Raw genomic sequence first — 57,671 nt, 5'->3', positions numbered from 1 at the left:
GTGGCGCAGGAGCACCTCGGCGCGCTCGCGGAGCGTTTCCCACTGGCGGGCGAACCTGCCAAAGCTGCGGTGGAGCGCGCCGGGCCTCGCGGCGTGGAAACCCTCCGCTGGGTGCCGGAAGTACTGGCCGCCCGGCCTGGCGGCCCCGTCGATCAGCACGACGTCCAGCCCGGCCAGGGCGGCGGTGAGCGCGCCCGCGACCCCCGCGGGGCCCGCGCCGACCACGGCGAGGTCGTGGATCCGCGTCATCGGCCGCTCACCCCTCCCCCTCGTCGCCGGAAGTGTCGCCGGTGGTCACCAGGTCTCCCGGGAGGGCCTCGGTCAGGCAGGCGCGCAGGGACGGGACCCCGTTCACCGTGACCAGGCAGTCGAAGCAGACCCCGATGCCGCAGAACAGCCCGCGCGGGCGCCCGCCGAACCTGGTGGTGCGCCAGGAGCGGATGCCCGCGCCGTGCATGGCGGCGCCGACGGTCTGGCCGGGGACCACCGGGACGGGAGCACCGTCCACACTGATCTCGAACCCCGGCTCGGGCCGCGCCCCCACCAGGCGGTACGGATCCCTCATCGGACACCTCCCCCGGAAAGAAAGCGGCCCCGGCTTGGATCCCCCAGGACATCTCCGCCGGAAGGAAACCGGTCCCGGCACGGATCCCCCAGGACACCTCCACCGGAGGAAACCCGATCCCAGCACGGATTCTTCAGGACGCCTCCACCGGAGGGAAACCGGTCCCGGCGCGGATCCCTCAGGGCACCTTCGCCGGGGGAAAACCCGTCCAGGCACGGGTTTTGGGAGCAGGTCACGGTGCCTCCCGGGGGAAGCGGTCCGGGCGGAAAGGGGTGAGGTCCAGTTCGGGGCGGAGACCGGCCAGGAGCTGGGCGATCAAATGACCGGTGGCCGGGGCCAGGCCGACGCCCGCCCCCTCGTGGCCGCAGGCGTGGTAGAGCCCGGGAGCCCGGGGGTCCTCCCCGATCACCGGGAGATGGTCGGGACAGTAGGGGCGGAAGCCGCAGTAGGCGCGGATCACCCGGTACGCCGCCAGGGCGGGGAACAGCTCCACGGCCTGGCGGGCGAGGCGTTCGAGCACCGGGACGGAGACCGTACGGTCGAAACCGACCCGCTCGCGGCTGGCGCCGATGAGCACCGGCCCCGACGGGGTGCTCTCCACGACGGCGGACGTCTCCAGCCCCTCCGAGTCGCTGGCCACCGCGGTGACGTAGGCGGCGGTGTAGACCTTGTGCCTGACCAGCGGCCCGGCGAGGGGCTCGGTGACCAGGACGAAGCCGCGCCTGGGCAGGATCGGGACGTACGCTCCGGCCAGGGCGGCGATCTCGCCGCCCCAGGTGCCCGCGGCGTTGACGACGGCTCCGGCGAGGATGTCGCCGTGGTCGGTGGTGACACCGGCGACCCGGCCGCCATCGCGGACGAAGCCGGTCACCGTGACGCCCGTACGCAGCATCAGGGCGCCGTGGCCGAACCGCTCGGCACCCCTCCGGATGAGCCTGGCCGCCGCCAGCATGGGCTGTACCTGGGCGTCCTGCGAGTAGAACACGCCTCCGGCGAGCCCTTTCGCCAGGTGGGGCTCGTAGTCGCCGAGCTCTCCCGGGGCGACGGCGACGTGCTCGACGCCCTGCTTTCCGGCCAGGTCGGTGAGCGCCTCCAGGGCCTCGTCCGTCTCGGCGACCACCAGGCCGCCCTTGGCCTCGAACTCGAACCCCCCGCCCGGCTCGAACCCTCCGGCCCCCGCCCCGGCATCGGACCCGTCAGCGCCGCTCGCCTCGGACCCGCCCTCCGGCCCCGTTCCGGCCAGGTCCCGCCAGAGCCGGTTGGAGAGCAGCGCCAGGTCGAGTTCGGGGCCCGGTTCCTTGTCGGAGACCAGGATGTTGCCCTCGCCCGCGCCCGTCGTGCCGCCCGCCACCGCCCCCCGGTCGACGACCACCACGTCCAGCCCCGCGCGGGCGGCGTAATAGGCGCAGGCGGCACCGACGACCCCGGCGCCGATGACCACGACGTCCGGCATGTCCCACCTCGCTCCCGCACCTCGGGCTCGTCAGTACTATGTCACATACCTTTTAACGGATCAATGCACCAAAACGGACATCGCAGGCGTGTCCACGCCCACCCCTACCCCCGGGCCCGCACGGCACGCCGTCGCACGGCGGAAGTCCCGCACCTGCGGCCGTACCGGGGTCCGCGGCGGGACCGCGCACCCCGCCGCCTAGCATGTGAGCCGTGAACCACCTCCTTGACCAGGCCCGCCGACTCGCCGTGAGATCGGCGCGGATCGTGGGGCCGCCGACCTCCCTCACCCTGCGCCGCTGGGCGCTGGCGGCGGTCGTCGTCAACGTCGGGATCACGGTCACCGGCGCCGCGGTACGGGTCAGCGGGTCCGGCCTGGGCTGCCCCACCTGGCCCCGGTGCACGCCGGAGAGCTTCGTCCCGGTGGCCCACCCCGAGATCTCACCGCTGAACATGGCGATCGAGTTCGGCAACCGGATGCTGACCTTCCTGGTGCTGGCCGTCGGCGTGGCCTGCCTGGTCGCCGCCCTGCGGATACCGGCCCGCCGCCCCGACCTGGTCAGGCTGGCCTGGCTGCAGCCGGTCGGCGTGGCCTTCCAGGGCCTCTGGGGCGGCCTGGTCGTGCGCAGCGCGCTCAACCCGGTCACCGTGAGCGTGCACTTCCTGGTGTCCATCGGCATGATCGCCGCGGCGTACGCGATGTACGCCCGCGCCAGGCAAGGCGAGAACAGGGGCGAGAGCGGGCAACCGGTCCATCGCCACGTCCGCACGCTCGCCCTCGCGCTCGTCGCCGCCGTGTTCGTCCTGCTCGTCGTGGGCGTGGTGGTGACCGGGACCGGGCCGCACTCCGGGGACGAGATGGCCTCCCGGTTCGGCTTCGACATCGAGACCGTGGCGAGGATCCACGCCGACGTCGCCTACGTGGTGGTCGGCCTCACCTTCGCGCTGGCGTTCGCGCTGTACGTCACCGACGCGCCCGGGTACGCCCGGCGGGCGGCGTGGACGCTGCTGTGCGTGGAGGCGGCGCAGGGGGTCGTCGGATACGTCCAGTACTTCCTGGGCGTGCCCGCGGCCCTGGTCAACCTGCACGTGCTCGGCGCGACCCTGGTCTGGGTCTGCGCGCTGCGGGTGGTCTTCGCGACCGGCCCGCGCGAACCGGGGGAGACCCCGAAGGCGGTCACCGGCGACCTCGACACCGTCCGCGTCTGAGCCGCCCTCACCCCGTCCACACCGTCCGCGCTCGACACGGCCCCGGTACGGCCGGACAATGCTCGGATGTCGTTGTCACGCACGATCATGCGACGTTGCTACCTGGGCGTCGTGCTGCTGAGCGTCCTGGCCATCGCCCCGATCACCTGGGCCTGGCTGACCAGCTCCGGGCACCGGGCGGTCGCCGACTCCTCCCCCGGCTGGGTGGCCGGGGTTCCCGGGGCTCCGGTGGCGCTGGTGCTGGGGGCGGGTGTCGTCGGAGGCATCCCCACTCCCATGCTGGCCAGGCGGCTTGACATCTCCGCGCAGCTCTACCGGGCGGGCAAGGTCAAGGCGATCCTGCTCTCCGGAGACAACAGCCGCAAGGATTACGACGAGCCGACCGTGATGCGCGACTACCTGCTGGCGAGCGGCATACCGGCCGGGACTCTGGTCCTGGACTACGCGGGCTTCGACACCTGGGACTCGTGCGTGCGGGCCCGCACCGTGTTCGGCGCCACCAAGGTCACCGTGGTCACCCAGGTGTTCCATCTGCCCAGGGCGGTCACCCTGTGCCGTACGGCGGGCATCGACACCTTCGGCGTGGGCGACGACTCGTCCAAGCGGTGGGTGTCCACCTACGGCCTCGCCGCCCGCGAGTTCCTCGCCTCGGCGAAAGGGCTCGTCGACTCCGTGCTCCTCGACTCCTCGCCCGTCTTCCCCGGTCCGCGCGAGATCACCCTGGAGACCGCGCTCCGGCGGGGGTGAGTCCCGGGCAGGCCGCCCTACAGGCGGAACGACCCGTCCGGCGGCGGATGACCGGCGGGACCGCCCTGCGGATAGGGGGAGCCGCCGGAGGCGTGGCTCGCGGGAGCGTTCCCGGCGGGGAACTGGGCGCGGGCGCCGGCCATGCACTCCAGCAGCGCCCGCTGCTCCTCGTTGAACGTGCGCTCGTCGATCACGTGGCCCCTGGCCCGCTCGTGGAGCAGGCCGAGCTCGGTGGCCGCGAGCTGGTAGTCGCTCATCGCCCGCAGGGCCTTCCTGCCGCCGTGCTTCATCGCCCACTGCCGGGCCTGGCGGCGGCTGGGCAGGGACGAGAGCATCGCGACGTCGCCAGAGGACACCAGCCCCGTCGCCCAGTAGGCGGGCAGGTAGGTCTGGATGAGCGCGATGATGCGCTTGCGGTCGCGGAAGATGATCCAGATCAGCACGAACAGCACGGCCATCAGCAGCAGGTAGGCGACGGCCAGCCCGCCGATGCCGACGTAGGTGGCGAAGCCGTTCCAGATGCCGTGCAGCAGCATCGCGCCGATCCATCCGGCGGCGATGACGAAGATCCGCCCCGGTCCCCGGCGCTGCGCCGCGTAGGCCACCGCGACACCGATCATGGAGGTGAACAGCGGGTGCGCGAACGGCGAGAGGATCCCCCGCAGCACCACGGTCACCGCCAGGCCCTGCGCGCCCAGCTCGTCGAGCGCGGCCACGTAGTAGCTGACGTTCTCGCTCATGGCGAAGCCGAGGCCGACCATGCTGGCGTAGATGATGCCGTCGGTGGGCCCGTCCAGCTCGGCGCGCTTGAACCTGAGCAGGCCCAGCAGGACCAGCCCCTTCATCGTCTCCTCGACCACCGGGGCGCCGAACGTGGCGGTGACGTTACGCGCGTAGTCGTAGCCCAGCTGGGCGGCGTTCTCGATGTAGAGCAGGTTGAAGGAGTTGATGACCCCGGCGACCAGGACCGCCACGCCCGCGCCCCAGGCGAACGCGAAGAGCAGGTTGCCGCGCGGCTCGGGCTCGATGCGGTCGAGCGCCAGCACCGCGGCCAGCAGCACCGGGACGGGGGCCAGCGCGAGGCCCAGGGCGATGAAGAAGTAGACCGGGTCGCCGTTCAGCACGTCGAAGGAGAACGACACCAGGGCGCACAGTCCCGCCAGGACGAGCCCGGCGATCAGCGTGACCGACGGGCGGTCCCTGAGCACCCAGCGGGGGTCACGGCCGGCCATGTGGCCACCGTAACCGCTGGTGCCCACCCCACGGTTCGAACCGGGAGATTACCGCCCGGGGGTTGACGTACCAGACCTCACCGGAGAACCCCGGAAGCCCCGGAACCCGCCCGGACGCCGCGGATTCCGAAAACATACCGAGTGATGGGCCGCACACGCGGCCGGAACCGGAATCCGGCTCCCAGGGTCTCCCGAAGACCACGAACCACCCTCCCCACGGCCAGGCCCACCCCGGGCCGGTCAAGAAAACACGTTCCCCGGAGACGTCTCCCCCGGGGCCGGGGCGCGGAAACGGGCGCACCGCGGGAGACCGTACGCACGAAAGGGCTCAGACGAACATCAGATAAGCATCAGACGAACATCGAGTCGATGGCGACGGCCAGGAAGAGCAGCGCCAGGTAGGCGTTGGACCAGTGGAAGAAGCGCATCGGGCGCAGGTCGACACCGGTCTTGCCCGCGTTGACCCGGCCGAGGAGGCGGTGGACCTCCCACAGGCAGGCGGCGCCGAGGACGGCGGCCACGGCGGGGTAGAGCAGGGTGGTCCCGGCGATCGGCCACAGCAGCAACGAGCAGAGCACGGTGGCCCAGGTGTAGACGATGCTCTCCAGCACCACGCGGCGCTCGGTGGCGACCACCGGGAGCATGGGGACCTTCGCCGCCGCGTAGTCCTCCTTGTAGCGCATGGCGAGGGTCCAGGTGTGCGGCGGCGTCCAGAAGAACACCACGCCGAAGAGCACCACGGGGGCCCAGTCGAGGCCGCCGGTGACGCCCGCCCAGCCGATCAGCACCGGCATGCAGCCGGCGATGCCGCCCCACACCACGTTCTGCGAGGTCCGCCGCTTGAGGATCATCGAGTAGACGAGCACGTAGAACAGGTTCGCGGCCAGCGACAGGCCCGCGGCGAGCCAGTTCACCGTCAGGCCGAGCCCGAGGGTGGACAGCACGCCGAGGATGATCCCGAAGATCAGCGCGTTCGTCGGCGGCACCAGGTCGCGGGCGAGCGGGCGGCGGCGGGTGCGGCGCATGGCCGCGTCGATGTCGCGGTCGATGTAGCAGTTCAGCGCGTTCGCGCTGCCGGCCGACAGGGTGCCGAACACCAGGGTGTTGACGGCGATCCACAGCGGCGGCAGGCCCTTGGCCGCCAGGAACATCACCGGTAGCGTCGTGATCAGCAGCAGCTCGATGATCCGCGGCTTCGTGAGGGCGACGTAGGCCTTCACGACGTCGCCGAAGGAGCGCGGCGCGGCCTCAAGGGCCTCGCCCGCCTCGGGCGGGGCCGTCGATTGCTTGTCGGTGAGCACCATCTAAGGCGCTTCCAGCACGTGCGGGGTCAACGCGTAACCTCTGATTAGAGCGGATCCGTGATTGCGGGCACCAGCCAGCCTTGAGGACTCACTGTAGTTGCAGGGGGGGCCGGTCCCGGCACGGGGTGCGGAAGCGGCGCGAGGGGGCTCCCCCGGGGAGGGACGCGACGCCTGCGGATCCCGCGGACCCGCCCCGGGCCGACCTACGCCACGGTAGCCAGGTCGAAACCGTTAGGGTCCGGTGTGGGCGGGAAATACCAGACCGGCGCCACCATCACACGATTAGATCCGGAGATCGAGCACTTGAGCAGTGAACTCGTGCCAGCCCTCGAATGGAGCGACCTGGACCGCCGCGCGGTCGACGTCGTACGGGCCCTGGCCATGGACGCGGTAGAGAAGGCGGGATCGGGTCACCCCGGCACCGCGATGAGCCTGGCGCCGGCCGCGTACCTGCTGTTCCAGCAGGTGATGCGCCACGACCCGTCAGACCCCTCGTGGGTGGGCCGTGACCGGTTCGTCCTTTCGGCGGGTCACAGCAGCCTGACCCTCTACATCCAGCTCTTCCTGTCGGGCTACGGCCTGAGCCTGGACGACCTCAAGGGGTTGCGCCAGTGGGAGAGCCTGACCCCGGCCCACCCCGAGCACGGGCACACCGTCGGCGTCGAGACCACCACGGGCCCGCTCGGCCAGGGGATCGGCAACGCGGTCGGCATGGCGATGGCCGCCCGCCGCGAGCGCGGCCTGTTCGACCCGGACGCCGCTCCGGGCGCGAGCCCGTTCGACCACAACATCTGGTGCATCGCCTCCGAGGGTGACATCGAGGAGGGCATCAGCCACGAGGTGAGCGCCCTCGCGGCCCACCAGAGGCTGGGCAACCTGACCGTCCTCTTCGACAGCAACCACATCTCGATCGAGGACGACACCCAGATCGCGCTGAGCGAGGACGTCGTCGCGCGCTACGCGGCGTACGGCTGGCACACCCAGACCGTCGACTGGACGAAGACGGGCGACTACGTCGAGGACGTCGAGGCGCTGTACCAGGCCCTGGAGGCCGCCCGCGCCGAGACCGGCAGGCCGTCGTTCATCCGGCTGCGCACGATCATCGGCTGGCCCGCCCCCAACAAGCAGAACACCGGCAAGATCCACGGTTCGGCGCTGGGCGCCGACGAGGTCGCCGCGACCAAGAAGGTCCTGGGCTTCGACGTCGAGAAGAGCTTCGACGTCCCCGCCGAGGTCCTGGAGCACGCCCGCGAGGTCGTCGGGCGCGGCCGGGCCGTGCGCGGCGAGTGGGACGAGCTCTACCGGAGCTGGCGCGAGGCCAACCCCGAGCGCGCCGCCGAGTTCGACCGCATCTCCGTGCGCAGGCTCCCCGCGGGCTGGACCGAGGCGCTGCCGTCCTTCGAGGTCGGCTCCTCCGTCGCCACCCGCAAGGCCTCAGGCGAGGTGCTCAGCGCGCTCGCGCCGGTGCTGCCCGAGCTGTGGGGCGGCTCGGCCGACCTGGCCGAGTCCAACAACACCACGATGAAGGGCGAGCCGTCCTTCATCCCCGAGGAGTTCCAGACCAAGGAGTTCCCCGGCGGCCCCTACGGCCGCACGCTGCACTTCGGCATCCGCGAGCACGGCATGGGGGCGATCCTCAACGGCATCGCGCTGCACAACGGCACCCGCCCGTACGGCGGCACGTTCCTGGTGTTCAGCGACTACATGCGCCCGGCCGTGCGGCTGGCGGCGCTGATGAAACTGCCGGTCACCTACGTGTGGACGCACGACTCCATCGGCCTGGGCGAGGACGGCCCGACGCACCAGCCCGTCGAGCACCTGTGGTCGCTGCGCGCCATCCCCGGTCTCGACGTGGTCCGCCCGGCCGACGCCAACGAGACGGCCGCCGCCTGGCAGGTCGTGCTGGAGCACAACGACCGCCCGGCCGCGCTGGCGCTGACCCGCCAGAACCTGCCGGTCTTCGAGGGCACCGGCGACGCGGAGAAGGTCGCCCGGGGCGGTTACGTCCTGCGGGAGGCCTCCGGCGGGCAGCCGTCGGTGGTCCTGATCGGTACCGGCTCCGAGGTCGAGATCGCCGTCGGGGCCCGCGACATCCTGGAGGCGGAGGGCATCGCCACCCGGGTCGTGTCGATGCCGTGCGTGGAGTGGTTCCAGGCCCAGGACGCGGCCTACCGGCAGACGGTGCTGCCCTCCTCGGTGCGCGCTCGCGTCGCGGTGGAGGCGGGAATCGCGCTGGGCTGGCGGGAGTTCGTGGGAGACGAGGGTGTGGTGGTCAGCCTGGAGCACTTCGGTGCCTCGGCCCCCTACAAGACCCTCTACGAGCAGTTCGGCTTCACCGCCGAGCGCGTGGCCGCCGCCGCCAAGGCGAGCCTCGCGAAGACCGGAGCCGACAAGGGCGAGACGACGGGAAACTGATCATGAGTGAGATCCTGAAGAAGCTCTCCGAGCAGGGTGTCTCCATCTGGCTGGACGACATCAGCCGCGAGCGCCTGCGTACGGGCAACCTGCAGTCCCTGATCCGCGACAAGCACGTGGCCGGTGTCACCTCCAACCCGACGATCTTCGCGTCGGCGCTGAGCAAGGGCGACGCCTACGCCGGCCAGCTGCACGACCTGCAGATCCGCGGCGTCGACGTCGAGGAGGCCGTGCGGGCCATCACCACGTACGACATCCGCTGGGCCGCCGACGTGCTGCGGCCGGTCTACGACGCCACCGGCCAGGTGGACGGCCGGGTGTCGATCGAGGTCGACCCCCGCCTGTCCAGGGAGACCGACAAGACCGTCGCCGAGGCGCGCGCGCTGTGGTGGCTGGTCGACCGGCCCAACCTGTTCATCAAGATCCCCGCGACCGTCGAGGGCCTGCCCGCGATCGCGCAGGCGATCTCCGAGGGCATCAGCGTCAACGTCACGCTGATCTTCTCCCTTGAGCGCTACCGCGCCGTGATGGACGCCTGGCTGACCGGCCTGGAGAAGGCCAAGGCCAACGGCCTGGACCTGTCGGCCATCGAGTCGGTCGCCTCGTTCTTCGTCAGCCGCGTGGACGGCGAGATCGACAAGCGCCTGGACAAGATCGGCACTCCCGAGGCCCTCGCGCTGAGGGGCAAGGCCGCGGTCGCGAACGCCCGCCTGGCCTTCGCCGCCTTCGAGGAGGTCGTCGCGTCCCCGCGCTGGCAGGCGCTGGCCGAGGCCGGTGCCCGGCCGCAGCGCCCGCTGTGGGCCTCCACCGGGACCAAGAACCCCGACTACCCCGACACCCTCTACGTCGACGAGCTGGTCACCTCCGGCACGGTCAACACGATGCCGGAGAAGACCCTCGACGCGACGGCCGACCACGGCAGGATCACCGGCGACACGGTCCGCTCCTCCTACGAGGAGGCCTGGAACACCATGGCCGCGCTCAAGGAGGCCGGAATCGACTACGACGACGTCGTGCGGTTCCTCGAGGAGGACGGCCTGAGCAAGTTCGAGACCTCCTGGACCGAGCTGCTGGAGACCGTCGCCGCCGAGCTGAAGAAGGCGTGAGGACCACATGTCAGTGTCCGTAACGTTCGGCGAGGACGACCTCACCGAGCAGGCCGCGGAGACGGCCGGGCAGCTCGCCTCCGAGGGGGTCCCCCAGGCCCTGGCCTCCGGTGACTCCACCCTGTGGGGCCCGGAGGCGCAGGCCGAGGCGGCGATCCGCCTGGGCTGGCTCACCCTGCCCCTGACGAGCAGGCAGCTGCTCCCCGAGATCGGCGCGCTGGTGGAGCGGGCCCGTGCCGAGGGCCTGGACCACGTGGTCCTGGCGGGCATGGGCGGCTCCTCCCTCGCCCCCGAGGTCATCACCGCCTCCGCCGACGTGCCCCTGACCGTGCTCGACACCACCGACCCCGGCCAGGTGCGCCGGGCGCTGGAGGACCGGCTGGAGAGCACGATCCTGGTCGTCGCCAGCAAGAGCGGCGGCACGGTCGAGACCGACAGCCACCGGCGGATCTACGAGAAGGCCTTCCGCGACGCCGGGATCGACCCGGTCACCCGGATCGTCGTCGTCACCGACCCCGGTTCGCCCCTGGAGCTGAGCGCCCGCGAGGCGGGATACCAGGTGATCCTGGCCGACCCGAACGTGGGTGGCCGCTACAGCGCCCTGACGGCGTTCGGCCTGGTGCCCAGCGCGCTGGCGGGCGCCGACGTCGAGCGGCTGCTCGACGACGCGGCCGAGGTGCTGCCGCTGCTGTCGGCGGCCGAGGGCAACCCCGGCCTCGACCTCGGCGCCGCCCTGGGCGCCGCCGCGGCGGCCGGGCGCGACAAGCTCGTGATCGAGGACAGCCTGTCGGAGATCAACGGCCTGCCCGACTGGATCGAGCAGCTGGTCGCCGAGTCCACCGGCAAGTCCGGCAGGGGCGTCCTGCCCGTCGTGGGCGCCGACCCGGGTGACGCCGACGACGAGCTGCTCGCCGGGATCGACACCGACGGCGCCGTGACCGTCGTCGGCCCGCTGGGCGCGCAGTTCCTCGTCTGGGAGTACGCCACGGCCGTCGCGGGCCGCGTGCTGGGCATCGACCCGTTCAACCAGCCGAACGTGTCGGAGTCCAAGGAGAACACCGCCAAGCTGCTCGACCGGGCGGAGCTGCCGGTCGGCACGCCGATCCTGGTCGACGGCCCGGTGGAGGTGTACGGCGAGTTCCCCGGCTCCGAGGACGTCAAGGACCTGTCGGACGTGCTCACCCGGCTGCTGGAGGCGATCCCCGACCGCGGTTACCTCGCGGTGATGGCCTACCTCGACCGCGAGGCGGCCTTCGACGCCCCGTACGCCGAGGGTGCCTCGTTCGAGGAGATGACGGACGTGTGGAGCGGGGCCGACCCGGCCACGCTGCGCGGGATGCTCGCGATCCGCACCGAGCGCCCGGTCACCTTCGGCTGGGGCCCCCGCTTCCTGCACTCCACCGGCCAGTACCACAAGGGCGGCCCGCAGAACGGGGTGTTCCTGCAGATCACCGGCGCCGTCGGGGACGACATCGAGGTCCCCGGCAAGCCCTACACCCTGGGCCGCCTCCAGCTCGCCCAGGCGCTGGGCGACCTGGGCGCGCTGGCCAGCCGCGGGCGTCCGGCCGTGCGGCTGCACCTGACCGACCGCGCCGCCGGGGTCGCGCGTCTGCTCGCCGCCGCACGGGAGGTCTGATGGGCCGCTGGAGGTTCGCATGAGCAAGGAGAGCTCCAAGGTGTCCGCCGGGGAGGGTGTCCCGGCGGACGCCGCCGCGGGGGCGTCCGCCACCGCGACGGCGGGCACGGGGGGAAAGGTGACCCCCACGGTCACCACCGCCACCGCCGCCGCGACCGCCGGCATCACCGAGGCCCTGATCGACGCCAACCCGCTGCGCGACCCGCGCGACAAGCGCCTGCCGCGCGTGGCGGGTCCTTGCGTGCTGGTGCTGTTCGGCGTGACCGGCGACCTGGCCCGCAAGAAGCTGCTGCCGGCGATCTACGACCTGGCCAACCGGGGGCTGCTGCCCCCGGGCTTCTCGCTGGTCGGTTTCGCCCGCCGCGACTGGAAGGACCAGGACTTCGCGCAGCTGACCCACGACGCCGTCAAGGAGCACGCGCGAACGCCGTTCCGTGAGGAGGTCTGGAAGCAGCTGTCGGAGGGCATCTTCTTCTGCCGGGGCGAGTTCACCGACGACGGCGCGTTCGACGCGCTGGCGATGATGCTCAAGGAGATCGACCAGACCCGGGGCACCGGCGGCAACTACGGCTTCTACCTGTCGGTGCCGCCGAAGTTCTTCCCGGTCGTGGTCCAGCAGCTGAAGCGGACCGGCCTGGCCGACGGTCCCGCCGGGTCCTGGCGCCGGGTGGTGATCGAGAAGCCCTTCGGGCACGACCTGCGGAGCGCCCAGGAGCTCAACGCGATCACCAGCGCGGTCTTCCCGGAGAGCTCGGTGTTCCGCATCGACCACTACCTGGGCAAGGAGACCGTCCAGAACATCCTGGCGCTGCGGTTCGCCAACAACCTGTTCGAGCCGATCTGGAACCGCGGTTACGTCGACCACGTGCAGATCACGATGGCCGAGGACATCGGCATCGGCGGCCGGGCGGGTTACTACGACGGCATCGGCGCGGCCCGCGACGTGATCCAGAACCACCTGCTGCAGCTGCTGGCCCTGGTCGGCATGGAGGACCCGACGTCGTTCGGGGCCGACTCGCTGCGCAGGGAGAAGGAGAAGGTCCTCAAGGCGGTACGGCTGCCCTCGGACCTGTCGCAGGCCACCGCGCGCGGCCGCTACGGGCCCGGCTGGCAGGGTGGCGAGCCGGTGATCGGCTACACCCAGGAGGAGGGCATCCCGCCCGACTCGATCACCGAGACCTACGCGGCGATCAAGCTGGAGATCGCCAACCGGCGCTGGGCCGGGGTGCCGTTCTACCTGCGTACCGGCAAGCGGCTCGGCCGCCGGGTCACCGAGGTCGCCGTGGTGTTCCAGCGGGCGCCGCACCTGCCGTTCAGCAAGGACGACACCGAGATCCTGGGGCAGAACGCCCTGGTCATCCGGGTTCAGCCGGACGAGGGCATCACGGTGCGGTTCGGCTCCAAGGTGCCCGGCACCGCGATGGAGGTGAGGGACGTCTCGATGGACTTCGCCTACGGCGAGTCGTTCATGGAGTCCTCTCCCGAGGCCTACGAGCGGCTGCTGCTGGACGTGCTGATCGGCGACCCGCCGCTCTTCCCGCACCAGCGCGAGGTCGAGCTGTCATGGAAGATCCTCGACCCGATCGAGGATTTCTGGAGCTCCCAGGGTCCGCCGGAGGAGTATCCGGCGGGCACGTGGGGGCCGGCCTCGGCCGACGAGATGATGGCCCGCGACGGGCGCGTCTGGAGGCGGCTGTAGATGACCAGCTTCATGCTCAGCGGCACGACCGCCTCGAAGATCTCCTCGCAGCTCACCCATCTGCGCCACCAGATGGGCACCCCGGCGGTCGGCATGGTGCTGACCCTCGTGGTGGTCTGCGGCGAGAGCGACCAGTACGACGCGGTTCGGGCCGCGACCGAGGCGGCCAGGGAGCACCCCTCCCGGATCCTGGTCGTCATCCCCCGCGACTCGGAGGAGCCGAACCGGCTCGACGCCGAGATCCGGTTCGGTGAGTCGACCCCGGGCGAGGTGATCCTGCTCCGCCTGTACGGGGAGCTGACCAGGCACGCCGACTCGGTGGTGAGCCCGCTGCTGCTCACCGACACCCCGGTGGTGGCCTGGTGGCCCACTGACGGCCCCGAGGTCCCGTCCAAGGACCCGATCGGCATGCTGGCCCAGCGCCGCATCGTCGACGCGCGGTCGGCGGCCGACTCGGTCAAGGCGATCACCGGCCGGGCCCGCGGTTACGTGCCCGGTGACACCGACCTGGCCTGGACCCGGCTGACGACGTGGCGGAGCCTGCTGGCCGCCGCGTTCGACCAGCCGGTGGGCAAGGTCAAGCGGGGCAGTGTGGAGGCGGTGCCCGGCCATGCCAGCGCCCTGCTGCTGGCGGCCTGGCTCGGCGAGCGCCTCGGCACGTCCGTGAAGGTCTCCGACTCCCCCGGCCCCGGCCTGACCGCGGTCAAGCTGGCCTCGGCCGAGGGGGACATCACCATCACCCGGGGCGACGGCCGCATGGCCATGCTGTCGCGTCCCGGCCAGCCGGACCGCAGGGTCGCCCTGACCCGGCGCCCGACGTCGGAGCTGCTCGCCGAGGAGTTGCGGCGGCTGGACCCCGACGAGATCTACGCGTCCGCGATCCAGCGACTCGCCCGGACCCACAAGTCCTGAGCCGTGAGTGCCCCGCGGCCACGCGGCCGCGGGGCACTTCCTTTCGAAAGAGAAGTCCCGTGAGCGTTCCTACTGTGATCACCCACCGCGACGCCGACGTGCTCGCCAAGGCCGTCGCCGCCCGGGTGATCGTCCGGGCCGTCGACGCCCAGTCGGCCAAGGGCTCGGCCCACCTGGTCCTGACCGGCGGCACCCTGGGCATCACCACCCTCGCCGAGATCGCCGCCTCCCCCGCCAGGGACGCCGTCGACTGGCGCAAGGTGGACATCTGGTGGGGTGACGAGCGTTTCCTGCCGAGCGGCGACGCCGAGCGCAACGAGACCGGCGCCCGCGAGGCCCTGCTCGACCACCTCGACCTCGACCCCGAGCGGGTTCACGTGATGCGCGGCCCCGACTCGGGCATGACCGCCGAGGAGTCGGCCGAGGCGTACGCCGAGGAGCTTCGCCGGGCCGCGCGCCCCGAGGACCACGGCCCGGCCCCGGCGTTCGACCTGATGATGCTGGGCATGGGTCCCGACGGTCACATCGCCTCGCTGTTCCCCGGCCTGCCCGCCCTGTACGACACCCGCCCGGTGGTGGCGGTGCACGGCTCGCCCAAGCCTCCGCCCACCCGCGTCTCGCTGACGCTGCCGGTGATCCAGGGCTCCCGCGAGGTGTGGGTGATCGCCGCGGGCGAGGAGAAGGCGGGGGCGGTACGGCTGGCGCTGTCGGACTCGGGGACGATGCAGGTCCCGGCCGCCGGTGCCCGGGGCAGCCGGCGCACCCTCTTCCTCCTGGACAGGGCCGCCGCCTCCAAGATCCCCTCCTCGTTGAGCCGGATCTCCTCTCCCTGAACTGAGCCCATCGAGAATCCTCGCAAACGAGAAATCATTTGCGAGGATTTTTCGTATCAGGAACCGAATTACGATTGGGATCAGACCGGTCGGCGCTCCATTACGATTCTTCACGTTTCGGACATGCAGTTCGGAAAGGAGCATCGATTCGGGGCGGAGGGCATCACCGCCGGAGATCACGGATCCGCAGGACGACGCCTTCCCGCGTGACCGGCACCGGTTCGGCGAGCTCGTCGCTCCGCACCTGAACCTGCCGCCGCACGGCCACACCCACGAGGGCCGCGTCGGCACTGCCGCTCCCCTCGACCTCGGAGACCTCCGGTGCTGTGGGGCCCCCGGGCGGGTCAGGAGAACCGGGCGGCGAGGGCGTCGATCTCGGTGCGGATCTCCTTCTTGTCCGCCGGGTTCATGGAGGAGGCCTCGACGGCGTTGCGGGCCAGGGTGGTGAGGGTCTCGCGGTCCAGGCCCAGCCGGTCGGCGGCGACACGGTACTCGCGGCTCAGGGTGGTGGCGAACATGGGCGGGTCGTCGCTGTTGAGGGTGACGAACAGGCCCTCCTCGATCATGCGGGGCAGGGGGTGGTCCTCGACGCGGGCGACCTGGCCGGTGCAGACGTTGGAGGTGGGGCAGACCTCCAGGGGGATCTGGGTCTCGCGCAGGTGGGCGACCAGGCGGGGGTCGTCCACGCAGGAGGTGCCGTGGCCGATCCGCTCGGCGCCCAGCAGGTCGAGGGCCTCCCAGATCGTCTCGGGGCCGGTCATCTCCCCCGCGTGCGGCAGGCTGCGCAGCCCGGCGGCGGTGGCCGCGCGGAAGGCGTCCGCGAAGATGTCACGATACTTCGGGCGTTCCTGCTCGATACCTGCCAGGCCAAAACCTACCAGCGCCTGGGGAGGTTCCTGGAGCGCGTGGTCCAGGGTGACCCGGGCCGCCTCGGCGCCGTACTCGCCGGGGATGTCGAAGACGTACGCCATCCGCACGCCGTGCTCCTCGCGGGAGCGCCGGGCGGCCAGGTCGAGCGCCTCGGTGACCTCCCGCATCGGCATGCCCACGACGTGGTGGGCGTACGGCGTGACGGTCAGCTCGACGTAGCGGCCGTTCTGCCGGGCGAGGTCGGCGGCCAGGCCGAGCACCAGGGTCGCCACGTCCTCCGGCTCGCGGACCAGGGCGTTGACCGCCTGGTAGATCCGGGCGAAGTGCGGGAAGTCGGTGAACCTGTAGAAGGCGCGCAGCTCCTCCTCGTCCGTGGGGACGCCGCCGTCGGGGTGGCGGCGGGCGAGCTCCAGCACGGTGGGCACCGAGGCGGAGCCGATGAGGTGGACATGGAGCTCGACCTTGGGGAGAGCGTCGATGAAGGCGTCGATCGTCATGCGGGGACCCTACGCACGCCGCCCCCGGACGCGAAAGACATTTGGCATGAAGCTAACAGCAAAATGTAAGCTTTCATCGAGCGGGGAGGAACGGTCACGGTGAACGGGGCGGGAATTGCCCGGGAAGATTTCCTCCCGCTCACCGTTCGTCTGACGCATAGTGGGGGCAGGCACCTCGACACCCCTCACGGAGGCTTCCCGTGTTCGAGCGCTTCACCGACCGTGCCCGCCGTGTCGTGGTCCTGGCCCAGGAGGAGGCCCGGCGGCTCGGCCACGGCCACATCGGCACCGAGCACATCCTGCTCGGGCTGATCCTTGAGGAGGACGGCGTCGCCGGTCGCGCCCTGCGGGCCTTCGGCATCGGCGGCGAACGCGTCAGGAACGACGTGGAGGAGATCATCGGCAGGGGTGACGAGGCCCCCGGCGGCCACATCCCGTTCACCCCGCGCGCCAAGAAGGTGCTCGAACTGTCCCTGCGCGAGGCGCTCGGCCTGCACCACACCTACATCGGCACCGAGCACATCCTGCTGGGCCTGATCCGCGAGGGCGAGGGCGTGGCCGCCCGGGTGCTGACCGGGCAGGGCGCGCGCCTGGAGGCCGTGCGCGCCCAGGTGATCGCGCTGCTCGGGCGGCGCGGCCCCGAGCGCGCGGCGACGGCGGAGGAGGGCTTCCACGTCATGGGGGCGACGCTCTCGGCCAGGCTGGACCGCGTCCAGGAGAGCCTGGACCGGATCGAGCGCAGGCTGGACGCCCTCGGCACCTCCCGCGACGACGACGAGACCGAGGCCGAGGCCGAGACGGAGGCCGGGCCCCAGGAGGGACAGGCCTCCTAAAACATCCCCCCTCGTGCGGACGGGAAAGAATGCGGCCTCCCCGCTTCGGGATCCCTGAGCGATCTCGAAACGGGAAGGCCACGCCATGGGGTCAGCCCGGGGACGCCGCCGTCATCGCGCCCACGGCCAGCCTGGCCTCCACCACACCGGGGTCCTCGGTGTAGCTCAGGGTCGCGCCGAGCGAGACCAGGAGCCTGCGCATGCGGACGTTGTCGGACAGCAGGGTCGCCCTGACCTCGGCGAAGCCCAGGTCGCGGGCCTGGCGGACGAGCATCCCGGCCAGGGCCGTCCCCAGCCCCCTGCCCTGCCAGCGGTCCTCGACCAGGAACGCCATCTCGGCGATGCCGGGATCCGGGGTGAACATCAGGTTGGCGAGACCGACGACCTGGCCGTCGTACCCGGCGACGATCGACTGGCCCCGGGTGCGGTCGCAGAGCCGGTCGAAGACCTTCGGCGGCAGCACCGGCATCGAGGTGAAGTAGCGGAACCTGCGGGCCTCGGGCGAGCAGCGGTCGTGCAGGTCGCGTACGGCCTCGCGGTAGAGGCGGGTGAGCGGGCGGACGTTGACCTCGACGCCGTCGGAGAGCGTGACGTCGCGGTCGGCCCCGGACTGCTCGACGGGGGGCTGCGCCAGGCGGACGAAGGAGGCCGCGCGGGCGGCCTCGGTCAGGGTGAACGGCAGCTCGGCCCGGCGGACCCTGATCGCGCGGCGCGGGGCCACGGGCACGGTCAGCAGGGTCGGGTCCGGAAGATCGCTCATCTCCGAACCGTAGACCCAGCGGGAGTCGTCGGCGCGCAGCAGCTCTCCCAGCAGCTCGGGCAGCCGCCAGGGCGTCATGCGCAGCCGGGAGGCGAGCAGCAGGACGCGGGTGGGCTCGTCGGTCAGCTCGTGGGCGGTGGCGGTGACGACCTGGACCCGGCGTCCCCCGGCGGCCTCCAGCGCCTCGCGCACCGCCTCGGCCCCGGCGGGGATGTCCGTGACGAACTCGTCGACCGTGCCGTCCACGTCGGTCTGCACGCTCAGGCCCAGGATGTTGCCACCCTTGGCGGCGAGCGCGGCGGCCAGCGAGGCGAGCCGCCCCGGCCGCTCGTCAACGGTCGTACGAATCCTCAGAAACCCCATCAGAATGCTCCCTCTGTCGAGGGATAGCCTTGCCTGGGACTGTTACGGGACTGCTACACATGAGTGAGCCCATCGTTACGTCTGGGAAGATCACTCATTACGCGGCAGTACGGCGTTTCTACAACGATTTCCGTTGACAGGTGCACCCCTATAGACGGATATAGCAGGATATGAGGCCATGAGCACGCGCGTTCCCCTGGCTGGGGACTTCGTCAACGGAGACGTCTCCTTCTGGTATCGCTCCCTCGGCATCCCCTCGCCCGGCGCCCCCCTCGGAGGCGACCTCGACGCCGACGTGGCCATCGTCGGCGCCGGATACACGGGCCTGTGGACCGCCTACTACCTGAAGAAGGCGAGCCCCGGCCTGCGGATCGTCGTCCTGGAGAAGGAGTTCGCCGGGTACGGCGCCTCCGGGCGCAACGGCGGCTGGCTGGTCGGCGAGCTGGCGGGCACCCCCGAGCGCTACGCCAGGACGCACGGCGCGGACGCGGCCAGGCGGCTGCAGCGGGTGATGTTCGAGACGATCGACGAGGTCGTCGCCGTCGCCGGGGACGAGAAGATCGACGCCGACATCGTCAAGGGCGGCGTCACCACGGTCGCCACCAACGTCGCCCAGGACCGGCGGCTGCACCGGCTGCTCGCCCACGAGCGCCACTGGGGCTGGACCGAGGAGGACGTGCGGCTGCTCGACCCCGCCGAGCGGGAGGAGCGCCTGCGGGTCGACGGCGCGGTCAGCGCCATCTGGAGCCCGCACTGCGCCAGGATCCAGCCCGCCAAGCTGGCCAGGGGCCTGGCCGAGACCGTACGGGACCTCGGGGTGGAGATCTTCGAGCGCACCCCGGTCACCGAGATCGCCCCGCGCGAGGCCCGCACGCCGTACGGGACGGTCCGCGCCGAATACGTCGTCCGCGCCACCGAGGGCTTCACCGCCGAGCTGAGGCAGTACCACCGCGCGTGGCTGCCGATGAACAGCTCCATGATCGTCACCGAGCCGCTGGGCGCGCTGTGGGACGAGATCGGCTGGGAGGGCCACGAGCTGCTCGGCGACATGGCGCACTACTACATGTACGCCCAGCGCACCGCCGACGGCCGGATCGCGTTCGGCGGGCGCGGCAAGCCCTACCTGTACGGCTCCCGCGTGGACGACCGGGGCCACACCCACGAGTGGACGATCGAGGCGCTCTGGGAGCTGCTGACCGGGATGTTCCCCGCGATCGGGGCCTCCCGGGTGGCGCACGCCTGGTCCGGGGTGCTCGGCGTGCCCCGCGACTGGTGCGCCACCGTGCACGTCGACCACGCCACCGGGATCGGCTGGGCGGGCGGCTACACCGGCCACGGGGTGACCGCGACCAACCTCGCCGGCCGTACCCTGCGCGACCTGATCCTGCGCGAGGACACCGAGCTGACGTCCCTGCCCTGGGTGGACCGCAAGGTGCGGGGCTGGGAGGTGGAACCGCTGCGGTGGATCGGCGTGCACACCATGTACGACCTCTACCGCCGGGCCGACGCCAGGGAGAAGGCCGGACTCGGCCGCACCTCGGTGCTGGCCCGCGTCGCCGACTCCATCACCGGACGCTGAGACTGTCGCCCTTCCCCGAGAACACGGAGAATGCCGGAGAACGCGGCAACCGCCGAGAACGCCGACGCCGAGGAGAGCCATGACCTGTCCCCCCGACACCCGAGCGGGAAACGAGTGAACGACATCCTCTTCCGCGGCGGCAGGGCCTTCCTCGCCGCCGACGCCTTCGCCGAGGCGGTACTGGTCCGTGACGGCCGCGTCGCCGCCGTGGGCACGGAGTCCGACGTCGTACGGCTGGCCGCCCCCGGCCACGAGACCGTCGACCTGGGCGGCGGGCTGCTCACCCCCGGGTTCACCGACGCGCACATCCACCCGGTCCAGGCGGGCCTGGAGCGGGCCAGGTGCGACCTGTCCGAGGTCTACGGCCTGCCGGAGTACCTGGAGCGGATCACCGCCTACGCCCGCTCCCACCCCGATCACGAGTGGATCGACGGCGGCGGCTGGGACATGTCGGCCTTCCCCGGCGGACTGCCGCACCGCTCCCAGCTCGACGTCGTCGACCGCCCGGTCTACCTGATCCAGCGCGACCACCACGCCGCCTGGGTGAACAGCCGGGCCCTGGAGCTGGCCGGGATCACCCGCGACACCCCCGACCCCGCCGACGGCAGGATCGAGCGCGACGCCGACGGCACGCCGAGCGGCGTGCTGCACGAGGGGGCGATGGACCTGGTCGGCCTGCTCACCCCCCGCCCCACCGCGAGGGACCTGCACGACGCGCTGATGGACGCCCAGGACCACCTGTTCTCCCTGGGCGTCACCGGCTGGCAGGACGCCATCGTCGGCTCCTACGCGGGCTACGACGACCAGCTGCCCACGTACGTCTCGGCGGCGGCCTCCGGCGCGCTGCGGGCCCGCGTCGTGGGCGCGCTGTGGTGGGACCGGGCGCGTGGCGCCGAGCAGATCCCCGAGCTGCTGGAGCGGCGCCGCTCCGCCGAGGGCCTGGAGCGGTTCCGCGCCGGGTCGGTGAAGATCATGCAGGACGGCATCGCCGAGAACTTCACCGCCGCGGTGATCGAGCCCTACTGCCGCTGCGGCGGCACCGGCCTGTCGTACGTGGACCCCTCGCTGCTGAAGGAGTACGTCGCCGAGCTGGACCGGCACGGCTTCCAGGTGCACTTCCACGCCATCGGCGAGCGGGCCGTCCGGGAGGCGCTGGACAGCTTCGAGGGAACCGACCCGGCCAACCGGCACCACATCGCGCACCTGCAGATCGTCGAGCCGTCCGACGTGCCGCGCTTCGCCAGGCTCGGCGTGACCGCCAACCTGCAGCCGCTCTGGGCCACCCATCACGCCCAGATGGACGAGCTGACCCTGCCCTTCCTGGGCGAGGAGCGTTCCGCCTGGCAGTACCCGTTCGCCGACCTGCTGCGCGAGGGCACCCTGTTCTGCGCGGGCAGCGACTGGCCGGTCTCCTGCGCCGACCCGGTCCAGGGCATGCACGTGGCCGTGAACCGCACCGAACCCGGCGGCTCGCTGCACGCAAGTTACCCGACGGCGCAGACGCCGTTCCTGCCCGGCCAGAGCCTCACCCTGGCCACCGCGCTGACGGCCTACACCGCGGGCTCGGCCCGGATCAACCGCGACGACGACGCGGGCGCCATCGTCCCCGGCAACCGCGCCGACCTGGTCGTCCTGGACCGCGACCCGTTCACCGAGCCCGCCGCCGACATCTGGCGCACGCAGGTCGCGATGACCTTCGTCGACGGCCAGGAGGTCTACCGCCGCTGATCCCGCGGGCCCCTCGGGATCGGCGGACGGTCCGAGGGGCCCGCTCCCGGTGGAGACGGCGATCTTAGGGTGGGGAGCGAACGCGACCTGAGGAGCTTTCCGTGAACGATCTGCCCATCTGTGTCACCTGCGGGGTCCAGTACGCCGAACCCCGGGAGAGCTGCCCGATCTGCGAGGACGAGCGGCAGTACGTCGGCTGGGAGGGGCAGCGCTGGACCTCCCTGGACGAGCTGCGCGCGACCGGGCACCGGCCGCTGGTCGCCGAGGAGGGCACCGGGGTGGTCGGGGTCGGCAGCGACCCCGCCACGGCCATCGGCCAGCGGGCGCTGCTGGTCCGCACCCCCGGCGGCAACGTGCTGTGGGACATGATCACCCACCTCGACGACGACCTGGTCGGGCAGGTCAGGGAGCTGGGCGGGATCGACGCCATCGCGATCAGCCATCCGCACTTCTACGGCTCGATGGTGGAGTGGGCGCACGCCTTCGACGCGCCGGTCTACCTCCACGCGGCCGACCGCGAGTGGGTGGGCCGCCCCGACGACTCCGTCGTGTTCTGGGAGGGCGACACCCACGAGATCCGCGAGGGGCTGACACTGATCAACGCGGGAGTCCACTTCGACGGCGGCCAGGTGATGCACTGGCGCGACGGCGAGGAGGGGCGGGGCGCCCTGTTCTCCGGCGACATCCTCCAGGTGGTCCAGGACCGCCGCTGGGTCAGCTTCATGTACAGCTACCCCAACCTCATCCCCGAGCGCCCCGGCACGGTCCGCCGCGCCCTGTCGCTGCTGGAGCCGTACTCCTTCGAGCGCGTCTACGGCGGCTGGTGGAAGCGGATCGTGCGCACCGACGGCGCCGGGGCCGTCCGCCGCTCCGCCGACCGCTACCTGTCGTACACCCTGGACGACTTGGACGACCTGGACGACCTGGACGACCGCTCGGGCTGAGACAGGCGAGAGGCCGGGAAAGGGATCCCGGCCTCTCACCGAGGCGCTGGCTCAGAAGTACTTCGAGGTGAGGTCGGTCGTCGGCCACGCGGTCACCGCGCGGGCCGTCTGGCTGAGGAGCGGGTCGATCGCGCCGAAGTCGAGCGAGCCCTCCTCCTCGCGGCGGTTGAACGTGGCGCAGTAGGAGATCCCGCCGTTCAGCCTGGCCAGGTAGGTGAACGTGCCGGGCATCGAGCCCGTGTGCCAGGTGTTGATGCCGCTGTCCTTGGTCCGGATGTGCCAGCCGCCGCCGTACCAATCCCCGCCGGGGTTGACGCCGGTCTCCGGCTTCGCGAACAGCTTCGCGATCGAGGTGGCGTTCAGCACCGGACCGGCGGCGTCGAAGATCATGGCGAACTTCACCATGTCGACCGCCGAGGCGGTCCAGCCGCCGTTGGCGTCCTGGTTGGGCATGTTGAAACCGCCGTAGGGGTACGGCACGACGGTGCCGGACTCGTCCACGACGGACTTGTTGGTGTACTTCGAGACGTAGTTCACCTCGCTGGTGGGCGACTCCGCCCGCAGGCTGCGGCCGAGCCGCATCCGGGTGACCCCGGCGGGCGCGAGGAGCTTCTGCTTGACGTACGACTCGTAGCTCGTGCCGGAGACCTTCTCGATGATCCGCCCGAGCAGCGCGTAGCCGTAGTTGCTGTAGACCATCTTGGAGCCGGGCTCGAAGTCGAGGGGGCGGGCCGTGGAGTAGCGGATGATGTCCGCGTGGCTGATCGGCAGCGGCACGTCGAGCGCGGCGGAGATCGTGTGGTCCAGCCAGAGCCGGTCCTTGGAGACGGCGGTGTCCCAGCCGCCCAGGTGCTGCATGAGCCGCAGCACGGTCACCTTGGCCAGCCGGGGGTCGGCCGCCGCCGAGAGCCCGAGCAGCGTGGTGACCGGGGCCGAGAGGCTGAGCTTGCCGTCCTGGACCAGCCGCATGATCGCGGCCGACGTGATGTGCTTGCTCAGGCTGGCGACGCGGAACAGCGAGGTCGGCTGCACCCGCGCCAGGACCGGCTCGTTCTGGGCGGTGCGCACCGAGTACGTCCCGTACCCGCGCGCCAGCAGGAGCTTGCCCTTCCGCGCGACCGCGAGCTGCGCGCAGCTGATGTCGCGCTCCGTGATGTACTTCTTCATCACGTCGTCGAATCTCTTCAGTGCCGCGGGGACGATCCCGCTGACGAGCGGCTCACTCGTCGCCGCCCAAGCGGGCCCCGCCCCCAGGGCGAGCGCGGGCACGGCTCCGGCGCCCACCTGGAGAAGCCTCCGCCGCGTGACCCCGTTCTTACTTTCCATCACTGATGTCCCCCGTATCACGTACGTATCAGGAAGATCCATATATTACGGATCTTCCTGATACCTCGTACGGATGATCAGGACAATTCCTCGGCCCGCGACCGCCGCGTCCGCTCCGGGGGCGGCGCGATCAGCCGCGCAGGCTCTTCAGGCATCCGTAGATGGCCGCGGCCAGCGCCGCCTCCTGGTCGCTCACGTCTCCCTCGAACCTGTCCCAGATCTCTTTCTGGGCCCCTATCGCACACTGCTTCGCCTTCCACCAGGACCACTGGCCGACCTGCTTGACCGCGTCGACGATCTGGCGCCAGTGCCTTTTGAGGAACGCCACGATCCCCAGCCAGGAGCGGGGCGCCTCCTCGAAGACTTCGTCGGGGAAGCGGTAGTCGTCCTCCGGGTCGCTGTTCACGAGCGACACGGCCATGGCCTGAACGGTCTCCTCCGAGACGCCCGCGGCCTGTGCCGTGGCCGCGAGCTCCCGTGAGAAGGAGGCCGCGTCGGCGGCGGCCGTGCCCGCTCCGGCCGAGGTGGCCATCACCACCGCCGCGACCAGCCCCGCGATGGCCCCCGCTGCGCGCTTGAACATAGGAGATCCTCCCTGTCGTGTGACGATCTGTCGTGTGACGATCGGCGGGAAACCCTCGTCCCGCCGCCGTGAACACCGTGCCGCGAGGCACTCACTCTGCGGTCACTCACCGCTCACATGTGATCACTCAGAGCGAAAACCGCTCGGAGCGCCTTCGCTAGGCACGCGTGATAACACAGAGGGATTTTGTGGTTACATTGCGTGGTGAAGACCGTGGGTCCGGATTTCGAGTTCAGGGTTCTGGGGCCGTTCGAGGTCCTCCGCGACGGTGTTCCCGTGCCGGTCAGGGCCGCCAAGCTCCGGACGCTGCTCGTGTCGCTGCTGCTCGACGCCAACGAGGTCGTCCCCGTCGAGACGCTGGTGGACCGCCTCTGGGGAGACGCCCCGCCCGGTGGCGCGCGCAACACCCTGCAGAACTACGTGATGCGGATCCGCCACCTGCTGGGTCACCCCGGAGACGGCGGCCCCCTGCTGACCTGCCCCCACGGCTACCTGATCAGAGTGGCCGACGACCGGCTCGACCTGCGGCGCTTCGACACCCTGACCCGCCGCGCCAGAGCCACCGCAGGCACCGCGGACACCATGGACGCCACCGAGCGGGCCTCCGCGCTGCTGGGCGAGGCATTGCGGCTGTGGCGCGGGGAACCGCTGCAGGACATCCCGTCGGAGGCGCTGCGGCGGGATGTCGTGCCCGTGCTGGCCGAGCGGCGGCTGGACGCCCTCCAGGCGCGCGTCGAGGCCGACCTGGCGCTGGGCCGCCACGAGGAGGTGCTTCCCGAGCTGCGAAGGCTGACCGCCGAGCATCCGCTCAGGGAGCGCTTCTGGGCACAGCGGATACTGGCCCTGTACCGCTCGGGGCGCCAGGCCGAGGCCCTGCGGTGCTACCACTCCCTCGGAGAGGTCCTCGCCGAGGAGCTGGGCGTCGACCCCGGCACCGAGCTGCGGGAGCTGCATCGGCGGATCCTGTCCACCGATCCCGCGCTCGCCGTCACGGGCGGCCCCGATCGCCGGCGACCCGCACCGGGCAACCTCCCGGCCGAGATGACGACGTTCGTGGGCAGGGGGCGGCAGCTCGCCGAGGCCGGACGGCTGCTGGAGGCCAGCCGCCTGGTCACCCTGACCGGGGTGGGCGGGGTGGGCAAGACCCGGCTCGCGCTGCGGGTGGCGGCCCAGGTGTCCGGCGCGTTCCCCGACGGGGTGTGGCTGGCCGACCTCGCCCCACTGGCCGAGCCCGAGCTGCTCGACCGGGCGGTGGCCGAGGCCCTCGGGGTGCGCGACCAGTCCGCGCGTCCCTGCGTCGACACCCTGACCGGGCATCTGCGCGACCGGCGGGCACTTCTGGTGCTGGACAACTGTGAGCACATGGTGAGCGCGGCCGCGACGCTGATGACCACGCTCCTGCGCGCGGCGCCCGGCCTGCGCGTGCTCGCCACCAGCAGGCAGCGGCTCGGCGTCCAGGGGGAGCACGTCCTGCTGGTGCCGCCTCTCACCGTACCTCCCCTGGAGCGGGCCACCCCGGCGGGCGAGGACACCGAACCACCGCTGACCCGGTACGAGGCGGTGACCCTGCTGACAGACCGCGCCGCGGCCTCGGCCCCGGACTTCCGGGTCACCCGGCACAACAGCGGCGTGGTCGCGCAGTTGTGCGGGCGGCTGGACGGCATCCCGCTGGCGATCGAGCTGGCGGCGGTCCGGATGGGCACGCTCTCCGCGGAGGAGATCCTCGACCGGCTCGACGACCGGTTCCGGCTGCTGGCCGACTCCGGCGCCCAGAGCGCGCCCCGCCACCACCAGACCCTGCGGGGCGTCGTGACCTGGAGCCACGACCTGTGCACCGAACGCGAGCGGCTGCTGTGGGCGCGGCTGTCGGTCTTCTCCGGCGGGTTCGACCTGGAGGCGGCCGAGGCGGTGTGCTCGGGCGCGGGCATCGACCGCCACGAGGTCATGGACCTCCTGGCGGCCCTGGCGCACAAGTCGATCCTGGTCGTGAACACCCTCGGCGACCGGACGCGCTACAGCCTGCTGGAGACCATCCGCCAGTACGGCAGGCAGCGGCTCGCCACCCTCGGCCAGGACGGCGCGGTGCGGCGGCGCCACCACGACCACTACCGGGGCATGGCCGCGCTGGCCGCCGCCGACTGGTGCGGCCCCCGCGAGGTCGAGTGGCTGTCCAGGCTGCGGCGGGAGCTGCCGAACCTGCGGGCGGCGTTGGACTTCTGCACCACGGAGCCGGGCGAGGCCGGACACGGGCTGGAGATGGCCGCCGACCTCACCCGGACCCGGTGCTGGTTCTTCAGCAGCACCATCGGCGAGGGCCGCCACTGGCTGGAGCGCGCGCTCGCCCTGTTCCCGAGCCTCTCGGGCCCGCGCCAGGTCGGCGCGGTGGCCCTCACCGCCTGGATCGCGCTCTGCCAGGGCGACTGGCAGAGCGCCGACGAGTTCATGACCCGCTGCCTCCACCTGGCCGCCGGGCTGCGCCCCGGCGACGTCCCCGCCGCCGTCACCTACATCGAGGGCACGCACGCGCTGCTCGTCCGGGGGGACGCGCGGGCCATCCCCCTGCTGGCGCGGGCGAGGGACCGGTTCCTGGCGGACGGCGCGACCGGCGACGCCCACATGGCCACGATGTTCTGGGCGATGGCCTCCGCCTTCCTCGGGGACCGGGACGCCGCGGTCGCCGCCGGTGACGCGTACACGGCCGACGCCGAGGCGCGCGGCGGGGCCTGGGCCCGCTCCTGGGCACTGTGGGGGGCCGGGCTCGTCGAGCTGCGGCACGGCGACCCGGCGCGCGCCACCGCGCTGTTCCGCGACTCCCTGCGCCGCCAGTACGCCATCGACGACCGCTGGGGGCCGGTGTGGGGCCTGGAGGCCCTCGCCTGGACCGTCGCCGTCTCCGGCCACCACGACCACGCCGCCGAGCTCCTCGGCGCCGCGCACCAGATGCGGCACACGACCGGCGTGGCGCTCATCGGCCTGAAGCCCTTCCACGACGCGCACGCCGACGCCGACCGCCTGGTACGCCGCGCGCTCGGCGCGCGGGTCTACGCCGACGCCTTCGAACGGGGGGCGGGCAGCGAGGACGTCATCGGCCTCGCCTGCGCGGCACCGTGACCTACCCGGGGCCGATCGGCGATCACGAACACGCGGCCCGCTGTTCGAACCCTACTCGAACAGGGTGTGCCGTTCACCGCGCCGGCGTCTGCGGGAGATCCGGATCCCGATCACCACGATGTCCACGACGGCGACGGCCGCCAGCACGGCCAGGCTCACGGCGAGCGCGGTGACCCCGGCCCACGCCGAGAGGCTCGCCAGGGTCGCGCACACCACCAGACCGAAGCCCGCCAGGAGGAGCCGCAGATTCAGCGCGCTCCTCGGGTGATCGTGCGTTCCTGCCTTCTCGTCCATAAGGTCACCTCCGGGCAACCTCGTTTTCCCCTCGGCCTCGCCTGTTCCCCCGAGGGGGTATGTCCCGTTTTGTACCCAGGTCCTCCGGGGCCACCCATGGCGATCACCGCAGGTCACCGCCCCTGCGGGGGTCGCGGCGCGGCGGGCTCGCCACGGCTCCTTGTCCGAAGATTTCATTAGCTAGATTTGTCCCTATTTGGGCTCTTTGGAGCTTATATCGGGTATGCAGGCATAAATTCGCTTTCTCAGGAAATCGAGTTCGCATGAAATCGGTAAGGGGGAATGGGTCATGACGAGACCCGCAAGCCTGGAACAGCACCCCGATCTCATCGAGATGCGGGAAAGGTACGAACGAGCGGGCTCCACTTCGGTAGCCCAGGTCATCGACGGACTGGGCCTCCTGGCGGGCCTGTATCTGGCGATCTCCCCCTGGGTGGTCGGTTTCAACGGCCTGTCCAGACTCACCGTGAGCAACCTCGTCACCGGTATCGCGGTCGCCGCCCTGGCCCTCGCCTTCGCGTCCGCCTACGGCCGGACGTACGGGATCAGCTGGGTCGTGCCGGTCCTCGGGATCTGGACCATCCTGGCCCCCTGGATCACCGGCTCGGCGACAAGGGGAAACATCTGGAACAACGTCATCACCGGCATCGTCATCTTCCTGCTCGGCCTGGGAGCCGTGGCGGTGGGCTCCAAGGGAATGTCCGGCATGTCCTCGAGGAGAGACATGACGCACCGGGGAGACGCGTCCAACCGGACGGACATGCCAGGCAGGCCGGACCTGCCCCACAGGCCCTAGAGCCGGGGCGGCCTTACAGGACCACCGGGACCCGCCGGGAACGGGGTGGCCACCGTCCACGGGCCCGGCTCCGGGAGAGGCCACGGCACGCGAAAGGCCCCCGCGGGGATCACCCGCGGGGGCCTTTCAGGCGTGCGTGTCAGTCCTGACCGGACCGTACGCGAGAGCCCGGCTAGTAGATCGGGCGTGAGGAGGAGCGCAGCCGCTCCAGGGCCTCGGCCAGGATCTGCGCGCCGTCCTTGTCGCTGCGGCGTTCCTTCACGTACGCGAGGTGCGTCTTGTAAGGCTCGTTGCGCGGCGGCGCGGGCGGGTTGGCCTCGTCCTGACCGGCGGGGAGACCACACCGGGGGCAGTCCCAGAACTCGGGAACGGCCGCGTCGCTGGCGAAGCTGGGGCGCGTCTCATGCATGTTCGCGCACCAGAAAGGCACCCGCACGCGGGGGGCCGCCTCGCCACGCTCCGCCTCCCCCATAGGGCCGGCACCGACACGGCTGCCACGGATCGCGTTGCCACTACCCACGGATGAACTCCTTGCTCGATGGCCCCGCCGCTTGGGGATGCGGGGACTGAACCACTGTCACGCCTGTCGAAGCCGGGTCAGGGCCGCAGAAGCAGGCCCAGCGCGATGATGCAGACGAACCAGACGACACCGGTGATGACGGTGAGCCTGTCGAGGTTGCGCTCCACCACGGAGGAGCCTCCGAACGACGACGAGAAACCGCCACCGAACAGATCCGAGAGACCACCGCCCTTGCCCTTGTGGAGCAGGACGAGCAGCATCATCAGCAAGCTCGACAGGATGAGGGCGATGGAGATTCCGATTGTCACCGTTGACCTGTTCCCTATGTGCGCGTGACCCGCGTCCGGGCACGACCCTTGTGTACGCCGAAGGCGTGACGATTCAAACTTGCTCTAAGAGGGTATGACGTGCTGTCAAGTCGTACCCACCGAATGGCTCAGTCAGCTCGACAATTCGCCAAAACGGCAAATCTTGACGAACTCCCCGGCGTCGAGGCTCGCGCCACCGATCAGGGCACCGTCGACATCAGGCTGCGCCATGATGCCCGCGATGTTGTCAGACTTGACCGACCCACCGTAAAGGATACGGACACCGGCGGCCACTTCGGCGTCGTACAGCTCGGCGAGTCGCACCCGGAGTGCCCCGCAGACCTCCTGCGCGTCGTCCGGGGTGGCCACCTCGCCGGTGCCGATCGCCCATACCGGCTCATAGGCCAGCACGATGGACGCGACCTGCTCGGCGGTGACCTTGCGAAGCGCACCGTCGAGCTGCGCGACGCTGTGGGCCACCTGGCCACCGGCCCGGCGCACCTCCAGGCCCTCCCCCACACACAGGATGGGAGTGAGCGAGTGCCGGTAGGCCGCCTGCACCTTGGCGTTGACGACGTCGTCGTCCTCGCGGTGGTACTGGCGGCGCTCGGAGTGGCCCGCGAGCACGAAGGTACAGCCGATCTTGGCGAGCATCGCCCCGGAGATCTCCCCGGTGTAGGCGCCGCCGTCGTGCTGCGACAGGTCCTGCGCGCCGTAGACGATCCGCAGCTTGTCGCCGTCCACCAGGGTCTGCACGCTGCGCAGGTCGGTGAACGGCGGCAGCACGGCCACCTCGACCCGGTCGAAGTCCTTGTCGTTCAGCGCGAAGGCGAGCTTCTGGGTGTGCGCGATGGCCTCGAGGTGGTTGAGGTTCATCTTCCAGTTGCCTGCCATGAGCGGCTTACGAGGTGTGCTCATCGTTCGCTCACCACTCCTTGTTCACTGCGCGGACGGCGTCGGTCGTCGACCGGCCACTCCGCTCACCGCGTGGGTTCACTTCTACCGCTCCAGCGCCACGAGTCCGGGGAGGGTCTTGCCCTCCAGGTATTCGAGGCTGGCCCCGCCACCGGTGGAGATGTGGGAGAACCCGTCCTCCGGCAGCCCGAGCCTGCGCACGGCGGCGGCCGAGTCTCCCCCGCCGACGACCGTGAAGGCCTCCGAGCCGATCAACGCCTCGGCGACCGCGCGAGTTCCGCCGGAGAAGGCGTCGAACTCGAAGACGCCCATCGGGCCGTTCCAGAACACGGTCCCGGCGTCGGCCAGCCTGCCCGCGAACAGCTCGCGGGTGCGCGGGCCGATGTCGAGCCCCTCGCGGTCGGCCGGGATCGCGGTGGCGTCGACCACCTCGTACTCGGCGTCCTCGGCGAACTCCACGGCGGCCAGCACGTCGACCGGGAGGACGATCTCCACTCCGCGCCTGCCCGCCTCGTCGAGGAAGCCCCGCACCTTGTCGAGCTGGTCCTCCTGGAGCAGCGACCGGCCGACCTCGTAGCCCTGGGCCTTGAGGAAGGTGTAGGCCATGCCGCCGCCGATGAGGAGCCGGTCGACCTTGGTCAGCAGGTTGCCGATGACGCCGAGCTTGTCGGAGACCTTCGCCCCGCCGAGCACCACGACGTACGGCCGCTCGGTCTCGTCGGTCAGCTTCCTGAGCACCTCGACCTCGGCCAGGACGAGCCGGCCCGCGGCGTGCGGCAGCAGGCCGGGCACGTCGTAGACGCTGGCGTGCTTGCGGTGCACCGCGCCGAAGCCGTCGCCCACGTAGACGTCGGCGAGGGCCGCCAGCTTCGCGGCGAAGGCGGCCCGCTCCTCGTCGTCCTTGGACTCCTCACCCGGTTCGAAGCGCAGGTTCTCCAGGAGGGCCACCTGGCCGTCCTGAAGGCCCTCCACGACGTCCTGGGCGGACTTGCCGACCACGTCCGTGGCGAAGGCGACGTCGGCGCCCAGGAGCTCACCCAGCCGCTTCGCGACGGGGGCCAGGGAGTATTCCGAATTCGGCTTGCCCTTGGGGCGTCCCAGGTGCGCGACGACGACCACGCGGGCACCCCGGCCCGCGAGCTCCTTGATCGTCGGCACCGAGGCGCGGATGCGGCCGTCGTCGGTGATGACGTCCCCCTCCAGGGGGACGTTGAGGTCGGCGCGCACCAGGACGCGCCGGCCGTCCACGTCGAACTCGGAGATGTCCTTCATCAGAGGTCGGCGCCGACCAGCTCGATGAGGTCGACGAGGCGGTTGGAGTAACCCCACTCGTTGTCGTACCAGCCGACGACCTTGACCTGGTTGCCGATCACCTTGGTGAGGGGCGCGTCGAAGATGCAGGACGCCGGGTCGGTGACGATGTCGGAGGAGACGATCGGGTCCTCGTTGTAGGTGAGGTAGCCCTTGAGCTCGCCCTCGGCCGCCGCCTTGAGCGCGGCGTTGACCTCCTCGACGGTGGTCTCGCGGCCGACCTCGACGGTGAGGTCGGTGGCCGAGCCCGTGGGGATCGGCACGCGCAGCGCGAAGCCGTCGAGCTTGCCCTTGAGCTCGGGCAGCACCAGGCCGATGGCCTTGGCGGCGCCGGTCGAGGTCGGCACGATGTTGATCGCGGCGGCGCGGGCGCGGCGCAGGTCGCTGTGCGGGGCGTCCTGCAGGTTCTGGTCCTGCGTGTAGGCGTGGATCGTGGTCATCAGACCCTTCTCGATACCGAAGGTGTCGTTGAGGACCTTGGCCATCGGCGCCAGGCAGTTGGTGGTGCAGGAGGCGTTGGAGATGACCGTGTGGTTGGCCGAGTCGTACTTGTCGTGGTTGACGCCCATCACGACGGTGAAGTCCTCGTTCTTGGCCGGAGCCGAGATGATGACCTTCTTGGCGCCGTTCTCGGCGTGCACGCGGGCCTTGTTGGCGTCGGTGAAGAAGCCGGTCGACTCGACGACGACGTCCACGCCCAGGTCGCCCCAGGGCAGCTTGGCGGGGTCGCGCTCGGCGAACGCCTTGATCGTCTTGCCGTCCACGATGATCTCGTCGGCGGTGCTCTTCACCTCGTACGGCAGGCGGCCGAGGATGCTGTCGTACTTCAGCAGGTGGGCGAGCGTGGCGTTGTCGGTCAGGTCGTTGACCGCGACGATCTCGATGTCCTTGCCGCTGGCAGCGACCGCGCGCCAGAAGTTGCGGCCGATGCGGCCAAATCCGTTGACGCCTACGCGGATGGTCACGGTGCCGATCTCCTCGTACGTCGGTGCGCCGGTCTCTCGGATCGGCGACTTGGGGCGGGCTGAAACCTCAACCACGAACCTTATCGGACCCAAATTGGCCTAGACCACTTGAGGGGGTGCTCCGTTATTCCCTAACCCACGAACAGGTATCGCACCATTCAAGTAAAGTGCCCGACTCGTCACTGTAAATACCCTCAACCCCACGAGGACCTGCCATGACAGACAACGATCCGCACCTGGCGAACGGTCTCCTGCCAGGCGTTCTCACCGGTCTTCTCGCCACCGTGGCCGGCGCCGCGGGCTACGGCGCGCTCATCGCCTTCAGCGGGTACGAGATCGGCTTCGCCGCCATCGGCGTCGGTCTCCTCGTCGGCCTCGCCATGATCGCGGTCAGGCCGACCAGCCCGGTCCTGCCGCCGCTGGCCGCCTTCTTCTCCCTCGCCGGCGCCGCGCTCGGCCAGGTCGCCGGATCCGTCATCGCCTGGGTGCGGGTGTCCGGCGAGGACTACGGCTCCACCCTCGTCCGGGTCCTCGACGCCTTCCCCGAGGACCTCCGCCGCGAGCCCATCTCGCTGCTGTTCTGGGTGGTGGCCGCCTACGCGGGCTTCAGCTTCGTGAACAGGCGCGTCAAGACCGCCCGCGAGGCCCACACCTCGTCCGCCCCGCAGCAGGACGAGACCGCCGAGCGCGTGAACTACTTCGAGCCCAGGAAGCAGCCCTGAGCCACGCGCCTCCCGGCGGCACGACTACGGGGCCAGCATGTCGACGGTGAGGTTGGCCTCGGTGTTGGGAATGCCGATGTCCTGAGCCCGCTTGTCGGCCATGGCCAGCAGACGGCGGATGCGACCGGCGATGGCGTCCTTGGTCAGGGGCGGGTCCGCGAGCTGGCCGAGCTCCTCCAGGGACGCCTGCTTGTGCTCCACCCGCAGGCGACCGGCGATCACCAGGTGCTCGGGGGCCTCCTCCCCGAGGATCTCCAGGGCCCGCTGGACCCTCGCCCCCGCGGCGACCGCGGCGCGGGCCGAACGGCGCAGGTTGGCGTCGTCGAAGTTGGCCAGCCGGTTGGCCGTCGCACGGACCTCGCGGCGCATCCGCCGCTCCTCCCAGGCCAGCACGCTGTCGTGGGCGCCCAGCCGGGTCAGCAGCGCGCCGATGGCGTCGCCGTCGCGCACCACCACCCGGTCGACGCCGCGCACCTCCCTGGCCTTGGCGTGGATCTTCAACCGCCGCGCCGACCCGACCAGCGCGAGCGCCGCCTCGGGCCCGGGACAGGTCACCTCAAGCGACATCGAACGCCCCGGCTCGGTCAGCGAGCCGTGCGCCAGGAACGCCCCCCGCCAGGCCGCCTCGGCGTCGCAGGTCGCCCCCGCGACGACCTGACGGGGCAGGCCGCGGACCGGGCGCCCGTGGTTGTCGATCAGACCGGTCTGGCGGGCGAGCGCCTCCCCGTCGCGGTAGACCCGCACGAGGTAGCGCGAGCCCTTGCGCAACCCGGCCGGGGCCAGGACGAGCACCTCCGCCTTGTGCCCGAAGACCTCACCGATGTCCTTGATCAGCCGCCGGGCGGTGACGTTGGTGTCAAGCTCGGCCTCGATCACGATCCGGCCGCTCACCAGGTGCAACCCGCTCGCGAACCGCAGCAGCGTCGACACCTCGGCCTTACGGCAGCAAGGCTTCAGGACCGGCAGCCTGCTCAGCTCGTCCTTGACCACACCTGTCATCGCCATGCGCGTTCGTCCTCCCCCATACAGACCCCATGCGGCCCGAGATAAATCGGGCTCACAGAAGTTTCTCGCACTCCTGAGCACCGCTGACCAGGATCAACGCTTCTCACGGAAAATCTCGTCCAGGACGGAGGCAAGACGTTGCGCATCGTGTCGCGGGGAGCCGTCCTCGTCCGCCACGGAGGCGAGGACCAGCCGCCCCCCGAGGTCGGCCGCGGCCTTCTCCAGCTCGTCGCGGTCGTCGATCACCCCGGTGTCGGCGACGACGACGTCGATCTCCAGGGAGGGCGCGTGCTGGCGCAGCACCTCCAGGTGCTTCTGGGGGGAGAAGCCGTCGGTCTCCCCCGCCTGCGGGGCGAGGTTCAGCGCGACCAGGCGGCGCGCGCGGGTGGCGTGCAGCGCCTCGGCCAGCTCGGGCACCTTCAGGTGGGGCAGCACGCTGGTGAACCAGGAGCCGGGGCCGAACACCACCCAGTCGGCGTCGAGGACCGCCTGGACGGCCTCGGGGCACGCCGGGGGGTCCTCGGGCAGCAGCGAGATGGCCCGGACCCTGCCGGGGGTGAGCGCGCAGGCCACCTGGCCGCGTACCGTGCTCACCTCGCCGTCCAGCTCGACCTCGGCGGCGATGTCGAGCGGCACCGAGGACATCGGCAGCACCCGCCCGTGCGCGCCGAGCAGCCGCCCGAGCCAGTCGAGCCCGGAGACCGTGTCGCCGAGCCGCTCCCACAGCGCCACGATCAGCAGGTTGCCGATCGCGTGGCCGTGCAGGTCGCCCTCGCTGCGGAAGCGGTGCTGGACGACCTCGCTCCAGGTGCGCCCCCACTCGTCGTCGCCGCACAGCGCGGCCAGGGCCATCCTCAGGTCTCCCGGGGGAAGCACGCCGAGCTCGCGACGGAGCCGGCCGCTCGACCCTCCGTCGTCGGCGACGGTGACCACCGCCGTCAGCCGGGAGGTGACCCTCCGCAACGCCGACAACGAGGCGTACAGCCCGTGCCCTCCACCCAGCGCGACAATCTTGAGACCTTCATTCACTCCCGGCCCACATCCCGATGGCTCACCTGCACCTCCATGCCACCCCTATCGCGAAGCCGACCACCGATCTGCTCGGCCATGGCGACGCTGCGATGCTTGCCGCCGGTGCAGCCGACGGCGAGCGTGGCGTAGCTCTTGCCCTCGCGGGTGTAGCCGGAGGCGATGATGCTGAAAACCTCCTCGTAGGCGTCGAGGAGCTCCTTCGCACCCGCTTGGTTGAGAACGTACTCCCGTACGGGAGTGTCCAGTCCGTTCATGGGGCGGAGTTCGGGGACCCAGTGGGGGTTGGGCAGGAACCGGCAGTCGACGACCAGGTCCGCGTCGACGGGCAGGCCGTACTTGTAGCCGAAGGAGACGACGTTGACCCGCAGGCCGGGGCGGTCCTCGCCGCCGAAGAAGGCGACGATCTTCCCGCGGAGCTCGTGGACGTTGAGGTTGGAGGTGTCGATCACCAGATCGGCGTTCGCCCTGACCTCGCGCAGGATGCCGCGCTCGCGGGCGATCCCGTCGACCAGGCGGCCGTCGCTCTGCAGGGGGTGCGGGCGGCGGACGTTCTCGAACCTGCGGACCAGCTCCTCGTCGCTGGCCTCCAGGAACACCACGCGCACGGCGACGCCGCGCCCCTCCAGCTCCTCGATCGCGCTGTTGAGGTCGCTGGTGAAGGCCAGGCTGCGCACGTCGACCACCGCGGCCACCTTGTCGGCGGCCAGCTTGACCCGGCCCGCCTCCTCTGCCATGGCGAACAGCAACCCGGGTGGCAGGTTGTCGATGACGAACCACCCCAGGTCCTCCAGGGCCTTGGCGGCGGTGCTCCGCCCCGCCCCCGACATTCCGGTGACGAGGACGAACGCGGGCTCTCTTTCGCTCATGGGTTCTGCCCCTTCAAGGCCGACACGATCGTCTCGGCCGTCGAGGGGCCGATCCCGGGAACCTCGCAGATCTGCGCCGCGGTCGCCTCACGCAGCCGTTTCACCGATCCGAAATGCTTGATCAACGCCTGCCTGCGGGCCGGGCCGAGACCGGGGACCTCGTCCAGAGCGCTTTCCTTCACGCTCTTCGACCGCTTGGCTCGATGGTAGGTGATGGCGAAGCGGTGAGCCTCGTCGCGCACCCGCTGAAGAAGGTAAAGGGCCTCGCTGGAGCGGGCGAGGATCACCGGCAGGTCCTCGCCGGGCAGCCAGACCTCCTCCAGCCGCTTGGCCAGGCCGCACACCGCCACGTCGTCCACGCCCAGCTCGTCGAGCGCCCTGCGGGCCGCCGCGGCCTGCGCGGGACCACCGTCGACGACCACCAGGTTGGGCGGATAGGCGAACTTGCGCGGTTTGCCGGTCTCGGGGTCGATGCCCGGCGTCCGCAGCCCCTCCTCGGCCTCCCCGGCCTCGGTGTCGAGCTCGCCGGTGGCCGAGCGCTCCTCCAGGTAGCGCTTGAACCGGCGGGAGATCACCTCGTAGATGGAGGCGACGTCGCCCTCGGTGGAGCGCACGGAGAACCTGCGGTACTCGCTCTTGCGGGCCAGGCCGTCCTCGAACACCACCATGGAGGCCACCACGTCGGTGCCCTGGATGTGGGAGACGTCGTAGCACTCGATGCGCAGCGGCACCTGGTCGAGGTCGAGGGCGTCGGCGACCTCCTGCAGCGCCCTGCTCCGCGCGGTCAGGTCGCCGGCCCGTCTCAGCTTGTGCTGCTTGAGGGACTCGACGGCGTTGCGCTCGACGGTCTCCATCAGCGACCTCTTGTCGCCGCGCTGGGGAACCCTGATCTCCACCCGCGCCTTGCGCTGCTCGCCGAGCAGCTCGGTGACCGCCTCGGCGTCGGGGGGCAGGACGGGCACCAGCACCTCCCTGGGCAGCGCCTCGGCGGCCGCGTCGCCGTACATCTGCAGGAGGAACTGCTCGACCAGCTGGCCCGGCGTGGCCTCCTCGACCTTGTCGACCACCCAGCCGCGCTGGCCCCTGATGCGCCCGCTCCGGACGTAGAACACCTGGACAGCGGCCTCCAGCGGATCCTCCGCCAGGGCGACCACGTCGCAGTCGGTGTTGTCGCCGAGGACCACGGCCTGCTTCTCCATCGCCCGCTGCAACGCCTGGATGTCGTCGCGCAGCCTGGCGGCCCGCTCGTACTCCTGCGCGACGGCGGCCTCGCGCATCTCGCGCTCCAGCCGCCTGACGAACCGGCCGGTGTTGCCCGCCATGAACTCGCAGAAGTCGTCGGCCAGCTCCCGGTGCTCCTCGGCGGTGACCCGGCCGACGCAGGGGGCCGAGCACTTGTCGATGTAACCCAGCAGGCAGGGGCGGCCGATCTGCGCGGCCCGCCTGAACACCCCGCCCGAGCAGCTCCTGATCGGGAAGACCCGCAGCAGCAGGTCGACGGTCTCCCTGATCGCCCAGGCGTGGGAGTAGGGGCCGAAGTAGCGGGTGCCCTTGCGCTTGGCGCCGCGCAGCACCTGGATCCTGGGGAACTCCTCCCCCATGGTGACCGCGAGGTAGGGATAGGACTTGTCGTCGCGGTATTTGACGTTGAACCGCGGGTCGTACTCCTTGATCCAGGAGTATTCGAGCTGGAGCGCCTCGACCTCGGTGCCGACGACCGTCCAGTCGACGTCGACGGCGGTCGTGAGCATGGTCTGGGTGCGCGGGTGCAGGCCCGCGAAGTCGGCGAAGTAGGAGTTGAGCCGCTGACGCAGGCTCTTGGCCTTGCCGACATAGATGACCCGGGCCTCGGCGTCCTTGAACCGGTAGACGCCTGGGGACTCGGGGATGGACCCCGGCTTCGGCCGGAAACTCGCCGGACCACCCACAGATCTCGCCACACAGAAAGCCTATCGGCCCGGACCGACAGCTTTCCTTACGGTTTTCCGCCCGGCCCGCGACGGGGATTCGTACGGCACGCGGCCGGGAGGCGACGGGACTCCGCGCCCCACGCGGCCGGGACGGGTCGCTTCGCCGGGCGGCCGGGATTTCCCGCGGCCCCCCGCCGGGGCGTCTCTCCCGGCGGCGGGCTCGCGGCCGGGTTCAGGCGAGGACGATGGAGTCGCCGTCCACCTTGATCGCCTTCTCCTCCAGCGGCTTGGTGGCCGGGCCGTTCGCCACGGAACCATCGGTGATCTTGAACTTGCTGCCGTGACAGGGGCAGTCGATGGTGCCGTCCGCGATCTTGTCGACGTCGCACCCCTGGTGGGTGCAGATGGAGCTGAACGCCTTGAACTCGCCCGCGGCCGGCTGGACGATCACGATCTTCTCGTCCTTGAAGACCTTGCCGCCCCCCTCGGGGATGTCCGCGGTCTTGGCCAGGGCGTTCGCCCCGGAGCCGCCCGAGTCGGCGCCCGCGCTCGTCTCGGCCGCCTCCGGCGCCTGCGAGGAGGCGGTCGAGGAGGTGTCCCCGCCGCCCTCCGCCGCCGGCTCCCCGTAGCCCGCGCACGCGGTCAGCACCGCGGCCATCCCGGCCCCACCGGCGCTCAATATCACCGTACGACGCGTCGTCTCAGTCATGTATATCCTCCAGAATCATCATCTTCAGGTACGGCTGGCACCCCGATGACGGTTCAGCATGCCGTACATCGCGTCAGGAGACTGTGAAGAATTACGCCTTCGGCCCTCTTTCCGGACCATCCGGAGAAACCCCCAACCTGGGGCTCCGGATCTGCGCCGCCCCGGAGGAGAGGGCGGCGCGAACCGTCAGACCACGATGATCCCGTCGCCCTCGACCCTCAGGGCGTACTGGGCCAGCGGCGCCTCCGCCGGGCCCTTGAGGCACTTCCCCGAGTCGGCGGCGAACTCGCTGCCGTGACAGGGGCAGCGGATGACGCCGTCCCCGATCCTGCCGACCGCGCACCCCCGGTGCGGGCAGCTCGCCGAGAACGCCCTGAACACCCCCGAGGCCGGCTGGGTGATCACGATCTTCCACTTGGTGATCACCTTGCCGCCGCCCACCGGGATGTCGGCGGTCCGCGCGATGACCTTTCCCTTGATCCCCGGCGGCACGACGGCCGCGGCGGACTCCCCGCCGCCGCACCCCGCCAGCGCCGTCCCGCACGCCACGGCCCCCGCGGCGGCGATCACCTGCCTGCGCGCGGGCATGGCGAAGGTCTCCTGCGTGCTCATCGCGGCCCTTCTCGCAATGTCGTCCCCGTCGGAACCGGGCTCCCGCGTCAAGGGTATTGACGGGGGCGCCCGGTCCCGAATCCGGCCTTCAGCTGCCGAGGATCTTGCGCAGGAAACGGCCGGTGTGGCTCTCGTCGACCAGGGCGACCTCCTCGGGCGTGCCGACGGCGAGCACGCTGCCGCCCCGGGAGCCGCCCTCGGGGCCCATGTCGATCAGCCAGTCGGCGGTCTTGATCACGTCGAGGTTGTGCTCGATGACGATGACCGTGTTGCCCCCGTCGACCAGCTTGCCCAGGACGCCGAGCAGCCTGCGGATGTCCTCGAAGTGCAGACCGGTGGTGGGCTCGTCGAGCACGTAGATCGTCCGGCCGGTGGAGCGGCGCTGCAGCTCGGAGGCGAGCTTGACGCGCTGGGCCTCGCCGCCGGACAGGGTCGTGGCGGGCTGGCCGAGCCTGACGTACCCCAGGCCGACGTCGTTGAGCGTCTTCAGGTAGCGCTTGATGGCCGGGATGGAGTCGAAGAAGCCCAGGGCCTCCTCGATCGGCATGTCGAGCACCTCGGAGATCGTCTTGCCCTTGTAGTGGACCTCCAGGGTCTCCCGGTTGTAGCGCGCCCCGTGACAGACCTCGCAGGGCACGTAGACGTCCGGCAGGAAGTTCATCTCGATCTTGAGGGTGCCGTCTCCCGAGCAGGCCTCGCACCGGCCGCCCTTGACGTTGAAGCTGAACCGGCCCTTCTGGTAACCCCGGACCTTGGCCTCGGTGGTCTGCGCGAACAGGTCGCGGACCTTGTCGAAGACACCGGTGTAGGTCGCCGGGTTGGACCGGGGGGTGCGGCCGATCGCCGACTGGTCGACGTGCACGACCTTGTCGACCAGGTCCATCCCGTTGACCCGCGCGTGGCGCCCGGGGACGGTGCGCGCGCCGTTCAGCTCCTTGGCCAGCGCGTTGTAGAGGATGTCGTTGACCAGGGTGGACTTGCCCGACCCCGAGACCCCGGTGACCGCGGTCAGCAGCCCCAGGGGGAACTCCACGTCGACGCCCTTGAGGTTGTGCTCGCGGGCGCCCTTCACGGTGATCTGCCGCTTCTTGTCGCGCTTGCGGCGGGCGGCGGGGATCGCGATCGACTTGCGGCCCGACAGGTAGGCGCCGGTCATCGAGTCTTCCGAGGCCAGCAGGTCGGCCACGGTGCCGGAGACGACGACCTGGCCGCCGTGCTCCCCCGCCCCCGGGCCGATGTCGACCACCCAGTCGGCGGCGGCGATGGTGTCCTCGTCGTGCTCGACCACGATGAGCGTGTTGCCCATGTCACGCAGCCTGATCAGGGTCTCCAGCAGCCGCTGGTTGTCACGCTGGTGCAGGCCGATGGAGGGCTCGTCCAGGACGTACAGCACCCCGACCAGGCCCGAGCCGATCTGGGTGGCGAGCCGGATGCGCTGCGCCTCGCCACCGGCGAGGGTGCCGGAGGCCCGGTCCATGGTCAGGTAGTCGAGGCCGACGTCGAGCAGGAAGCCCATCCGGGCGTTGATCTCCTTGACCACCCGCTCGGCGATCTGCATGTCGCGGTCGGACAGCTTCAGCCCCGCCAGGAACGTCGCGCAGTCGCCGATCGACATCGACGAGACGTCGGCGATCGAGCGGTCGTCGACCGTGACGGCGAGCGAGACCGGCTTGAGCCTCGCCCCCTCGCAGGCCGGGCACGGGATCTCCCGCATGTAGCCTTCGTACTTCTCGCGCATGCCGTCGCTGTCGGACTCGCCGTGGCGGCGCTGCACCCAGGGGATGACCCCCTCGAAGGTGGTGTAGTAGGAGCGCTCGCGGCCGTAGCGGTTGCTGTAGCGGACGTGGACCTGCTCGTCGTGGCCGTACAGCAGGGCCTTCTGCGCCTTCTTGGGGAGGCGCTCCCACGGGGTGTCGAGACCGAACCCCATCGCCAGGCCGAGCGCCTCGACCAGGCGTACGAAGTAGTCGCTGGTGTGGCCCCCGGCCCACGGGGAGAGCGCGCCCTCACCCAGCGGCCTCTCCGGGTCGGGCACGATCAGGTCGGGGTCGACCTCCATGCGGACACCCAGGCCCGTGCACTCGGGACAGGCGCCGAAGGGCGAGTTGAACGAGAACGAGCGGGGCTCCAGCTCCTCGAACGACAGGTCGTCGTAGGGGCAGTAGAGGTGCTCCGAGTAGAAGCGCTCGCGGTTGGGGTCGTCCTCGGGCAGGTCGACGAACTCCAGGGTGATCGTCCCGCCCGACAGACCCAGGGCGGTCTCCACCGAGCCGGTCAGGCGGCTGCCCGCGCCCTCCTTCACGGCCAGGCGGTCGACGATCACCTCGATGTCGTGCTTTTCCTGCTTCTTCAGCGTCGGCGGCTCGTCCAGCCGGACCACGGTGCCGTCGACGCGGGCGCGGGCGAAGCCCTTGGCCTGGAGCTGGCTGAACAGCTCGGCGTACTCGCCCTTGCGGCCGCGGACCACCGGGGCGAGCACCTGGAACCGGGTGCCCTCCTCCAGCTCCATGACCCGGTCGACGATCTGCTCGGGACTCTGCCTGGCGATCGCCCGCCCGCACTGCGGGCAGTGCGGCTTGCCGATGCGCGCCCAGAGCAGGCGCAGGTAGTCGTAGACCTCGGTGATCGTGCCGACGGTGGAACGGGGGTTGCGGCTCGTCGACTTCTGGTCGATCGACACCGCGGGCGAGAGCCCCTCGATGAAGTCGACGTCGGGCTTGTCCATCTGCCCGAGGAACTGCCGCGCGTACGCCGACAGCGATTCGACGTAGCGGCGCTGGCCTTCGGCGAAGATCGTGTCGAAGGCCAGGCTCGACTTGCCCGAGCCGGACAGCCCGGTGAAGACGATCAGAGAGTCTCGCGGGAGGTCCAGCGAGACGTCCTTGAGGTTGTGTTCACGTGCACCACGCACGATGAGGCGGTCAGCCACAGCAGTCCCGACGTCGTTGGTAGAGGGTTGGAAGCAGTCGCGGGAAGACTAGCGAGAGGGGCCGACAATTTTCCGGACCGGCGTCCGGGGGTCCTTTTCCCGCCCCCTCCAGACTACGGCCTTCGCCCAGACCTGGCAGGTGACCCACGGTTTCAACGATGTGAACACCCCCCTTATGCCCCGTCCCGCCCGCCGGGCGGAATGATGAGAGTGACGAGGGCGGGGCGCGTGCCCCTCCCGCGTCCCCGCCCGAGGAGAAGAGGAGAATCCGTGACGTACACCGGTGATGTACGGGTCGGCGGCCCCGCCGACCTGCGCGAGCTGCCCGGCCTGACGATCGCCAAGCTGGCCGTCGGCCCGTTCGACAACAACGCCTACCTGATCCGGTGCGCCCAGACCGGCGACGGCGTCCTCGTCGACGCCGCCGCCGAGCCCGAACGGCTGCTGGAGCTGATCGGCGACCGGCCGATCAGCAAGATCGTCACCACCCACCAGCACGGCGACCACTGGCAGGCCCTGGCGGAGGTCGCCGGGGCGACCGGCGCCTCGGTGATCGCCCACCCGCTCGACGCGGGGGCGCTGCCGGTGCCGGTGGACCTGGAGGTGGAGGACGGCGACGTCGTCACCGTCGGCGCGGTCGGCCTGGAGGTGATCCACCTGCGCGGGCACACCCCCGGCTCGATCGCCCTGTACCACCCCGGCCACCTGTTCACCGGCGACTCGCTCTTCCCCGGCGGCGTCGGCAACACCAACAAGGATCCCGAGCGGTTCGCCCGGCTCTTCGCCGACGTGTCGGAACGGATCTTCGACCGGCTGCCGGACGACACCTGGGTCTATCCGGGCCACGGCAAGGACACCACGCTCGGCGCCGAGCGCCCCTCGCTGCCCGAGTGGCGCGAACGCGGCTGGTAGACCCCGCGGGGCGATCGGCCCCCGCCCGCGGCGGGGGAAAACGGGAAAGCGGCCGTCAGCCGCCGAAGACCCGGAGGATCCGATCCGCGGCCTTGGCCGGATCCTCCACCCGTTCGACCAGATCGCCCCAGGACCAGCGATAGAACCAGCCCTCGGCCATCGGGACGCAGTCGAGGGTCTCGTTGAACATCGCGGCCTCGGGATCGGTGACCCGCAGCGACGGCGGGCTCCGCCTGAGCGTCACATTCATCCCTCTCAGCTCCAGCTCGCGGGCGAGGATGCCGAGAAAGTAGGTACGCGTGTGCTCATGCGGCTCGGTTGCCATGAGGCAATTGAACGCAGCCGCGCCGGGCAGGGGAAGCCGATCGGGGCATTATCGGGGCGTTCCACGGCGAGAACGGGTCCCGGCATGGCATATCCGCGACCAATCGCCCCCCTCGCCCCGCCCGGAGACCGGCCGGGGCACCCGGGGCGAACCGGCCTCAGCCGACCCCGGCGGACGCCTTGCGCTGCTCCTTGCGCTTCTCCCGCTTGAACATCAGGACCCGCAGCGGAATGGCCGCCACGATCGTCATCTGCATGACCGCCCCGACCTTGATCAGCGTGTCGCCACCGGCCAGGCCCGCGACCCAGATGGTCAGGCAGGCGACGTTGATCATCATCCAGGCGAGCACGGCGGCGGCCAGGTTGCCCTTGGGCTTGGGGTACTCGATCCGGCTCACCATGAGGTACGCCACCCCGAAGACGGGCAGGATCGTCCAGATCGACGGGGGGAACAGCAGCACGACCGAGACCACGGTCATCGCGCCCATCGGGATGGGCAGCCCCATGAAGTCGCCGCTCTTGGTCTTCACGCAGGCGAAGCGCGCGAGCCGGACGACCCCGGCCAGCAGCATCGACGACGCCGCGGCCATCACCAGCAGAAAGGGGATCTGCTGATTGAAACCAGCCCAGATGACCACCATGAAGGCGGGCGCGAAGCCGAAGCTGATCACGTCGGCGAGGTTGTCCAGCTCGGCGCCCATGGCCGAGGCGCGGAACTTCCTGGCCACCAGGCCGTCGAACAGGTCGCAGGTGGCGCCGATCAGCAGGAGCACCACGGCGGTGCCGAAGAACCGGGGGTCGGCCGCGAAGGGCTTGTCCTCCTGCAGCGCGCTGATGGCCGACCAGGCGAGCACGCAGACCGCGAGGAAGCCGCAGAGGGCGTTGCCGAGGGAGAGGGAGTCCGCGGCCGACAGGCGGAACGCCTTGCCCACGGGTCCTCGTGGCTCGTCGTCCGTCTCGTCCATCGGCCAGCTCGCGTCAGCCGTGGTCAAGACTCGTCACCCCCGCGACCGTCTTCTGGCCCACGGAGACGGCCGGGGCGACTCCCTCGGGAAGATAGACGTCGACCCGCGAGCCGAGCCTGATCAGGCCGATCCGCTCCGCCTTCGCCACCTTCGCCCCCTCGGCCACGTAGGGCACGATACGGCGCGCGACCGCGCCGGCGATCTGGACCATCTCGATGTCGCCGAGAGCGGTGTCCAGGTGCCAGACGACCCGCTCGTTGGTGTCGCTGTCCTTGTTGAACGCGGGAAGGTATCCCCCGGACACGTGCTCCATCGAGGTGACCGTACCGGCGAGCGGCGCCCGGTTGACGTGCACGTCGAGCGGGCTCATGAAGATCGCGACCCGGGTGCGGCCGTCCGGCCAGGGGTCGATGCTCTGCACCACGCCGTCCGCGGGCGACAGGATCCGCCCGGTGCCCGGAGTGCGATCTGGGTCGCGGAAGAACCAGAGCATCCCACCGGTGAGCGCGGTCAGCGGGACCGCCGCCAGTGCCCAGCGCCGGTCACGGCGGCTGAGCAGGGAGGTCACGGCGGCGGCGGCCACGGTCGGGAGCAACCACGGGGAGACGCCACGTGCCAGGCCCAGTGGACCTGGCATGTGGCTTGCTGAATCGTGGGACACAGGGAACCTTTGTGATGTCTTGCGGCATTAGACCGGTATGTCTACCCGCTCTGGGGCAGGATGTTACCCATCTCTTAGCCCTTATAAGGCGCAATGAGACAAGCAAAGCGCCTCACACGCCGATTCGCTAGCCCTGCTCGACACTCGCCGGGGTGGTGTTTTCCTTGCCCGAGCGAACGTCACGCCGGGCCTTGATCAGGCTGACCACGGTGGTGACGACCATCGTGACGACGATGACCGACAACGACAACCAGATCGGCACCTGGGGAGCCCAGGAGACACCGCTGGAGTGCAGCGCCTCAAGGATCAGCTTAACCCCGATGAAACCGAGGATGAACGCAAGACCGTAGCTGAGGTAGACCAGTCGCTGGAGCAGGCCGCCCAGCAGGAAGTAAAGCTGGCGCAGGCCCATGAGGGCGAACGCGTTCGCGGTGAAGACGATGAAGGCGTCGGTGGTGAGGCCGAAGATCGCCGGGATCGAGTCGAGCGCGAACAGCAGGTCGGTGGTACCGATGGCGATCATGACGATCAGCAGCGGGGTGACCAGGCGCTTGCCGTCGACCTTTACGATGATCTTGGAGCCCACGTAGTCGTCGGTGTGCGGCAGCACCCGCCGGGCCCAGCGCAGCACCGCGTTCTCGTCGACCGACTCCTCCTGGCCGAACTGGCGGACGAGCTGCACCGCGGTGTAGATCAGGAACAGGCCGAAGACGTAGAACAGCCAGCCGAAGTTGGCCAGGGCCGCGGCGCCGATCGCGATGAAGATGCCGCGCATGACCAGCGCCATCAGGATGCCGATCAGGAGCACCTTGTGCTGGTACATCTTCGGCACCGCGAAGCGGGTCATGATGATGTAGAAAACGAAGAGGTTGTCGATGCTCAGGCTGTACTCGGTGAGATACCCGGCGAAGAACTGGCCCCCGGGGGTGGGGCCCGCGAAGATCAACAGCACGATGCCGAAGATCACCGCCAGCGTGACGTAGAAGCCGACCCAGAACCCGGCCTGCTTGAGGGAGAACTCCCGGGGCTCGCCCCTGTCGACTATCCACAGGTCGAAGGCGAGGATGACGAGGAGTCCGCCGATGACGGCGAACCATGCCCAGACAGGAACATTCACAACTGATAAACCTCCGGCGGCGCGCACGACTGACTGCCGGAGGTCTCTCCCGCCCGCGTGAGACATGTCGAGGTGAAGCGGATCGACAATGCGGACCGACAGCCCCGGGGGCCTCGTGGAGCGAGGCAACACCGTGATGACGAGACTGCCACGAAGGGATACTCCCCCCCTAACCACGCCAGTATAGGTGTCCGGCATGGTGTCGCCTAATCCAACCTCGCGACGGCTCAGCCTGTTCCCCCCGGCCCCAAGATCGCCCGTGACCGGCCCCTTCCCGCCTTCCGGGCTCCCCGGAGGGCCGCGAGGACGCCCTCTCCGGCTTTCAGGAGGAATACGGCATAAGCCGCGAATCCCTCCACCCTCCGGGAGAAGGCCCGATGCGGCCCGCGAGCCCCCCTCGGAGGGCCGACACAGATTCAGCCGGGGAGGCCCGCGTAGACGGTGAGTACCGCCTCAAGCGCCTCCGGCTCGCCCGGCAGCTCACGGCCCCGCCGGGCGGCGGCCTCGGCCAGCTCTCCGGCGAGGTCGTCGTCGGTGAGCACCCTCGCGACCGCGTCGCGCATCGCGGCGACGTCCCCGTACGGCACCAGCAGCCCGGCCTCGCCCACCATCGCCGGGACACCCCCCACGGCGGTGGCGACGACCGCGGTGCCCGCCCGCAGGGCCTCCTGCACGGTGAGAGGCTGCCCTTCCCAGCGGCTCGGCAGCACCAGCGCCCTGGCCACCCCGAGCAGGTCCCCCACGTCGGTACGGTTGCCCAGCAGCCGCACCGGCAGGTCCTCCCGGTCGATCCGCCCCTGCAGCTCCCCCCGCAGCGGCCCCTCCCCCGCCACCAGGAACACGACCCCGGGCGCCCGCTCCCCCGGCCCCCGGCCACGCACGGGCTCCGGCACAGTCTCACCGTGTACGGGCTCCGCCACGTCCGGCACGATCCCACCGCGCACGAGCTCCACCAGATCCGGCACGGTCTCACCGCGTACAGGCTTCGCCAGGTGGTCCGGTGCGGGCGCCGCGTCCCCATGGATCCCCCGCCCAACCCCCCGCAGGGCCTTCGCGACGTCGAGCAGGGTCTCCAGCCCCTTCTGCTGGGCGAGTCTCGCGACCGTCAGGAAGATCACCCGGTCACCCGTGCCGAGCTCCCGCCGTACGTCGCCGGGGTCGCGTCCCGAAGGGGGCAGCGGGGGCGCGGGGACGACGGCGGCCTCGACGTGTCCGGCCCCCAGGCGGGTCATCCGCTCTCCCAGGTCGGGGGAGACGACCAGGATCCGGTCGGCGCGGCGGGCCACGATCCGTTCCAGGAGGCCGTAGACGGCACCGATGGCGCCGCCCGCGGTGGCGGCGTTGTGCAGGGTCACCACCAGGCCGGTCCCGGTCCCGGCCAGCGCGATCGCCGCCAGCGCCCCGGCCCGCAGCCCGTGGGCGTGCACGGCGTGCGCCCCGCGCAGCGCCCGAAGCGCCAGGACCGCCCGCAGGTCGTCGGCCGGGCGCGGCCGGTCGGAGATCGGCACGGGCGCGAAGCGGGCGCCGAGGGCGGTGAAGCCGAAGGCCCGCTCCGTGCTCGGCGGGCCCGCCACGACCACCCGGTGGCCGCCGCGCACCAGCCCCCCGGCCAGCATGGCCACGTGCCGGCCGACTCCTCCCGCGCTCGTCCCCAGCACGAGTGCCACACGCCTGCCCTGGTCAGCCATCGGAACGGCTCTCCTCTCTCACGGCCCCCCGGCGGAGCCTCGCGAGCAGCGCCTGGGCGTCCTTCCTGTCGATCACCAGCGCCACGGCCGCGAACACGGCCACCCCGGCCACACCGGCGGCCAGCCCGACCGCCACGGACGCCCACGTGGCCACCTCGCCGAAGCCGCCGACCAGGACCAGGCCCGCCCCCCAGGCCGCGGCGCCGCCGGCCAGGGTCGCCAGGAGGGTACGCGGCATCCCCGCCAGCGCGGCAACCCCCCTGGCGCGGAGCACCGCGACGGTGAGGAGCAGCCCGCCGACGGTCATGCCGACGGTGCTGCCCAGCGCCAGCCGCCCGACCACCTCGGCCGGATCCCCCGCCGTGTGGGCGAACACGATCTGGGCCACCAGCGCGACGGCCCATCCGGTCACCGAGGCGGCGGCCGCCGACCGGCCCCGCCCGCAGGCGTACAGGACGCGGGCGAGATGCAGCATGAGCGCGTACCCGACCAGGCCCGGCGCGAACAGCGCGACGCCCCCGGCCATCTCGGCGGGATCGCCGCCCTCCGTCCCGTCGAGGAACACCCTCGACACCGGTACGGCGACCGCCGCCATCACCCCGGCCGCGAGCCCCGTCACCAGGAGCACCGCCCGGGTGGTGGAGGCGGCCAGGGCGTCGAACCCCGGGGCGTCCCCATCGCCCGCCCGGGTGGACAGCACCGGGAACGAGCTGGTGGCGATCGGCATCACGAGCACCGCGTACGGCAGCTGGTACAGCGCCCAGGCGTAGGTGTAGGCGGCGATCGCGCCCCCGCCGCCCAGGTTGTTGGCCAGGCGGATGACGACGATCAGCGCGACCTGCTGCGCGACCAGCACGGCGAGACCCGCGGTGGCGAGCCTCCGCGCCGTGGCCGCGACGCCCGGCGGGAACGACAGCGCGGGCCGCAGCCGCAGCCGCAGCCTGGCCACCGGGCCGACGACGGTGAGCACCATCGCGGCGGCGGCGACGGTCGCGCCGAGGGAGAGCGACAGCTGCCCGGCGTCGCTGAGAGCCGACAGGTCCCCGGCGGCCTCCTCGTTGACCGCCTCGAACAGCAGGTTGGAGGCGACGATCAGCAGGCTGGAGACCAGCGGCGCCAGGGCCGGGCCCATGAACCGCCGGTGGGCCTGGAGCACCCCGTACAGCACCACGGCCAGGCCGAAGAAGATCATCCGAGGGGCGAAGACGACGAGCATGCCGGTACCGGCCTCGACGACACCGGCCAGGTCGCACGGGGCCGGGTCGCCCACGAGCAGCGCGACGATCGGCCCGGCGAACGCGACGATGAGCAGCGTCAGCGGCACCAGGACGAGCATCGCCCAGGTGAGCAGCGCCGAGGTGGTCCTGCTCACCTCCGCCCTGGCCTCGGGGTCGTCGTCGGACCTGGAGGCCGCCGAGGCCAGCACCGGCACCACCATCCCGGCCAGTACGCCGCCCGCCACCAGCTCGAAGACGATGTTGGGCACGTAGTTGGCGGTGTTGTAGGCGGTGCCCAGGCAGCTGTTGCCGACGCTCTGCGACTGGACGAGATAGCGGCCGAAACCGACGAGCCTGGCCAGGACGGTCACGACTCCGATGAGGAGTGCCGCTCCCGCGACCCCTCGTGCGATCCTCGTGCTCATCGGGGGGCGGGGGCCTGCTCCACAGGGCGACGTCCCAGCATGTCGACGCGGTGCAGGAGGGGGTTGCCCGCGATCACCTTGGTGAAGCTGACCTTCTCGGAGGCCGCGGTCAGCGCGACCACGGTGCCGAGCACGACCAGGCGGCCGGGACGGCCCAGGGTGACGGAGGCGGCCAGGCCGAGCAGCGCGCCCAGCGCGTTGGCCCCCGCGTCGCCGAGCATCGCCCGCTCGCCGAGGTCCTCGGGCAGCAGCGCGGCGGCGGCCCCCATCGGGAGCGCGACCAGGGTGGCCTGGACCGGGTCGTCCCCGAGCAGCCCCGCGGCGAGCAGGGGCGCACCGGCGAGCAGGCCCACCTTGACGGCCCGCCCCGGCCGCAGGTCGAAGAGGTTGGCCAGGTTGGCGCTCCCGGCGATCAGCACGCCGTTGACGGCCACGTCGAAGGGGTCGCGGGAGGTCACGGCCGCGGCGGCCAGGCCGGTCGCGCCGATGCCGAGGATCTTCACGGCCCCGCTGGTGACCTCACCCTTGGCCAGGGCGCTCAGGTGCCCCCTGAACCCCTTGGACGAGGTCGCGCCGTACAGGTCGTCGTAGGCTCCGAGCCCGCCGCCGCCCGCCACCGCCAGCAACGCCGCCACGCGGACGCCGCCGGGCAGCCCGGGGACCACGGCCGCGGCGGCACCGGCACCGGCGACGAACGCCGGGCCCTCGAGCAGGGTGATCGGCTCGCCCCGGTGGTTCGTGCGGGCCCAGGTCTCCGAATCGCCGACCGGGGGCCTGCGGGTGAAGGCGGCGTACGCGGCACGCGCGGCGACCGCGCCGAGGAACGCTCCGGCGAGGGCACCCGCGAGGGCACGGGGAAAAGCGCGACGAGCCATCGGGTCATCCTCCGGAGGTGGCCGTGGCGGCCGTGGTGGTGGCCGTGGGGGTCGGCGTCGCGCTGGGCTCGATGCCGGAGACACCGGAGCCGATGCCGTACTGGCCGGCCAGCCCGGTGAGTTGCTCTCGGAGAGCGTAGACCACCACGACCCGCCCCGAGGGCATATCGGCGGTGTCGACGCTGGAGACCTTCTCCGTGACGGCCGCGTCCTCGCGGAGCGCGGCGACGACCCCGCCGGGAGCGGCGGAGGTCTGCGTACCGGCCAGCACGGTGCCCTGGCCCGCGTCGTCGAGGCCGAGCGCCAGCGTCACGAGCGCGCCCGCCTGCTCGCCCGCGGTCTCCCCGGTGTACGCCTCCGCCGGGGCGATCATCAGCGCCACCTCCGCGCGCTTGGCGGGCTCGCCGGTGATGGTGAGCAGGCCGCCGCGCTGGAAGGCGTCGAGGATGCCGGTCCCCGCCGGGTGCTCCTTGCCCACCTGGCTGGAGTCACTGGTCAGGATCGCGCCCGCGAGCACCTCCGCCGCCTTGTCGTACGCCGTGTCCTCGACGGAGAAGACGGTCTCGGCGGCCTTGGCCCCGACGGCGAGCTTGTCGACGAAGCCCGCCTGGGCGGGATCGGTGTACCGCTCGGCGAGGGTGATCCGGCCGGTCACGCTCCCCCCGGCCTCCTCGATCACCTGCTGCGCCGCCTCGCGTACGCCCGCCGTGCTGCCCGGGGCCTCGACGATCACGATGCTCTTGCCGGCGAGCGCGTCCTGGACCAGCCGGGAGGTGTCGCCGACCACGAAGGCGTCGTTGGCGGCCTCGCGCTTCTGCAGGGCGTCCACCTGGTCGCGGAGCTCGGTGTTGCCCTCGCGGAGCTGGTTGGCCAGCGACTCGCTCGCCTTGATGACGGGGTCTTCGAGCAGGGTGGTGCCGAGCACGATGCCGACCGACAGCGCGAGGAAGATCGCGACGATGGAGACGAGGTGATAGCGGAAATCGATCACGAGAAGAGTCCGACCAGCCAGAAGATGAAGCCGCTCCAGACGTCGCGGACGCTGTCCAGCCAGATCTTGCCCACCGGGGAGACGACGATCGCCACTCCCATGGTGATCAGCGTGGTGGCGACGAGCAGGAGCAGGGACGATGTGGAGATCCGGCTGCGGTAGAGCCGGCTGACGCCTTTCGCGTCGACGAGTTTGCTGCCCACCCGCAGGCGGGTGAGGAAGGTGCTGGCCATACCGGAGCGGCCCTTGTCGAGGAACTCCACCAGGGTCGCGTGGGTGCCGACGGCGACGATGAGGTCGGCGCCCTTGTCGTCGGCGAGCAGCATGGCGATGTCCTCGCTGGTGCCGATCGCCGGGAAGATCACCGCGGTGCGGCCCAGCTGCTGGACCCGCTCCAGCCCCGGCGCCCTGCCGTCGCGGTAGGCGTGCACGACCAGCTCGGCGCCGGTGGTGAGCGCCTTGGTGGAGACCGAGTCGAAGTCCCCGACGATGATGTCGGGCATGTATCCGGCCTCCAGCAGCGCGTCGGCGCCGCCGTCCACCCCGATCATGATCGGGCGGTATTCGCGGATGTAGGGGCGGAGGGCGGCGATGTCCTCCTTGTAGTGGTAACCGCGCACCACGATGAGGACGTGCCTGCCCTCCATGACGGTCCGGACGTCGGGAACGCCGATCCCGTCGATGAGGAGGTCTCGCTCGCGGCGGACGTACTCCATGGTGTTGGCCGCGAACGCCTCGATCTGCACCGTCAGCCCGGCCCGCGCCTCGCTCATCGCGGCCTCGACGGACTCGGCCGTCTGCACGTCGCCCTTGCCGACCGTCTCGTCGTCGAGGTAGATGACGCCGTCGTGCAGCCTGACCAGGTCGCCGTCCTTGATCCGCTCGAACAGCTCGGGGGTGGCGTTGTCGATGAACGGCACCCCGGCGTCGACGATGATCTGCGGGCCCAGGTTGGGGTAGCGGCCGCTGATGCCGGAGGCGATGTTGACGACACCCGCCGCGCCGCACGCGACAAGGGCCTCCGCGCTCACCCGGTCAACGTCAACGTGATCGATAATCGCGATTTCCCCGACCCTGAGGCGCTTGGTCAGCCTCTTGGTCCGCCGATCGATTCTCGCCACTGCCGTCACCCCGGGAAGGTCTGTGACCTTCCTGCGGCGGAGGTACCTCGTGAGCCTGTCTTGAAGCCCGTCAATCGGCACCTTCATCACGCCCATCCTGCCAGAGGGAACGACCGGGCGAGCCAAACAGTCCGCAGCGTGTTAGATACGTCACCCGATGCCCCCGGCACCCACTCCCCCGAAACACGAGAATCAGTCCTTCAATCCCCCACGTACTCCTTTGTCCGGCCTGTCCGGCCCATCTCCGGTCAGGCCTTGTCGGCGGCGGCGATCGAGAGGAGCTCCTCCGCGTGCGCGCGGCCCAGCTCGGAGTCCTCGAGCCCGGCGAGCATCCGGGAGAGCTCCCGTGCCCTGCCGTCCTTGTCGAGGGCGATCACGCCGCTGCGCACCACGCTCCCGTCGTCGGCCTTCTCCACGACGAGGTGCTGGTCGGCGAAGGCGGCGACCTGCGGGAGGTGGGTGACGACGATCACCTGGGAGGTGCGGGCCAGCCGCGCCAGCCTGCGGCCGATCTCCACCGCGGCCTTGCCGCCCACGCCCGCGTCGACCTCGTCGAAGACGAACGTCGGGACCGGGTCGGCACCGGCGAACACCACCTCGATGGCGAGCATCACCCGGCTCAGCTCACCGCCCGAGGCGCCCTTGTTCAGCGGCAGGAGCGGCGAGGCCGGGTGCGGCGCCATGCGCAGCTCGACCTCGTCGACGCCGTGCGGGCCGAACTCGGGGGCGGCGGCGATGGTGACCACCACCCTGGCGTGCGGCATGGCCAGCGCGGTGAGCTCCTCGGTCACCGCCTGCCCGAACCGCTCCGCGGCCGCCGTCCTGACCCCGGTCAGCTCGGCGGCCAGCTCGGTGAGGCGCTCGGTGAGCTCCTCGTGCTCGCGGGTGAGCTCGCCGATGCGGTCGTCGTCGCCGTCGAGCTCCGCCACCCTGGCGGCGGCCCGCGCGGCCCAGGCGAGCACCTCCGCGGTGTCCTGGCCGTATCTGCGGATGATGTGGATGAGCGTCGACCGCCGCTCCTGCACGACCGCGAGCCGCCCCGGGTCGGCGTCGACCGACTCGGCGTACGCGGCCAGCTCGGTGGCGACGTCGGAGATCAGATAGCCCGCCTCCGCGAGCCGGTCGGCGATCCCGGCGAGCGAGGGGTCGAAGTCGCGCACCGCCTCGACGGCGCCGCGGGCCTCGCCGACCAGCGCGATGGCGTCCGGCATGGCCTGCTCGCCGGAGAGCGGGTCACCGAGCAGCGCCCGGTGCGCCGTCTCCGCGGCGCCCCTGAGGGAGTCGGCGTGGGAGAGCCGCTCCTCTTCCTCACGCAGCTCGACCTCCTCGCCGGGCTTGGGGTCGGCCTTCTCGATCTCGCCGAGCCCGAACCTGAGCTGGTCGGCCTCCTGGGCGCGCTCCCTGGCCCTGGTGGTCAGCTCGGCCAGCTGCTCCGCGGTCTTCCTGTGCCGTTTGTAGGCCTGCTCGTAGGCGCGCAGCGGCTTGACCAGCTCCTCACCGGCGTAGCGGTCGAGGGCGGCCCGCTGGCGGCCCGGCTGCAGCAGCCGCTGCTGGTCCATCTGGCCGTGCACGGCCACCAGGTCCTCGGCCAGGTAGGTGAGCGTGCCGACGGGGACGGTCCGGCCGCCCAGCCAGGCACGGCTGCGCCCCTCGACGGAGACCGTCCGCGAGATGATCAGCTCGCCGTCCTCGACCACGCCGCCCAGGTCCTGCACCTGCTGGGCGACCCGGCCCGCCGGGTCGACGACCAGCGTGCCCTCGATGGTGGTCTTGCCGGAGCCGGGGCGGACACGGGCGGGGTCGGCACGGCCGCCGAACAGCAGCCCCAGACCGGTCACCACCATGGTCTTACCGGCGCCCGTCTCGCCCGTGACCACGGTGAATCCCGGCGCCAGCACCAGGACGGCCTCATCGATCACGCCAAGCCCCTGGATGCGGACCTCCTCGACTCTAGGTCGCACTGGTCCCTCCCGTCACATCGAATTCACCGAACATCAGTGCGGTGCGCGGGCACGATCCTACGCGCTTGAGGCGTCGCCCGCCCGGCCGAACTCAGGGCCTCACACGGCCACGCCACCCCTGTACGGGGAGATCGAACTTGGCGACCAGCCTGTCGGTGAACGGCGCCCCGGTGTCCTCCAGGCCGTGCAGCCGCGCCAGCCGTACCGGCAGCTCGGCCCGCCTGAGCTCCACCCTGGCCCCGGCGGGCAGGTCGAACCTGCGGCGGCCGTCGCACCACAGCACCGCGCCCGCCGTCTCCGTCTGGACCTCCAGCGCCAGCTTGGAGCGGGGCGAGACCACCAGGGGCCGGGCGAACAGGGCGTGGGCGCTGATGGGGACCAGCAGCAGCGCCTCCACCTCGGGCCACACGACCGGGCCCCCGGCGGAGAAGGCGTACGCGGTCGAACCGGTCGGTGTGGCGCAGATCACCCCGTCGCACCCCCAGCGTGACAGCGGGCGCCCGTCGATCTCGGCGACCACCTCGAGCATCCGCTCGCTCTTCTCGACGGTGACCTCGTTCAGCGCCCAGCTGTCGGCCAGCAGCTTGCCGTTGAGGCGGGCGGTGACCTCGATGGTCATCCGCTCCTCGACGTCGTAGCGGCCGTCCACCACGCTGTCGACCGCGTCCGCCAGGTCCTCCACCTCCGCCTCGGCCAGGAAGCCCACGTGGCCGAGGTTGACCCCCAGCAGCGGCACCCCCGCCGGGCGGGCGAGCTCGGCCGCCCGCAGGAGGCTGCCGTCGCCGCCGAGCACGATCATCATCTCGGCGGCGTCGACCGCCGCGGAACCCGCGGGGACCACCTCGGCTCCCCCGCAGCCGATCTCGTCGGCCTCGGCCTTGAGGACGCGTACGGTCAACCCGGCGTCCACGAACCGCTGGATCACCATCCGGGCGCTGTCGACGGCCGCCACCCGCCCGGTGTGCGCGGTGACCAGCACGGTGCGCCTGGCAGTCATCGGCTCTCCTTGAGCGTGGAGATCCTCGCCCCGGGGCGGGGGAGGGAACGCGGCGCGGTGCCGCGCGATCTGGGATCGTGCCCGGCGGCGAGGAGCACGCCGCCACGAGTGTGACCGGCGGTGCTCTCGCCGTTCTCGCCGCTCTCGCCGATGGGGCGGCGGAGAGGTGAGACGCCTGTGGATCTGGTGTGGGACCTCAAGGGCTTTCTCCTGGCGGGCGACCGACGGTGGACCGGGAATCCTCCCCGACCCCCTTCGTTCGGGGGTACGGGAGGGATCCGAGGAGGGTTCGGGGAAAGTTCGGGGAGGGTTCGGGAAAGGAAGGATGTCAAGTCTCCACTTTCCCCGGCCCCCGCGGGCGCTCGGGGCACCGGGTGCCGAGAGACCGAGGGTCCGGATCGCTCGGGGCACCGGGGGCCGAGGGTCCGGATCGCTCGGGGCACCGGGGGCCGGGGGGGCTGGATCGCTCGGGGCACCGGGGGCCGGGGGGGCTGGATCGCTTGGGGCACCGGGCGGCAGGGAGGGCGTCCTGTCAGGAGTCGGAGAGCCGAGGGCGTAGGGGCGCGTAAGGGCGGAGGGCACCCTACCGAGGGCCTTCCGCCACCGCTCGCCCGATCTCCGCGTCAAGATCGGGGACCGGCGGAGCGCCCTCCCCCTTGCCCAGCCAGATGACGTACTCGACATTGCCTGACGGGCCCGGCAGCGGGCTCGCGGTGACCCCCCGCACGGTCAGGCCCAGCGTTCGCGCGGCCTCGGCCACGTCCCGTACGGCCCCGGCGCGAAGTTCCGGGTCGCGGACGACCCCTCCCGCGCCGACCCGATCCCTGCCGACCTCGAACTGGGGTTTGACCAGCATCGCGAAGTCGGCCCGCCCGGCGGCGCACAGCGCGAGGGCCGGCAGCACCAGGCGCAGGGAGATGAAGGAGAGGTCACCGACGATCAGGGTGGGTGCCTCGCCGACCATGTCGGGTTTCAGGTCCCTGACGTTGACCCGCTCCATGACCGTGACCCTGTCGTCGGTCCGCAGCGACCACGCGAGCTGGCCGTATCCGACGTCGACGGCCAGGACGTGGGCCGCTCCGGCGCGCAGCAGCACGTCGGTGAAGCCCCCGGTCGAGGCCCCCGCGTCCAGGCAGCGGCGTCCCTCGACGGTGAGACCGAGGGGGCCGAAGGCCTCCAGCGCCCCGAGGAGCTTGTGCGCGCCCCGCGAGACGTAGTCGGGCCCCTCCGCCGCCTCCGCGACCACGATCGCCGAGGCCGTGTCGACCTGGGTCGCGGGCTTGGCGGCCACCTGGCCGCCGATGCTGACCCGGCCGGCCTCGATGAGCTGGGCCGCCTGTTCCCGGGACCGCGCCAGCTTCCGGCGGACGAGTTCACTGTCGAGGCGTGTCCGTCGGCTCACGGGCGCTGCTCCGGGGCGTGCCCGTGTCCTGAGAGACCGTGTGCCGGAGTGTCGTCGGCCGTGGCGGGTTCCCGCCCCGATGCGCCGTTCACCGCGGCGAGCGCCTGCTCCAGTCCGGTGAACACCTCCTCGAAGACGTCCGCGTGCGCGGAGACGGGCAGGGCGCCGAGACGGGCGAGCCCGTCCAGCGCGGCGTCCGCCCGCCCGTCACCCGTCTCACCCGTCTCCTTCAGCAGGTCCGTCATACGTTCCCTCCGGAACCGCTCCTGGCCGCCTCGGCCGTCATGGCCGTCTCCGCGGCCCTCGCCGCCGTACGAACACGGCTTCCGCCGTACGAACACGGCTTCCGCCGTACGAACACGGCTTCCGCCGTACGAACACGGCTTCCGCCGTACGAACACGGCTTCCGCCGTACGA

At 71.2% G+C, this 57,671-nt stretch carries 50 protein-coding genes and 1 pseudogene (1 of these 51 running past the window's edge); 16 read left to right on the top strand and 35 right to left on the bottom strand.

All coding sequences use genetic code 11. From position 1 onward, the window contains the following. The 3 genes from ACW9TB_RS35285 to ACW9TB_RS35275 all read right to left on the bottom strand — a co-directional run. Positions 1-249: the start of an FAD/NAD(P)-dependent oxidoreductase gene (locus tag ACW9TB_RS35285; RefSeq protein WP_472752451.1), read on the bottom strand. The gene continues 1,389 nt to the left of window position 1, outside the view; the window shows 249 of its 1,638 coding nt (coding positions 1-249); the start codon lies at positions 247-249; its stop codon lies beyond the left edge, outside the window. Positions 250-256: 7 nt separating this feature from the next. Beyond that, positions 257-565 carry a (2Fe-2S)-binding protein gene (locus ACW9TB_RS35280; protein ID WP_472752450.1) on the bottom strand — a complete coding sequence of 103 codons (309 nt, stop codon included), beginning with the start codon at positions 563-565 and terminating at the stop codon, positions 257-259. 232 nt (positions 566-797) lie between these two features. Continuing rightward, positions 798-2,018 (bottom strand): NAD(P)/FAD-dependent oxidoreductase, encoded by a 1,221-nt coding sequence (locus ACW9TB_RS35275; protein ID WP_472752449.1) that lies wholly within the window; start codon positions 2,016-2,018, stop codon positions 798-800. Between the two features lie 212 nt (positions 2,019-2,230). Between ACW9TB_RS35275 and ACW9TB_RS35270 the strand changes: the two genes are divergently transcribed. Then, complete coding sequence (locus ACW9TB_RS35270) at positions 2,231-3,226, top strand: COX15/CtaA family protein (protein ID WP_472752448.1); 996 nt, start codon at positions 2,231-2,233, stop codon at positions 3,224-3,226. A 66-nt stretch (positions 3,227-3,292) separates the two neighbouring features. Then, the gene (locus tag ACW9TB_RS35265; RefSeq protein WP_472752447.1) at positions 3,293-3,973 is read left to right on the top strand and encodes a SanA/YdcF family protein; all 681 of its coding nucleotides are present in this window, start codon (positions 3,293-3,295) and stop codon (positions 3,971-3,973) included. A 17-nt stretch (positions 3,974-3,990) separates the two neighbouring features. On the opposite strand, the gene ACW9TB_RS35260 is transcribed toward ACW9TB_RS35265, so the two are convergent. Together ACW9TB_RS35260 and ACW9TB_RS35255 are read right to left on the bottom strand one after the other, a co-directional pair. Continuing rightward, positions 3,991-5,205 (bottom strand): PrsW family intramembrane metalloprotease, encoded by a 1,215-nt coding sequence (locus tag ACW9TB_RS35260; RefSeq protein ID WP_472752446.1) that lies wholly within the window; start codon positions 5,203-5,205, stop codon positions 3,991-3,993. 350 nt (positions 5,206-5,555) lie between these two features. Continuing rightward, positions 5,556-6,509: a heme o synthase gene (locus tag ACW9TB_RS35255; protein WP_472752445.1), complete on the bottom strand. Its 954-nt coding sequence runs from the start codon at positions 6,507-6,509 to the stop codon at positions 5,556-5,558. A 303-nt stretch (positions 6,510-6,812) separates the two neighbouring features. Here ACW9TB_RS35255 and tkt point away from each other — a divergent pair, with 303 nt between their 5' ends. From tkt to pgl, 6 genes are read left to right on the top strand one after another with little or no spacing between them, the layout of a single operon-like run. Next, positions 6,813-8,924, top strand: a complete 2,112-nt coding sequence (gene tkt, locus ACW9TB_RS35250; protein ID WP_472752444.1) for a transketolase — start codon at positions 6,813-6,815, stop codon at positions 8,922-8,924. 2 nt (positions 8,925-8,926) lie between these two features. Further along, positions 8,927-10,030, top strand: a complete 1,104-nt coding sequence (gene tal / locus ACW9TB_RS35245; protein ID WP_472752443.1) for a transaldolase — start codon at positions 8,927-8,929, stop codon at positions 10,028-10,030. Between the two features lie 7 nt (positions 10,031-10,037). Then, the gene (locus ACW9TB_RS35240; RefSeq protein WP_472752442.1) at positions 10,038-11,666 is read left to right on the top strand and encodes a glucose-6-phosphate isomerase; all 1,629 of its coding nucleotides are present in this window, start codon (positions 10,038-10,040) and stop codon (positions 11,664-11,666) included. Between the two features lie 19 nt (positions 11,667-11,685). Further along, the gene (gene zwf, locus ACW9TB_RS35235) at positions 11,686-13,365 is read left to right on the top strand and encodes a glucose-6-phosphate dehydrogenase (protein WP_472752441.1); all 1,680 of its coding nucleotides are present in this window, start codon (positions 11,686-11,688) and stop codon (positions 13,363-13,365) included. Then, positions 13,366-14,277: a glucose-6-phosphate dehydrogenase assembly protein OpcA gene (locus ACW9TB_RS35230; RefSeq protein WP_472752440.1), complete on the top strand. Its 912-nt coding sequence runs from the start codon at positions 13,366-13,368 to the stop codon at positions 14,275-14,277. Positions 14,278-14,336: 59 nt separating this feature from the next. Continuing rightward, positions 14,337-15,110, top strand: coding sequence for a 6-phosphogluconolactonase (gene pgl, locus ACW9TB_RS35225; RefSeq protein ID WP_472752439.1), 774 nt, complete (start codon positions 14,337-14,339; stop codon positions 15,108-15,110). Between the two features lie 344 nt (positions 15,111-15,454). Here the strand turns inward: pgl and add are convergent, their stop codons facing one another. Beyond that, entirely contained in the window at positions 15,455-16,477 is a 1,023-nt protein-coding gene (gene add / locus ACW9TB_RS35220) for an adenosine deaminase (protein WP_472752438.1), read from the bottom strand. Between the two features lie 200 nt (positions 16,478-16,677). Here add and ACW9TB_RS35215 point away from each other — a divergent pair. Continuing rightward, positions 16,678-17,133 (top strand): annotated as a pseudogene (locus tag ACW9TB_RS35215) (Clp protease N-terminal domain-containing protein); the annotation flags it as partial. 268 nt (positions 17,134-17,401) lie between these two features. On the opposite strand, the gene ACW9TB_RS35210 reads toward ACW9TB_RS35215, so the two are convergent. Beyond that, positions 17,402-18,433: a GNAT family N-acetyltransferase gene (locus ACW9TB_RS35210; protein ID WP_472752437.1), complete on the bottom strand. Its 1,032-nt coding sequence runs from the start codon at positions 18,431-18,433 to the stop codon at positions 17,402-17,404. 178 nt (positions 18,434-18,611) lie between these two features. On the opposite strand from ACW9TB_RS35210, the gene ACW9TB_RS35205 reads away from it, so the two are divergent. The 3 genes from ACW9TB_RS35205 to ACW9TB_RS35195 all read left to right on the top strand — a co-directional run bounded on the left by ACW9TB_RS35205 (position 18,612) and on the right by ACW9TB_RS35195 (position 22,684). Then, positions 18,612-20,012 (top strand): NAD(P)/FAD-dependent oxidoreductase, encoded by a 1,401-nt coding sequence (locus ACW9TB_RS35205; protein ID WP_472752436.1) that lies wholly within the window; start codon positions 18,612-18,614, stop codon positions 20,010-20,012. Between the two features lie 114 nt (positions 20,013-20,126). Beyond that, positions 20,127-21,740, top strand: coding sequence for an amidohydrolase (locus ACW9TB_RS35200; RefSeq protein ID WP_472752435.1), 1,614 nt, complete (start codon positions 20,127-20,129; stop codon positions 21,738-21,740). 101 nt (positions 21,741-21,841) lie between these two features. After that, positions 21,842-22,684, top strand: coding sequence for an MBL fold metallo-hydrolase (locus tag ACW9TB_RS35195; RefSeq protein ID WP_472752434.1), 843 nt, complete (start codon positions 21,842-21,844; stop codon positions 22,682-22,684). Between the two features lie 51 nt (positions 22,685-22,735). Here ACW9TB_RS35195 and ACW9TB_RS35190 read toward each other — a convergent pair whose 3' ends face one another. Both ACW9TB_RS35190 and ACW9TB_RS35185 read right to left on the bottom strand, forming a co-directional pair. Continuing rightward, the gene (locus ACW9TB_RS35190; protein ID WP_472752433.1) at positions 22,736-24,010 is read right to left on the bottom strand and encodes a serine hydrolase domain-containing protein; all 1,275 of its coding nucleotides are present in this window, start codon (positions 24,008-24,010) and stop codon (positions 22,736-22,738) included. A 130-nt stretch (positions 24,011-24,140) separates the two neighbouring features. Further along, on the bottom strand, positions 24,141-24,593 hold the full coding sequence (locus ACW9TB_RS35185; RefSeq protein WP_472752432.1) for a hypothetical protein: 453 nt from the start codon (positions 24,591-24,593) through the stop codon (positions 24,141-24,143). 213 nt (positions 24,594-24,806) lie between these two features. Here ACW9TB_RS35185 and ACW9TB_RS35180 point away from each other — a divergent pair, with 213 nt between their 5' ends. Further along, the gene (locus tag ACW9TB_RS35180; protein ID WP_472752431.1) at positions 24,807-27,704 is read left to right on the top strand and encodes an AfsR/SARP family transcriptional regulator; all 2,898 of its coding nucleotides are present in this window, start codon (positions 24,807-24,809) and stop codon (positions 27,702-27,704) included. Positions 27,705-27,755: 51 nt separating this feature from the next. Here ACW9TB_RS35180 and ACW9TB_RS35175 read toward each other — a convergent pair whose 3' ends face one another. Then, positions 27,756-27,998, bottom strand: coding sequence for a DUF6343 family protein (locus tag ACW9TB_RS35175; RefSeq protein ID WP_472752430.1), 243 nt, complete (start codon positions 27,996-27,998; stop codon positions 27,756-27,758). A gap of 289 nt (positions 27,999-28,287) precedes the next feature. Here ACW9TB_RS35175 and ACW9TB_RS35170 point away from each other — a divergent pair, with 289 nt between their 5' ends. Further along, positions 28,288-28,794, top strand: coding sequence for an SPW repeat protein (locus tag ACW9TB_RS35170; RefSeq protein ID WP_472752429.1), 507 nt, complete (start codon positions 28,288-28,290; stop codon positions 28,792-28,794). Between the two features lie 172 nt (positions 28,795-28,966). Here the strand turns inward: ACW9TB_RS35170 and ACW9TB_RS35165 are convergent, their stop codons facing one another. From ACW9TB_RS35165 to gap, 5 genes are all read right to left on the bottom strand, one after another. After that, positions 28,967-29,314 (bottom strand): RNA polymerase-binding protein RbpA, encoded by a 348-nt coding sequence (locus ACW9TB_RS35165; protein ID WP_012892502.1) that lies wholly within the window; start codon positions 29,312-29,314, stop codon positions 28,967-28,969. Between the two features lie 77 nt (positions 29,315-29,391). Next, positions 29,392-29,622 carry a preprotein translocase subunit SecG gene (gene secG / locus ACW9TB_RS35160; protein WP_030905020.1) on the bottom strand — a complete coding sequence of 77 codons (231 nt, stop codon included), beginning with the start codon at positions 29,620-29,622 and terminating at the stop codon, positions 29,392-29,394. Between the two features lie 132 nt (positions 29,623-29,754). Then, a complete protein-coding gene (tpiA, locus tag ACW9TB_RS35155) occupies positions 29,755-30,540 on the bottom strand; it encodes a triose-phosphate isomerase (protein ID WP_472752428.1) in 786 nt (261 codons plus the stop codon). 81 nt (positions 30,541-30,621) lie between these two features. Continuing rightward, entirely contained in the window at positions 30,622-31,809 is a 1,188-nt protein-coding gene (locus tag ACW9TB_RS35150; protein WP_472752427.1) for a phosphoglycerate kinase, read from the bottom strand. After that, positions 31,809-32,813 (bottom strand): type I glyceraldehyde-3-phosphate dehydrogenase, encoded by a 1,005-nt coding sequence (gap, locus tag ACW9TB_RS35145; RefSeq protein WP_472752457.1) that lies wholly within the window; start codon positions 32,811-32,813, stop codon positions 31,809-31,811. The genes ACW9TB_RS35150 and gap overlap by 1 nt, the downstream gene beginning before the upstream one ends. A gap of 215 nt (positions 32,814-33,028) precedes the next feature. Between gap and ACW9TB_RS35140 the strand changes: the two genes are divergently transcribed. After that, complete coding sequence (locus ACW9TB_RS35140; protein ID WP_472752426.1) at positions 33,029-33,535, top strand: hypothetical protein; 507 nt, start codon at positions 33,029-33,031, stop codon at positions 33,533-33,535. Between the two features lie 24 nt (positions 33,536-33,559). Here the strand turns inward: ACW9TB_RS35140 and whiA are convergent, their stop codons facing one another. The 7 genes from whiA to uvrA all read right to left on the bottom strand — a co-directional run bounded on the left by whiA (position 33,560) and on the right by uvrA (position 42,598). Then, positions 33,560-34,540: a DNA-binding protein WhiA gene (gene whiA, locus ACW9TB_RS35135; protein WP_329079024.1), complete on the bottom strand. Its 981-nt coding sequence runs from the start codon at positions 34,538-34,540 to the stop codon at positions 33,560-33,562. A 93-nt stretch (positions 34,541-34,633) separates the two neighbouring features. Further along, the gene (locus ACW9TB_RS35130) at positions 34,634-35,551 is read right to left on the bottom strand and encodes a gluconeogenesis factor YvcK family protein (RefSeq protein ID WP_329093993.1); all 918 of its coding nucleotides are present in this window, start codon (positions 35,549-35,551) and stop codon (positions 34,634-34,636) included. Positions 35,552-35,565: 14 nt separating this feature from the next. Then, positions 35,566-36,438, bottom strand: a complete 873-nt coding sequence (gene rapZ / locus ACW9TB_RS35125; protein WP_472752425.1) for an RNase adapter RapZ — start codon at positions 36,436-36,438, stop codon at positions 35,566-35,568. Then, positions 36,435-38,366, bottom strand: a complete 1,932-nt coding sequence (gene uvrC, locus ACW9TB_RS35120) for an excinuclease ABC subunit UvrC (RefSeq protein ID WP_472752456.1) — start codon at positions 38,364-38,366, stop codon at positions 36,435-36,437. Before uvrC ends, rapZ begins: the two co-directional genes overlap by 4 nt. 214 nt (positions 38,367-38,580) lie before the next feature. Beyond that, on the bottom strand, positions 38,581-39,057 hold the full coding sequence (locus ACW9TB_RS35115) for a Rieske (2Fe-2S) protein (protein WP_472752424.1): 477 nt from the start codon (positions 39,055-39,057) through the stop codon (positions 38,581-38,583). 186 nt (positions 39,058-39,243) lie between these two features. Beyond that, positions 39,244-39,669: a Rieske (2Fe-2S) protein gene (locus ACW9TB_RS35110; protein ID WP_472752423.1), complete on the bottom strand. Its 426-nt coding sequence runs from the start codon at positions 39,667-39,669 to the stop codon at positions 39,244-39,246. Between the two features lie 88 nt (positions 39,670-39,757). Then, the gene (gene uvrA / locus ACW9TB_RS35105; RefSeq protein WP_472752422.1) at positions 39,758-42,598 is read right to left on the bottom strand and encodes an excinuclease ABC subunit UvrA; all 2,841 of its coding nucleotides are present in this window, start codon (positions 42,596-42,598) and stop codon (positions 39,758-39,760) included. Between the two features lie 270 nt (positions 42,599-42,868). On the opposite strand from uvrA, the gene ACW9TB_RS35100 reads away from it, so the two are divergent. Then, entirely contained in the window at positions 42,869-43,510 is a 642-nt protein-coding gene (locus tag ACW9TB_RS35100) for an MBL fold metallo-hydrolase (RefSeq protein WP_472752421.1), read from the top strand. Between the two features lie 55 nt (positions 43,511-43,565). On the opposite strand, the gene ACW9TB_RS35095 is transcribed toward ACW9TB_RS35100, so the two are convergent. From ACW9TB_RS35095 to ACW9TB_RS35035, 13 genes are all read right to left on the bottom strand, one after another. Continuing rightward, on the bottom strand, positions 43,566-43,835 hold the full coding sequence (locus tag ACW9TB_RS35095; protein ID WP_472752420.1) for a hypothetical protein: 270 nt from the start codon (positions 43,833-43,835) through the stop codon (positions 43,566-43,568). A gap of 157 nt (positions 43,836-43,992) precedes the next feature. Next, positions 43,993-44,826: a CDP-diacylglycerol--serine O-phosphatidyltransferase gene (gene pssA, locus ACW9TB_RS35090; protein WP_472752419.1), complete on the bottom strand. Its 834-nt coding sequence runs from the start codon at positions 44,824-44,826 to the stop codon at positions 43,993-43,995. Further along, a complete protein-coding gene (locus tag ACW9TB_RS35085; RefSeq protein WP_472752418.1) occupies positions 44,813-45,460 on the bottom strand; it encodes a phosphatidylserine decarboxylase in 648 nt (215 codons plus the stop codon). Before ACW9TB_RS35085 ends, pssA begins: the two co-directional genes overlap by 14 nt. A gap of 127 nt (positions 45,461-45,587) precedes the next feature. Then, positions 45,588-46,577: a TerC family protein gene (locus ACW9TB_RS35080; RefSeq protein WP_472752417.1), complete on the bottom strand. Its 990-nt coding sequence runs from the start codon at positions 46,575-46,577 to the stop codon at positions 45,588-45,590. Positions 46,578-46,993: 416 nt separating this feature from the next. After that, entirely contained in the window at positions 46,994-48,265 is a 1,272-nt protein-coding gene (locus ACW9TB_RS35075; RefSeq protein WP_472752416.1) for a glycosyltransferase family 4 protein, read from the bottom strand. Next, positions 48,258-49,907: a murein biosynthesis integral membrane protein MurJ gene (gene murJ, locus ACW9TB_RS35070; RefSeq protein WP_472752415.1), complete on the bottom strand. Its 1,650-nt coding sequence runs from the start codon at positions 49,905-49,907 to the stop codon at positions 48,258-48,260. Before murJ ends, ACW9TB_RS35075 begins: the two co-directional genes overlap by 8 nt. Further along, on the bottom strand, positions 49,904-50,782 hold the full coding sequence (locus tag ACW9TB_RS35065) for a hypothetical protein (protein ID WP_472752414.1): 879 nt from the start codon (positions 50,780-50,782) through the stop codon (positions 49,904-49,906). The genes murJ and ACW9TB_RS35065 overlap by 4 nt, the downstream gene beginning before the upstream one ends. Positions 50,783-50,786: 4 nt before the next feature. Further along, positions 50,787-51,773: a copper transporter gene (locus ACW9TB_RS35060; RefSeq protein ID WP_472752413.1), complete on the bottom strand. Its 987-nt coding sequence runs from the start codon at positions 51,771-51,773 to the stop codon at positions 50,787-50,789. Further along, a complete protein-coding gene (steA, locus tag ACW9TB_RS35055; protein ID WP_472752412.1) occupies positions 51,770-52,981 on the bottom strand; it encodes a putative cytokinetic ring protein SteA in 1,212 nt (403 codons plus the stop codon). The genes ACW9TB_RS35060 and steA overlap by 4 nt, the downstream gene beginning before the upstream one ends. A 161-nt stretch (positions 52,982-53,142) precedes the next feature. Further along, positions 53,143-54,855, bottom strand: a complete 1,713-nt coding sequence (recN, locus tag ACW9TB_RS35050; RefSeq protein ID WP_472752411.1) for a DNA repair protein RecN — start codon at positions 54,853-54,855, stop codon at positions 53,143-53,145. 91 nt (positions 54,856-54,946) lie between these two features. Next, positions 54,947-55,852, bottom strand: coding sequence for an NAD kinase (locus tag ACW9TB_RS35045; protein ID WP_472752410.1), 906 nt, complete (start codon positions 55,850-55,852; stop codon positions 54,947-54,949). A 583-nt stretch (positions 55,853-56,435) separates the two neighbouring features. Continuing rightward, the gene (locus ACW9TB_RS35040) at positions 56,436-57,254 is read right to left on the bottom strand and encodes a TlyA family RNA methyltransferase (RefSeq protein WP_472752409.1); all 819 of its coding nucleotides are present in this window, start codon (positions 57,252-57,254) and stop codon (positions 56,436-56,438) included. Beyond that, positions 57,251-57,499, bottom strand: coding sequence for a hypothetical protein (locus ACW9TB_RS35035; RefSeq protein ID WP_472752408.1), 249 nt, complete (start codon positions 57,497-57,499; stop codon positions 57,251-57,253). The genes ACW9TB_RS35040 and ACW9TB_RS35035 overlap by 4 nt, the downstream gene beginning before the upstream one ends. Positions 57,500-57,671 lie beyond the last annotated feature (172 nt).

This window comes from Streptosporangium sp. H13245 (genome assembly GCF_055690525.1).
This window is presented reverse-complemented; position numbering and strand designations above follow the sequence as displayed.

Excerpts from the sequence above, each read along its gene's own strand:
- ACW9TB_RS35255 (WP_472752445.1), bottom strand. The coding sequence starts at position 6,509 with ATGGTGCTCACCGACAAGCAATCGACGGCCCCGCCCGAGGCGGGCGAG.
- ACW9TB_RS35095 (WP_472752420.1), bottom strand. The coding sequence starts at position 43,835 with ATGGCAACCGAGCCGCATGAGCACACGCGTACCTACTTTCTCGGCATC.
- ACW9TB_RS35115 (WP_472752424.1), bottom strand. The coding sequence starts at position 39,057 with ATGACTGAGACGACGCGTCGTACGGTGATATTGAGCGCCGGTGGGGCC.
- rapZ (WP_472752425.1), bottom strand. The coding sequence starts at position 36,438 with ATGAGCGAAAGAGAGCCCGCGTTCGTCCTCGTCACCGGAATGTCGGGG.
- ACW9TB_RS35260 (WP_472752446.1), bottom strand. The coding sequence starts at position 5,205 with ATGGCCGGCCGTGACCCCCGCTGGGTGCTCAGGGACCGCCCGTCGGTC.
- steA (WP_472752412.1), bottom strand. The coding sequence starts at position 52,981 with ATGAAGGTGCCGATTGACGGGCTTCAAGACAGGCTCACGAGGTACCTC.
- ACW9TB_RS35210 (WP_472752437.1), bottom strand. The coding sequence starts at position 18,433 with ATGGGGTTTCTGAGGATTCGTACGACCGTTGACGAGCGGCCGGGGCGG.
- whiA (WP_329079024.1), bottom strand. The coding sequence starts at position 34,540 with ATGGCGATGACAGGTGTGGTCAAGGACGAGCTGAGCAGGCTGCCGGTC.
- murJ (WP_472752415.1), bottom strand. The coding sequence starts at position 49,907 with ATGAGCACGAGGATCGCACGAGGGGTCGCGGGAGCGGCACTCCTCATC.
- ACW9TB_RS35185 (WP_472752432.1), bottom strand. The coding sequence starts at position 24,593 with ATGTTCAAGCGCGCAGCGGGGGCCATCGCGGGGCTGGTCGCGGCGGTG.
- ACW9TB_RS35190 (WP_472752433.1), bottom strand. The coding sequence starts at position 24,010 with ATGGAAAGTAAGAACGGGGTCACGCGGCGGAGGCTTCTCCAGGTGGGC.
- ACW9TB_RS35065 (WP_472752414.1), bottom strand. The coding sequence starts at position 50,782 with ATGGCTCGTCGCGCTTTTCCCCGTGCCCTCGCGGGTGCCCTCGCCGGA.
- ACW9TB_RS35240 (WP_472752442.1), top strand. The coding sequence starts at position 10,038 with ATGTCAGTGTCCGTAACGTTCGGCGAGGACGACCTCACCGAGCAGGCC.
- ACW9TB_RS35170 (WP_472752429.1), top strand. The coding sequence starts at position 28,288 with ATGACGAGACCCGCAAGCCTGGAACAGCACCCCGATCTCATCGAGATG.
- ACW9TB_RS35075 (WP_472752416.1), bottom strand. The coding sequence starts at position 48,265 with ATGGCTGACCAGGGCAGGCGTGTGGCACTCGTGCTGGGGACGAGCGCG.
- ACW9TB_RS35045 (WP_472752410.1), bottom strand. The coding sequence starts at position 55,852 with ATGACTGCCAGGCGCACCGTGCTGGTCACCGCGCACACCGGGCGGGTG.
- ACW9TB_RS35265 (WP_472752447.1), top strand. The coding sequence starts at position 3,293 with ATGTCGTTGTCACGCACGATCATGCGACGTTGCTACCTGGGCGTCGTG.
- ACW9TB_RS35175 (WP_472752430.1), bottom strand. The coding sequence starts at position 27,998 with ATGGACGAGAAGGCAGGAACGCACGATCACCCGAGGAGCGCGCTGAAT.
- ACW9TB_RS35035 (WP_472752408.1), bottom strand. The coding sequence starts at position 57,499 with ATGACGGACCTGCTGAAGGAGACGGGTGAGACGGGTGACGGGCGGGCG.
- ACW9TB_RS35280 (WP_472752450.1), bottom strand. The coding sequence starts at position 565 with ATGAGGGATCCGTACCGCCTGGTGGGGGCGCGGCCCGAGCCGGGGTTC.
- ACW9TB_RS35140 (WP_472752426.1), top strand. The coding sequence starts at position 33,029 with ATGACAGACAACGATCCGCACCTGGCGAACGGTCTCCTGCCAGGCGTT.
- ACW9TB_RS35150 (WP_472752427.1), bottom strand. The coding sequence starts at position 31,809 with ATGAAGGACATCTCCGAGTTCGACGTGGACGGCCGGCGCGTCCTGGTG.
- ACW9TB_RS35205 (WP_472752436.1), top strand. The coding sequence starts at position 18,612 with ATGAGCACGCGCGTTCCCCTGGCTGGGGACTTCGTCAACGGAGACGTC.
- add (WP_472752438.1), bottom strand. The coding sequence starts at position 16,477 with ATGACGATCGACGCCTTCATCGACGCTCTCCCCAAGGTCGAGCTCCAT.
- zwf (WP_472752441.1), top strand. The coding sequence starts at position 11,686 with ATGAGCAAGGAGAGCTCCAAGGTGTCCGCCGGGGAGGGTGTCCCGGCG.
- ACW9TB_RS35230 (WP_472752440.1), top strand. The coding sequence starts at position 13,366 with ATGACCAGCTTCATGCTCAGCGGCACGACCGCCTCGAAGATCTCCTCG.
- tal (WP_472752443.1), top strand. The coding sequence starts at position 8,927 with ATGAGTGAGATCCTGAAGAAGCTCTCCGAGCAGGGTGTCTCCATCTGG.
- ACW9TB_RS35110 (WP_472752423.1), bottom strand. The coding sequence starts at position 39,669 with ATGAGCACGCAGGAGACCTTCGCCATGCCCGCGCGCAGGCAGGTGATC.
- ACW9TB_RS35275 (WP_472752449.1), bottom strand. The coding sequence starts at position 2,018 with ATGCCGGACGTCGTGGTCATCGGCGCCGGGGTCGTCGGTGCCGCCTGC.
- tpiA (WP_472752428.1), bottom strand. The coding sequence starts at position 30,540 with ATGAGCACACCTCGTAAGCCGCTCATGGCAGGCAACTGGAAGATGAAC.